Origin of the sequence: Pseudomonas muyukensis, from assembly GCF_019139535.1 — a bacterium.
Lineage (GTDB): Bacteria > Pseudomonadota > Gammaproteobacteria > Pseudomonadales > Pseudomonadaceae > Aquipseudomonas > Aquipseudomonas muyukensis.
In genome coordinates, this window is the sequence record NZ_CP077073.1 from 2,860,040 (window position 1) to 2,911,493 (window position 51,454).

At 63.4% G+C, this 51,454-nt stretch carries 72 protein-coding genes, 1 tRNA gene and 1 pseudogene (2 of these 74 cut by a window edge); 53 read left to right on the forward strand and 21 right to left on the reverse strand.

Annotated elements, in window-relative coordinates:
• Positions 1-62 carry the end of a hypothetical protein gene (locus KSS95_RS12860; RefSeq protein WP_217847484.1) on the forward strand. It extends 880 nt beyond the left edge of the window, so the window shows 62 of its 942 coding nt (coding positions 881-942); the start codon falls outside the window, past its left edge; its stop codon occupies positions 60-62.
• Here KSS95_RS12860 and KSS95_RS12865 read toward each other — a convergent pair whose 3' ends face one another.
• Together KSS95_RS12865 and KSS95_RS12870 are read right to left on the reverse strand one after the other, a co-directional pair.
• Positions 63-296, reverse strand: a complete 234-nt coding sequence (locus tag KSS95_RS12865; RefSeq protein WP_225935495.1) for a hypothetical protein — start codon at positions 294-296, stop codon at positions 63-65.
• Positions 297-652: 356 nt separating this feature from the next.
• Positions 653-1,381, reverse strand: coding sequence for an XRE family transcriptional regulator (locus KSS95_RS12870; protein WP_217847485.1), 729 nt, complete (start codon positions 1,379-1,381; stop codon positions 653-655).
• Positions 1,382-1,484: 103 nt separating this feature from the next.
• On the opposite strand from KSS95_RS12870, the gene KSS95_RS12875 reads away from it, so the two are divergent.
• From KSS95_RS12875 to KSS95_RS13070, 40 genes are all read left to right on the forward strand, one after another.
• The gene (locus KSS95_RS12875) at positions 1,485-1,763 is read left to right on the forward strand and encodes a helix-turn-helix transcriptional regulator (RefSeq protein ID WP_217847486.1); all 279 of its coding nucleotides are present in this window, start codon (positions 1,485-1,487) and stop codon (positions 1,761-1,763) included.
• Between the two features lie 147 nt (positions 1,764-1,910).
• The gene (locus KSS95_RS12880) at positions 1,911-2,654 is read left to right on the forward strand and encodes a DnaT-like ssDNA-binding domain-containing protein (protein WP_437179544.1); all 744 of its coding nucleotides are present in this window, start codon (positions 1,911-1,913) and stop codon (positions 2,652-2,654) included.
• Positions 2,651-3,334 (forward strand): replication protein P, encoded by a 684-nt coding sequence (locus tag KSS95_RS12885; protein ID WP_217847487.1) that lies wholly within the window; start codon positions 2,651-2,653, stop codon positions 3,332-3,334. The genes KSS95_RS12880 and KSS95_RS12885 overlap by 4 nt, the downstream gene beginning before the upstream one ends.
• On the forward strand, positions 3,331-3,543 hold the full coding sequence (locus KSS95_RS12890; protein ID WP_082337785.1) for a hypothetical protein: 213 nt from the start codon (positions 3,331-3,333) through the stop codon (positions 3,541-3,543). The genes KSS95_RS12885 and KSS95_RS12890 overlap by 4 nt, the downstream gene beginning before the upstream one ends.
• A complete protein-coding gene (locus KSS95_RS12895; RefSeq protein WP_217847488.1) occupies positions 3,525-3,821 on the forward strand; it encodes a DUF1364 domain-containing protein in 297 nt (98 codons plus the stop codon). The genes KSS95_RS12890 and KSS95_RS12895 overlap by 19 nt, the downstream gene beginning before the upstream one ends.
• Positions 3,818-5,116 carry a tyrosine-type recombinase/integrase gene (locus KSS95_RS12900; RefSeq protein ID WP_217847489.1) on the forward strand — a complete coding sequence of 433 codons (1,299 nt, stop codon included), beginning with the start codon at positions 3,818-3,820 and terminating at the stop codon, positions 5,114-5,116. Before KSS95_RS12895 ends, KSS95_RS12900 begins: the two co-directional genes overlap by 4 nt.
• The gene (locus tag KSS95_RS12905; RefSeq protein ID WP_217847490.1) at positions 5,113-5,382 is read left to right on the forward strand and encodes a hypothetical protein; all 270 of its coding nucleotides are present in this window, start codon (positions 5,113-5,115) and stop codon (positions 5,380-5,382) included. The genes KSS95_RS12900 and KSS95_RS12905 overlap by 4 nt, the downstream gene beginning before the upstream one ends.
• Positions 5,379-5,696, forward strand: a complete 318-nt coding sequence (locus KSS95_RS12910; RefSeq protein ID WP_217847491.1) for a hypothetical protein — start codon at positions 5,379-5,381, stop codon at positions 5,694-5,696. The genes KSS95_RS12905 and KSS95_RS12910 overlap by 4 nt, the downstream gene beginning before the upstream one ends.
• A gap of 10 nt (positions 5,697-5,706) precedes the next feature.
• Complete coding sequence (locus tag KSS95_RS12915; RefSeq protein WP_217847492.1) at positions 5,707-6,048, forward strand: antiterminator Q family protein; 342 nt, start codon at positions 5,707-5,709, stop codon at positions 6,046-6,048.
• 133 nt (positions 6,049-6,181) lie between these two features.
• Positions 6,182-6,433, forward strand: a complete 252-nt coding sequence (locus KSS95_RS12920; protein WP_217847493.1) for a hypothetical protein — start codon at positions 6,182-6,184, stop codon at positions 6,431-6,433.
• Positions 6,434-6,568: 135 nt separating this feature from the next.
• Positions 6,569-6,934 (forward strand): hypothetical protein, encoded by a 366-nt coding sequence (locus tag KSS95_RS12925; RefSeq protein WP_217847494.1) that lies wholly within the window; start codon positions 6,569-6,571, stop codon positions 6,932-6,934.
• A 135-nt stretch (positions 6,935-7,069) separates the two neighbouring features.
• The gene (locus KSS95_RS12930) at positions 7,070-7,393 is read left to right on the forward strand and encodes a phage holin, lambda family (protein ID WP_217847495.1); all 324 of its coding nucleotides are present in this window, start codon (positions 7,070-7,072) and stop codon (positions 7,391-7,393) included.
• 3 nt (positions 7,394-7,396) lie between these two features.
• Positions 7,397-7,777, forward strand: coding sequence for an HNH endonuclease (locus KSS95_RS12935; protein ID WP_217847496.1), 381 nt, complete (start codon positions 7,397-7,399; stop codon positions 7,775-7,777).
• Positions 7,677-8,066, forward strand: coding sequence for a hypothetical protein (locus KSS95_RS12940; RefSeq protein WP_217854082.1), 390 nt, complete (start codon positions 7,677-7,679; stop codon positions 8,064-8,066). The genes KSS95_RS12935 and KSS95_RS12940 overlap by 101 nt, the downstream gene beginning before the upstream one ends.
• A gap of 114 nt (positions 8,067-8,180) precedes the next feature.
• Positions 8,181-8,657, forward strand: a complete 477-nt coding sequence (locus KSS95_RS12945) for a phage terminase small subunit P27 family (RefSeq protein ID WP_217847497.1) — start codon at positions 8,181-8,183, stop codon at positions 8,655-8,657.
• A gap of 8 nt (positions 8,658-8,665) precedes the next feature.
• Positions 8,666-10,402: a terminase large subunit gene (locus tag KSS95_RS12950; protein WP_217847498.1), complete on the forward strand. Its 1,737-nt coding sequence runs from the start codon at positions 8,666-8,668 to the stop codon at positions 10,400-10,402.
• 9 nt (positions 10,403-10,411) lie between these two features.
• Positions 10,412-10,555, forward strand: a complete 144-nt coding sequence (locus KSS95_RS12955; protein ID WP_217847499.1) for a hypothetical protein — start codon at positions 10,412-10,414, stop codon at positions 10,553-10,555.
• Positions 10,552-11,778, forward strand: a complete 1,227-nt coding sequence (locus KSS95_RS12960) for a phage portal protein (protein ID WP_217847500.1) — start codon at positions 10,552-10,554, stop codon at positions 11,776-11,778. The genes KSS95_RS12955 and KSS95_RS12960 overlap by 4 nt, the downstream gene beginning before the upstream one ends.
• Positions 11,779-11,781: 3 nt before the next feature.
• Positions 11,782-12,399 (forward strand): HK97 family phage prohead protease, encoded by a 618-nt coding sequence (locus tag KSS95_RS12965; RefSeq protein WP_217847501.1) that lies wholly within the window; start codon positions 11,782-11,784, stop codon positions 12,397-12,399.
• A 15-nt stretch (positions 12,400-12,414) separates the two neighbouring features.
• Positions 12,415-13,641, forward strand: coding sequence for a phage major capsid protein (locus tag KSS95_RS12970; protein ID WP_217847502.1), 1,227 nt, complete (start codon positions 12,415-12,417; stop codon positions 13,639-13,641).
• A 14-nt stretch (positions 13,642-13,655) separates the two neighbouring features.
• On the forward strand, positions 13,656-14,039 hold the full coding sequence (locus tag KSS95_RS12975) for a head-tail connector protein (RefSeq protein ID WP_217847503.1): 384 nt from the start codon (positions 13,656-13,658) through the stop codon (positions 14,037-14,039).
• Entirely contained in the window at positions 14,036-14,410 is a 375-nt protein-coding gene (locus KSS95_RS12980) for a head-tail adaptor protein (protein WP_217847504.1), read from the forward strand. The genes KSS95_RS12975 and KSS95_RS12980 overlap by 4 nt, the downstream gene beginning before the upstream one ends.
• On the forward strand, positions 14,388-14,822 hold the full coding sequence (locus KSS95_RS12985) for a hypothetical protein (protein ID WP_217847505.1): 435 nt from the start codon (positions 14,388-14,390) through the stop codon (positions 14,820-14,822). Before KSS95_RS12980 ends, KSS95_RS12985 begins: the two co-directional genes overlap by 23 nt.
• Before the next feature lie 9 nt (positions 14,823-14,831).
• Entirely contained in the window at positions 14,832-15,431 is a 600-nt protein-coding gene (locus tag KSS95_RS12990; protein ID WP_225935497.1) for a phage tail terminator protein, read from the forward strand.
• A complete protein-coding gene (locus tag KSS95_RS12995) occupies positions 15,428-15,607 on the forward strand; it encodes a DUF2635 domain-containing protein (RefSeq protein ID WP_217847506.1) in 180 nt (59 codons plus the stop codon). Before KSS95_RS12990 ends, KSS95_RS12995 begins: the two co-directional genes overlap by 4 nt.
• Positions 15,604-17,100 carry a phage tail sheath subtilisin-like domain-containing protein gene (locus KSS95_RS13000; RefSeq protein ID WP_217847507.1) on the forward strand — a complete coding sequence of 499 codons (1,497 nt, stop codon included), beginning with the start codon at positions 15,604-15,606 and terminating at the stop codon, positions 17,098-17,100. The genes KSS95_RS12995 and KSS95_RS13000 overlap by 4 nt, the downstream gene beginning before the upstream one ends.
• A 57-nt stretch (positions 17,101-17,157) precedes the next feature.
• Complete coding sequence (locus KSS95_RS13005; protein ID WP_217847508.1) at positions 17,158-17,505, forward strand: phage tail tube protein; 348 nt, start codon at positions 17,158-17,160, stop codon at positions 17,503-17,505.
• Positions 17,505-17,804, forward strand: a complete 300-nt coding sequence (locus KSS95_RS13010; protein WP_217847509.1) for a phage tail assembly protein — start codon at positions 17,505-17,507, stop codon at positions 17,802-17,804. Before KSS95_RS13005 ends, KSS95_RS13010 begins: the two co-directional genes overlap by 1 nt.
• Positions 17,805-17,933: 129 nt before the next feature.
• Positions 17,934-20,075: a phage tail tape measure protein gene (locus KSS95_RS13015; protein ID WP_217847510.1), complete on the forward strand. Its 2,142-nt coding sequence runs from the start codon at positions 17,934-17,936 to the stop codon at positions 20,073-20,075.
• A complete protein-coding gene (locus tag KSS95_RS13020) occupies positions 20,072-21,421 on the forward strand; it encodes a DNA circularization protein (protein WP_217847511.1) in 1,350 nt (449 codons plus the stop codon). The genes KSS95_RS13015 and KSS95_RS13020 overlap by 4 nt, the downstream gene beginning before the upstream one ends.
• 4 nt (positions 21,422-21,425) lie before the next feature.
• Entirely contained in the window at positions 21,426-22,538 is a 1,113-nt protein-coding gene (locus KSS95_RS13025) for a phage baseplate assembly protein (RefSeq protein ID WP_217847512.1), read from the forward strand.
• Complete coding sequence (locus KSS95_RS13030) at positions 22,535-23,044, forward strand: phage baseplate assembly protein V (RefSeq protein ID WP_217847513.1); 510 nt, start codon at positions 22,535-22,537, stop codon at positions 23,042-23,044. The genes KSS95_RS13025 and KSS95_RS13030 overlap by 4 nt, the downstream gene beginning before the upstream one ends.
• A complete protein-coding gene (locus KSS95_RS13035) occupies positions 23,041-23,439 on the forward strand; it encodes a phage GP46 family protein (protein ID WP_217847514.1) in 399 nt (132 codons plus the stop codon). Before KSS95_RS13030 ends, KSS95_RS13035 begins: the two co-directional genes overlap by 4 nt.
• A complete protein-coding gene (locus KSS95_RS13040) occupies positions 23,429-24,469 on the forward strand; it encodes a baseplate J/gp47 family protein (RefSeq protein WP_217847515.1) in 1,041 nt (346 codons plus the stop codon). The genes KSS95_RS13035 and KSS95_RS13040 overlap by 11 nt, the downstream gene beginning before the upstream one ends.
• Complete coding sequence (locus KSS95_RS13045; RefSeq protein ID WP_225935498.1) at positions 24,460-25,056, forward strand: YmfQ family protein; 597 nt, start codon at positions 24,460-24,462, stop codon at positions 25,054-25,056. Before KSS95_RS13040 ends, KSS95_RS13045 begins: the two co-directional genes overlap by 10 nt.
• 5 nt (positions 25,057-25,061) lie before the next feature.
• Entirely contained in the window at positions 25,062-26,522 is a 1,461-nt protein-coding gene (locus tag KSS95_RS13050) for a gp53-like domain-containing protein (RefSeq protein WP_217847516.1), read from the forward strand.
• Between the two features lie 9 nt (positions 26,523-26,531).
• Positions 26,532-26,963 (forward strand): phage tail assembly chaperone, encoded by a 432-nt coding sequence (locus KSS95_RS13055; RefSeq protein ID WP_217847517.1) that lies wholly within the window; start codon positions 26,532-26,534, stop codon positions 26,961-26,963.
• 41 nt (positions 26,964-27,004) lie between these two features.
• On the forward strand, positions 27,005-27,427 hold the full coding sequence (locus tag KSS95_RS13060; protein WP_217847518.1) for a structural protein: 423 nt from the start codon (positions 27,005-27,007) through the stop codon (positions 27,425-27,427).
• Between the two features lie 258 nt (positions 27,428-27,685).
• Positions 27,686-27,877 (forward strand): hypothetical protein, encoded by a 192-nt coding sequence (locus tag KSS95_RS24980; protein ID WP_496198560.1) that lies wholly within the window; start codon positions 27,686-27,688, stop codon positions 27,875-27,877.
• Between the two features lie 332 nt (positions 27,878-28,209).
• Positions 28,210-28,398, forward strand: coding sequence for a hypothetical protein (locus KSS95_RS13070; protein WP_437179612.1), 189 nt, complete (start codon positions 28,210-28,212; stop codon positions 28,396-28,398).
• On the opposite strand, the gene KSS95_RS13075 is transcribed toward KSS95_RS13070, so the two are convergent.
• Complete coding sequence (locus KSS95_RS13075; protein WP_217847520.1) at positions 28,392-29,057, reverse strand: SOS response-associated peptidase; 666 nt, start codon at positions 29,055-29,057, stop codon at positions 28,392-28,394. The two genes, KSS95_RS13070 and KSS95_RS13075, sit on opposite strands and share 7 nt — an antisense overlap.
• Positions 29,058-29,163: 106 nt before the next feature.
• On the opposite strand from KSS95_RS13075, the gene KSS95_RS13080 reads away from it, so the two are divergent.
• Together KSS95_RS13080 and KSS95_RS13085 are read left to right on the forward strand one after the other, a co-directional pair.
• A complete protein-coding gene (locus KSS95_RS13080; protein WP_217847521.1) occupies positions 29,164-29,457 on the forward strand; it encodes a hypothetical protein in 294 nt (97 codons plus the stop codon).
• Position 29,458: 1 nt separating this feature from the next.
• Positions 29,459-29,770, forward strand: a pseudogene (locus KSS95_RS13085) (hypothetical protein).
• Between the two features lie 616 nt (positions 29,771-30,386).
• Here KSS95_RS13085 and KSS95_RS13090 read toward each other — a convergent pair.
• Positions 30,387-30,572: a hypothetical protein gene (locus tag KSS95_RS13090; RefSeq protein ID WP_217847522.1), complete on the reverse strand. Its 186-nt coding sequence runs from the start codon at positions 30,570-30,572 to the stop codon at positions 30,387-30,389.
• 318 nt (positions 30,573-30,890) lie between these two features.
• Complete coding sequence (locus tag KSS95_RS13095) at positions 30,891-31,820, reverse strand: LysR substrate-binding domain-containing protein (RefSeq protein WP_217847523.1); 930 nt, start codon at positions 31,818-31,820, stop codon at positions 30,891-30,893.
• A gap of 79 nt (positions 31,821-31,899) precedes the next feature.
• On the opposite strand from KSS95_RS13095, the gene KSS95_RS13100 reads away from it, so the two are divergent.
• Both KSS95_RS13100 and KSS95_RS13105 read left to right on the forward strand, forming a co-directional pair.
• The gene (locus tag KSS95_RS13100; protein ID WP_217847524.1) at positions 31,900-32,604 is read left to right on the forward strand and encodes an SDR family oxidoreductase; all 705 of its coding nucleotides are present in this window, start codon (positions 31,900-31,902) and stop codon (positions 32,602-32,604) included.
• 159 nt (positions 32,605-32,763) lie between these two features.
• Positions 32,764-33,255 (forward strand): GNAT family N-acetyltransferase, encoded by a 492-nt coding sequence (locus KSS95_RS13105; protein ID WP_217847525.1) that lies wholly within the window; start codon positions 32,764-32,766, stop codon positions 33,253-33,255.
• Here the strand turns inward: KSS95_RS13105 and KSS95_RS13110 are convergent.
• On the reverse strand, positions 33,252-33,833 hold the full coding sequence (locus KSS95_RS13110) for a cysteine hydrolase family protein (protein WP_217847526.1): 582 nt from the start codon (positions 33,831-33,833) through the stop codon (positions 33,252-33,254). The genes KSS95_RS13105 and KSS95_RS13110 overlap by 4 nt on opposite strands.
• A gap of 272 nt (positions 33,834-34,105) precedes the next feature.
• Here KSS95_RS13110 and KSS95_RS13115 point away from each other — a divergent pair, with 272 nt between their 5' ends.
• From KSS95_RS13115 to KSS95_RS13125, 3 genes are all read left to right on the forward strand, one after another.
• On the forward strand, positions 34,106-34,531 hold the full coding sequence (locus tag KSS95_RS13115) for a DUF6306 domain-containing protein (protein WP_217847527.1): 426 nt from the start codon (positions 34,106-34,108) through the stop codon (positions 34,529-34,531).
• Between the two features lie 33 nt (positions 34,532-34,564).
• Positions 34,565-35,719, forward strand: a complete 1,155-nt coding sequence (cfa, locus tag KSS95_RS13120; RefSeq protein WP_217847528.1) for a cyclopropane fatty acyl phospholipid synthase — start codon at positions 34,565-34,567, stop codon at positions 35,717-35,719.
• Between the two features lie 511 nt (positions 35,720-36,230).
• Positions 36,231-36,422 (forward strand): hypothetical protein, encoded by a 192-nt coding sequence (locus KSS95_RS13125; protein ID WP_217847529.1) that lies wholly within the window; start codon positions 36,231-36,233, stop codon positions 36,420-36,422.
• Positions 36,423-36,551: 129 nt separating this feature from the next.
• On the opposite strand, the gene KSS95_RS13130 is transcribed toward KSS95_RS13125, so the two are convergent.
• A complete protein-coding gene (locus KSS95_RS13130) occupies positions 36,552-37,460 on the reverse strand; it encodes a LysR family transcriptional regulator (RefSeq protein ID WP_217847530.1) in 909 nt (302 codons plus the stop codon).
• Positions 37,461-37,562: 102 nt separating this feature from the next.
• Here KSS95_RS13130 and KSS95_RS13135 point away from each other — a divergent pair, with 102 nt between their 5' ends.
• Positions 37,563-38,324, forward strand: a complete 762-nt coding sequence (locus KSS95_RS13135) for a sulfite exporter TauE/SafE family protein (protein WP_217847531.1) — start codon at positions 37,563-37,565, stop codon at positions 38,322-38,324.
• Between the two features lies 1 nt (position 38,325).
• Here the strand turns inward: KSS95_RS13135 and KSS95_RS13140 are convergent, their stop codons facing one another.
• From KSS95_RS13140 to KSS95_RS13155, 4 genes are all read right to left on the reverse strand, one after another.
• Positions 38,326-39,756 carry a GGDEF domain-containing protein gene (locus tag KSS95_RS13140; protein ID WP_217847532.1) on the reverse strand — a complete coding sequence of 477 codons (1,431 nt, stop codon included), beginning with the start codon at positions 39,754-39,756 and terminating at the stop codon, positions 38,326-38,328.
• A gap of 114 nt (positions 39,757-39,870) precedes the next feature.
• Positions 39,871-41,700 carry an SLC13 family permease gene (locus tag KSS95_RS13145; RefSeq protein ID WP_217847533.1) on the reverse strand — a complete coding sequence of 610 codons (1,830 nt, stop codon included), beginning with the start codon at positions 41,698-41,700 and terminating at the stop codon, positions 39,871-39,873.
• Positions 41,701-41,881: 181 nt separating this feature from the next.
• Positions 41,882-42,265, reverse strand: a complete 384-nt coding sequence (locus tag KSS95_RS13150; protein WP_217847534.1) for a glycine zipper domain-containing protein — start codon at positions 42,263-42,265, stop codon at positions 41,882-41,884.
• 73 nt (positions 42,266-42,338) lie between these two features.
• Entirely contained in the window at positions 42,339-42,524 is a 186-nt protein-coding gene (locus KSS95_RS13155) for a hypothetical protein (RefSeq protein ID WP_217847535.1), read from the reverse strand.
• A 182-nt stretch (positions 42,525-42,706) separates the two neighbouring features.
• On the opposite strand from KSS95_RS13155, the gene KSS95_RS13160 reads away from it, so the two are divergent.
• Entirely contained in the window at positions 42,707-43,057 is a 351-nt protein-coding gene (locus tag KSS95_RS13160; protein WP_217847536.1) for a hypothetical protein, read from the forward strand.
• An 83-nt stretch (positions 43,058-43,140) separates the two neighbouring features.
• Positions 43,141-43,962 carry a class I SAM-dependent methyltransferase gene (locus tag KSS95_RS13165; RefSeq protein WP_217847537.1) on the forward strand — a complete coding sequence of 274 codons (822 nt, stop codon included), beginning with the start codon at positions 43,141-43,143 and terminating at the stop codon, positions 43,960-43,962.
• A gap of 50 nt (positions 43,963-44,012) precedes the next feature.
• On the opposite strand, the gene KSS95_RS13170 is transcribed toward KSS95_RS13165, so the two are convergent.
• The 4 genes from KSS95_RS13170 to KSS95_RS13185 all read right to left on the reverse strand — a co-directional run bounded on the left by KSS95_RS13170 (position 44,013) and on the right by KSS95_RS13185 (position 47,165).
• Positions 44,013-44,780 (reverse strand): SDR family oxidoreductase, encoded by a 768-nt coding sequence (locus tag KSS95_RS13170; protein ID WP_134692813.1) that lies wholly within the window; start codon positions 44,778-44,780, stop codon positions 44,013-44,015.
• A gap of 33 nt (positions 44,781-44,813) precedes the next feature.
• Positions 44,814-45,881: a phosphotransferase family protein gene (locus KSS95_RS13175; protein ID WP_217847538.1), complete on the reverse strand. Its 1,068-nt coding sequence runs from the start codon at positions 45,879-45,881 to the stop codon at positions 44,814-44,816.
• Positions 45,882-46,079: 198 nt separating this feature from the next.
• Complete coding sequence (locus KSS95_RS13180; protein ID WP_125464629.1) at positions 46,080-46,397, reverse strand: SCP2 sterol-binding domain-containing protein; 318 nt, start codon at positions 46,395-46,397, stop codon at positions 46,080-46,082.
• Between the two features lie 54 nt (positions 46,398-46,451).
• Positions 46,452-47,165 (reverse strand): histidine phosphatase family protein, encoded by a 714-nt coding sequence (locus KSS95_RS13185; RefSeq protein ID WP_217847539.1) that lies wholly within the window; start codon positions 47,163-47,165, stop codon positions 46,452-46,454.
• 199 nt (positions 47,166-47,364) lie between these two features.
• Here KSS95_RS13185 and sohB point away from each other — a divergent pair, with 199 nt between their 5' ends.
• Both sohB and KSS95_RS13195 read left to right on the forward strand, forming a co-directional pair.
• A complete protein-coding gene (gene sohB / locus KSS95_RS13190) occupies positions 47,365-48,381 on the forward strand; it encodes a protease SohB (RefSeq protein ID WP_217847540.1) in 1,017 nt (338 codons plus the stop codon).
• A 144-nt stretch (positions 48,382-48,525) separates the two neighbouring features.
• Positions 48,526-48,599 (forward strand) — tRNA-Cys (locus tag KSS95_RS13195).
• 101 nt (positions 48,600-48,700) lie between these two features.
• Here KSS95_RS13195 and KSS95_RS13200 read toward each other — a convergent pair.
• The 6 genes from KSS95_RS13200 to KSS95_RS24585 all read right to left on the reverse strand — a co-directional run.
• Complete coding sequence (locus KSS95_RS13200; protein ID WP_217847541.1) at positions 48,701-49,765, reverse strand: site-specific integrase; 1,065 nt, start codon at positions 49,763-49,765, stop codon at positions 48,701-48,703.
• Positions 49,766-49,768: 3 nt separating this feature from the next.
• Positions 49,769-50,005 (reverse strand): DUF4224 domain-containing protein, encoded by a 237-nt coding sequence (locus tag KSS95_RS13205; RefSeq protein WP_217847542.1) that lies wholly within the window; start codon positions 50,003-50,005, stop codon positions 49,769-49,771.
• A gap of 37 nt (positions 50,006-50,042) precedes the next feature.
• Positions 50,043-50,270 carry a hypothetical protein gene (locus tag KSS95_RS13210; RefSeq protein ID WP_217847543.1) on the reverse strand — a complete coding sequence of 76 codons (228 nt, stop codon included), beginning with the start codon at positions 50,268-50,270 and terminating at the stop codon, positions 50,043-50,045.
• 257 nt (positions 50,271-50,527) lie between these two features.
• On the reverse strand, positions 50,528-50,989 hold the full coding sequence (locus KSS95_RS13215) for a hypothetical protein (RefSeq protein ID WP_217847544.1): 462 nt from the start codon (positions 50,987-50,989) through the stop codon (positions 50,528-50,530).
• Between the two features lie 138 nt (positions 50,990-51,127).
• Complete coding sequence (locus KSS95_RS13220) at positions 51,128-51,370, reverse strand: hypothetical protein (protein WP_217847545.1); 243 nt, start codon at positions 51,368-51,370, stop codon at positions 51,128-51,130.
• Positions 51,367-51,454 carry the 3' end of a hypothetical protein gene (locus KSS95_RS24585; RefSeq protein WP_225935499.1) on the reverse strand. The gene runs 164 nt beyond the window's last position, so only the last 88 of its 252 coding nucleotides appear in the window; its start codon lies beyond the right edge, outside the window; the stop codon is at positions 51,367-51,369. The genes KSS95_RS13220 and KSS95_RS24585 overlap by 4 nt, the downstream gene beginning before the upstream one ends.

The window sequence follows — 51,454 nt, forward strand, 5'->3', positions numbered from 1 at the left end:
ACTCTCGATCAACCTTGCGGTATGCGCTTGAAGCTGTGAAGAAGGCAATAAAGAGCAGCTGATCAATTCGGCATTTCTTTTTGCTCAGGCTCGTACATGCACAGATTTCCGCCGCCTGGCCGCTCGATAGTTTTAAGCATCTCTCTCTGTAACTCCCCGATTGCCCAGGCTGCTGCTAATACAACGAGCTCTCTGCACGAGGCATCATTCGCCTCGAACCCTTGAATCAAAATCCGTCCCTTCTCAACGATCACCGCTCCTACTCTGGTAATGCATATTTTATTTTCGCTAACCATGTGTGCCTCTATGCGTCTCACGATTTTCCGTTTGGCCCTGCGGTGAAGGCCAATCAGTAAAATCCCCGGCTTCTTCGCAAGCGAGAGGCCGGAGCATTTTGGTTGTTGTTCCTCCAGCCGCGGCGCTCACCCGCTGGAAAACTGCATTGGCGCTTTACGCTGCACGCCCAGGGCAGTTGCCACCCCTCTGAACAGTTGAGGCCTGTCCATCGCTGCCTTCGTTGCTGGCCGGTGTCGATCCGGCGAAGGCAAATATCACGTATTGTGTTATTTGATGTCAACACGAAACGTGATTATTTTTCAGGTGAGCAACAAAAAACCCGGCATTTAGCCGGGCTTGGTTGGCGAAAGGAGTGCTACCAGAGGACCGAGGACCAGAAGACTTTCCCTAGTATGACGATCTCTTTAGCGACCATCTCTTCTGCGCTGTATTCCTCGTCAGGATGCTCATCACGGTTGAAGCTGCGCATCCTGATTCCACCACCAGGCAAGCGGTATAGGGTTTTCACCCGCAGCTGCCCGCCATGGTTGATTGCGTACATCTTGCCATCGATTACGGTAGTGGCGCCCTGATCAACGCCGACTGTACTTCCATCGGGTAGCACGGGCTCCATGCTATTGCCGCCAACGGTCACACAAACTGCTTCGCTTGGTTGCACGTTCTGTCGGCGAAGGGTGATTTTGCCGAACCGCAATTTGCGCGTATGTGATTGCTCAACAACCGTGCGGCCTCGGCCTGCTGAAAGCTCGACCTCTTTCAGGTAGGGCACGTACACCTCATCTCCATCCAATGGCGTTTCGTCATCCCACACATCAAATGGGCCAATCATCGTCGCGTTTGATTCGACCGCCTCAGCGCCCGCTTCCGGGGCGCTCGGTTTGTAATCCAAGATGATTTCCGACTCATCCACACCAATCGCATGTGCAATTAGGCGCAGATCCGCGAGAGATGGCTCCCGCGTATCAGTTTCGTAGTTGCCCACCCGTGATTGGGATTTCCAGCCGCAGGCAGTCGCCAGCGCGGCCTGGGAGAGCCCGGCGGCCTTGCGGTGGCGTTTGATGCGTTGTCCGAGGGTCTCTTTCATAGCCGTGATTGTAATCACGTTACGAAATACCTCGCTTTCACTCTTCGTGATTGAAAATAACACGTTACGTGTTTATCCTGGGGTCCAGTCAAGAGGAACCCCTATGAACCACGTTCGACAGATCCGAAAGGGGGCGGGAATCAGTCAGGCCAGTCTCCGGCGAAAGCTCGATTGGAACCAATCACGGCTCGCCAATTATGAGGCGGGGCGGAGGGCCCCAGGGCTGGAAGAGGCAAGACAGATCGTCTCGGCCCTAAATCAACTTGGAGCGAGTTGCGCCCTGGATGATGTTTTCCCTGTTTCAGCCGGAGGTCTGACGCCAAGTGGTGCAGATTCTGATCTAGCCAGCCTTGTGCGAGTAGATGGCCAAAACACCTGCTAATTCATCCAGTACCCAAATCGCGGGCATAAAAAAACCGGGTGGCAGCCCGGCTTTCTCAACTTCTGAATCGGGATCAATTATGCATTTCTCCAATGATGCGCGCAATGCTGCGCCTGTCGCTCTATGCCTATCGCAATGGTGGCAAGCGTGAGCGTACAAGCCATGACCTGGGCACTCGCCATTCCCAAAGCTGCACTTGAGAATCCTGCAGCCCGTCATGTCCTGCTCTGCTTGGCCAACTACGCAGGCAGCGATGGAAGAGGGGCATTCCCTTCTGCCGGGACTCTCTCTGACGACACCGGCCTTTCTGAGCGAACAGTACGGCTGAAGCTAGATGAGCTCGCCCAGGCTGGTTGGATCGCTGAGGGTAACCAGGCAATTGCTGCTGCCCATATCGATCGCCGCGACCGTCGCCCCGTCGTTTACGACCTACTAATTAAGCGGGGTGCAACTGCTGCACCTCGTCCTGAACGGGGTGCAGGAAACAGCACGGGGTGCAGCTCACAGCAGAACGGGGTGCAGCAAAACGCAGAACGGGGTGCAGCAGCTGCACCCAATCCGTCATTGAACCAATCTACTCTCTCTCTGCGCGAGCCGTTCCCAATGTCCCTCGAATGGGAACCGAATCCGGAACTGCTGAAAGCCTACGCCCGTCGGGCGGGTCTGACCCTGGATCAGTTCAACGCGGTTGCCATATCCGGCTTTGTGCTCCACCACGATGCCAAGGGCGTGGCCCAAACCGAAAAGCAGTGGCTGGCCGCCCTGGTCAGTTGGGTGAAGTCCGATCTCGCCCGTGCTGCACGCTCGCCCGTTGCTCGCACCGGCGGATCGCAGCGCACCAGCTTCGATGACGATGACACGTCGTGGATCGGAGAAGAGGGCGACCAATGAATCAGGTTGCAACCGTGGCCCATGGCTTGTGGGCAAAGGTCCAGGCTGGCCAATACGTCGCCTCGGATTACTCGCTGCCTGCCGACGTGAAGGCCGAGCTCAATCGCAAAACTGCTGGGGTGATCAACGACCTGTTCCGCGATCTGCGCACGATCTGCAGCGCCTGGAAGCAGGCATGGCCGGATGAAGCGACGTACAAGGCGGCCAAGCAGCAGTGGCTAACCGCGTTTCTTGAGGCTGGCATCAACACGCCGGAGCAACTGCAGTTCGGTTTGATGCGCTGCCGGCAATCCGGCCGTGAGTTCATCCCGGCGCCCGGGAAGTTTATCGAGTGGTGCCAGCCTTCACCGGAAATGCTGGGCCTTCCCCCGCTGGCTGCTGCCTTCCGTGAGGCTTGCCGTAATGCGCATCCCGCCATGGCAGGGAAGGGCAAGTGGACCCATGACGCGGTCTGGCACGCGGCCAAGGAAAGTGGTTTCGAGAACTTGAGCAAGCTGGCTACTGACGTGAGCGCCAAGCTGTTCGAGCGCAACTACACGATTGCCGTTCGGCGCCTGGTCGCAGGTGAGCCGTTGCAGAGGATGCCGCTGGCTCTCCCTGCGGAGGTGCCAGGCCAGCGCACGCCAAAAGTGGGGAATGAAGCCCTGGCGGCGATCCGATCCAGGATGCTCGGCCGATGATCGAGCTTCCCGCACCTGACCTCACCGAATACCGATACGCGCTGTACTGCCGCTCCGATCTGTTCGGGCTCTCCAGTACCTCGCATCCACCCATTGCGCTCTATCGCGACGAAGCTTCGGCCGTCGCGCATGGACAACTCATGTGGCCGAGCGCTTACACCGTCATTGACCTTCATGGAGAAGACAGCCCATGCGGCAATCGAAGCTGACCAAGGCCGCACGCGGCCGGGAGTGCCAAGTGCGCATTCCCGGGGTGTGCAACGGCAATCCAGAAACTACCGTGCTTGCGCATTACCGTATGGCGGGCACCTGCGGTGTGGGTTTGAAACCACACGACATGCAGGGCGCTTGGGCCTGCAGCGCCTGCCATGACGCCTGTGATGGCCGTAGTCGCGATGTCGACCGCGACACAGCGCGGCAGTACCACGCCGAGGGCGTGATGCGTACCCAGGCCTCTTTGATCAATGAGGGGGTGTTGATCGCATGAGTGCGACCCGGGAAGTGAAGTTCAGCGAGGCCGAAGTTCGCCGGCAGGCTGCCGACAAGGCCGTACGCGACCTGCGCGACCCTCGTCACCCTGGCCTGTACCTGCGGTTCTGGATCACCCGCGAGCGCGGCACGTGGCACCTGGTGCGCGGCAGGAAGTGGGTGCCGGTCGCACGTTGGCCCGACTTGGGCGTTGCAGCGGTGATTGCCGAACTGCCCGCGCTGCGTCGGCGTCTGTTGCGAGATCCGGCCACCGCGCCCGTGGCGTCCGGCATAGGTACCGTGGGCCAGCTGCTGGACTGGTACGGCGACCGGATGGCCCGTGATCGCTCATTGTCGGCGAAGCGCAAAGCAGGCGCACGGTCTGCCATCGCTCAGCACTTGAAGCCGCGACTGGCGGATCTGGCCGTGACGGACGTGAGTGCCGACTCTCTCGACAAGCAACTGATGTGGCCGGCTCAGGCCGATGTGTCGCTCTCCTATCTGCGACAGATGTTCGCCCTGTTGCTGACCGCCTTCCGCCAGGCCTTGAAGCTGGGCCTGATCGACGGGAACCCCATGGCCGGGATGCGCTTCAACGACTTTACCAAGGCCAAGATCCTGCCGAAGGCGGCGCGCCTGCGTGACGTGCAACTGCCCGAGCTGATGCAGCAACTGGCTCACGCCTTCGACGCGACCCCCAGTGACGCGATGCTGGCCCTGATGATGCTGGCCCACGGCACCCGAATTGGCGAGACCCGTATGGCGCGATGGGCTGATGTCTCGTTGGCGGCGGCCGAGTGGTTCATCCCAGCGGCGAACACCAAGACTCGCACCGAGCACCGCTTGCCTCTGACCGCCCAGCTGCAAGCAATGCTGACCCGGTACCGGGCGATTCAGCAGGCTCAGGGTTACCAGGGCGCCTACCTGTTCCCGAGTCGACGCGGGCTGCCGCTCAGCGAGACGCAGGCCAGTGCCGTCTTCACCCGGTTGGGGCAGGGCGCCTGGACCAGTCACGACCTACGCAAGGTGTCCCGCAGCACCTGGACCGACCTCGGCATCGACGGCCACATCGGCGAGATGCTGCTGAATCACTCGCTGGGCAAGATCGCCAGCACCTACATCCACACCCAGGCCATGCAGCAGCGCCGGGCAGCCCTGGAGAAGTGGCACACCTGGTTAGACGGCATTGGTTTCGGTGCCATTCACGGCCTTACAGAGGCCTTATCCGAGATTTTTCATAACGGCGCGCAGCCCGCTAATGGCGGGGCTTCGAGCGACCTTACCGAATTTGTTACTAGCGAGGATTCGAAATGAGCAGCGGCAACAAGATGCGCTCCGACCTTCCTTCGGTGCTCAAGCAGTCGATCACCGACCATCCTGGCTATCCGGGCTTCGTTGCCTGGTGCGAGAGCCAGCTAATTCACCCTTACCCGATCTATTTCCTGATCTGGCAGGCCTCTCGCGAATCGCTGCGCATCAGGAACCCTTTCGAATTGATCATGGGTGACCCTGATGGGCAGTGGGCGCACGACGTGGTTGAAAAGTCGCTACGCGCCCAAGGGCTGAAGGTGGTCGATTGATGAAGAAGCGTGGCCCGGACTTCAAGAAGGCCGTGATCGAGCTGGACAAGTGCCCTTTGTGCCGCGGGAGAGCGGTCATTCAGGGCGTGTTTCACGAACTGCCATGCGACCACTGCAACGCCTCTGGCTGGGTAGCGGCTGCAACTGGCGAGGTCCTGGCCCTGGATGAACTGGTGACCCAGCTCAGCATGAGGCTGCAGGCCGCGACACGGCAGATCGAGCAATTGAGGAAGGTGGGGGCCACAGGCCCGGCAGCGGCATATCTGGATGGAAACCGGCTTGGCGCCGGCGGCACGAACTACACCGGGGATTGAGGGGAAGAACATGAGCCATTTGGAAAGAAGTGCCGAGGAGCTGCTGGAGCATTGGGGGCGGTGGGTTGTGCTGGGGTCGGGCGTGTCGTGCTGTGCATCGCGGGAGAACACGATCCTGGATCCAATTATCACCGACGACGAAGCTCTCTTCGTTGACCGCCTGGTCGGTCGGTTGTTGCAGCGCTATGCCGAGTGCGGCGCCGTGATCATGAAGTACTACACCTCGCGGGATACTTCGTTGCGTGATGTGGGCAAGAAACTTGGGTTTGGCGAGGAGAAGACCCGCCAGCTGTGGAAGGCAGGTGTGGCATGGGTTGATGGTGCTTTGGATGTTCGGCGTGAGGCCGCTTGACATCCCCGGGGTCTATCTGTAGCTTTTACGTTACTTTGCGGTTTTTCCGCGTGCAAAGCCCGTTATGAGAGCGGGCTTTTTGCTTTCTGCTGGTTGTGAAATCATTGCTCTCTTTCAGAGAGGAGAGCCAGTGATGGACAGGGACACGCAGCGGGAAATCAGCAATATTGTTGAGTACGTTCACGACGAGGCGACCAAGGAGTTTGCTAATGTCAGGTCTCCAGAGCCGTACGAAACTCATGTGTCCAGCGGGGATAGTCATCCGGACCGAGTTCGCCTAATTGGTGAAGGGATCCGTGTTGGTCTGCGCGATTACTACCGTCCTGAACGTATCACTGTGACGGTCGCTGAAAGTGGTTATTTCATCCGGATTCAGCGGGCCTAACCCGCAACATTCTTAAATATTCACTGCTTACGAAGCCCTGGCAATTGCCGGGGCTTTTTCGTGATGGCTATTGGCTTGCATGGCATGAGCTGACTGAATAGAGTGGCGACCTATTTTACGTTTGAGAGGGATCTTATGCGGTCGCTGTTTGAAAAGACGTTCGGCGGATTAACCCGTAGCTGCTACATCCGCCATGCTTTCTTTGGTGCCCTTGTTGCCATATTCCTTGCGGTACTGGTAGCTAACACTCCACACGGAATTTTGGGTAAGCCAGGCTTCATCCCGTTTGTTGTCATCAATACATTGCTGTACCCCTACGCAAGATTTGTTTACGAAGGCGTGATCGACTACATAGTTGGCCGTAACGTCTTCGCTGGACCCGCATTGCCGATGATGGCGGTAAAGTGCTTTACAATCGCGATGTGCTGGACATTCTCTCTATTCATCGCACCCATCGGTCTGGCCTATCTGTACTGGTATCACAGCCGTGCGGCTCGCTGATAACTAGCAAAACTGGGGCATCAAAAGATTCGCGCCCCATGCAATAGGGATACCTGAACTAGTCCCTACCTACCCCAAAGGCTCGCCAAATAGGCGGGCCTTTTTCATTTGCACTCCCAGTCGGGAGGAATCGAGATGGCCCATATGCCTGAGAAAGACCCTGGCCTCTGGGCCGCGGTACTCGCTTGGTTGGCAGCACACCAGCCACAACTCTCCACGGGTGGCATAGCCGCTGCCGTGGCGATGTTTCGAGTCATTTATGGAGGCGGCCGAGGTCGCAAGGTCCTACTTGAAGGCGCGATCTGCGGCTTGATCGCTGTGAGTCTACTGCCAGTGCTGGAGTACTTCGCCCTACCTGCGAACCTTTCGGTCTTCGCAGGCTGCATGGTTGGCTTCATGGGAGTGGACAAGCTTCGTGAGTATTCCGACCGTTTCATGGGAAAGAAGGTGGAGGGCTGATCTATGCCGCCCAAGGCTAAGCGCCCTTGTCGAATACCTATGTGTCCCGGCAAGACAAGTGACAGCCATGGTTACTGCAGCGCGCATGCCTCGCTCGCAATTGGTTGGAACAACCCGTGCCGCGGCACTGCTGAGCAGCGCGGGTACGACTGGGCGTGGCGCAAGCTAGCCAAGGCGGTGCTCAAACGTGACCGCTATCTGTGCCAGTGTCCAGACTGCAATGGTCGGCGCCTACCAGCTACAGAGGTTGATCACCGTGTACCGAAGTTTGAAGGGGGAACGAATGACCCAACCAACCTGTTTGCCATCAATGAAAACTGCCACAAGTTCAAAACGGCGGCAGAGTCGGCACGGGCGCGGTCAGGCTGTCCGCCTGGCGCGTGAGGCAATGCGTTTGCGCAAAAAACCGATCAGGCGCAATCGAAGTGCCGAGCTGATTCGCCATGGTGACTGGCATCTGGATCGAGCGCTGTACTGCTGGAAAAACATTCATAAGCTCGGAATTTCAGAGCTGATTTCGCGTGTTCTGCATGAGTTGGTGGCAGCAATTGACGCATACATGCATGCCGCTGACGGAGTGCCAGAGCGTCCGTTTACACATCTGGCTGCCCTAATCGATGGCGAGAGTCTGCGGGCAAAATTAGCGAAAAGTGGTCAAAAATCGTCCAAGTGAGGGGCGAGGCAAAATCTCTACAGCTTTTGTCTCTCTCCACCGATCGCCCAACCGGTCTTACACACCCGCGAAATTAAAAAAAATCGCATTTCAGAAAATCGGGAGGCCTGAACGATGGGGCGACCCGCGAAACCTACCGCCCTCAAGCTGCTGCAGGGCAATCCTGGCAAGCGAAAACTCAAGAAGGACGGCCCCGCGCCGGCGCCGCTGGCGGAAACACCAGACGCCCCGGAGTGGCTTGGGGAATGGGCCGTGGAAATGTGGTGCGCCATTGCGCCCTGGTTGACCCAGACCGGGATCATGACCCGCACCGACACGCACAACCTGGCGGTTTTCTGCGCCGCCTATGAGCGGTGGCGGCTGGCTGAGGCAGAAGTGGCCAGCAAGGGCATCACCGTCGTGGACGCCAAGGGCGTGCTCAAGAAAAACCCCGCCTGCACCGTGATCAACGAGGCGCTGCGTCAGCTGGCCAGCTTCGGGGCAGCCCTCGGGCTGGACCCGGCCAGCCGTGCGCGCCTGATGGGCAGTGGCGGGCCGGAGAAACCAGAAAACCCGTTCATCGTGCTCAAAGGAGGGCGGGCCTCGAAGTGAGTTAGGACATGGCCAGCTACCCGAACGTAAACGCGGCGAACAAGTACGCCCGCGACGTGGTGGCCGGCAAGATCGCTGCATGTAAGTACGTGCGCCGGGCCTGCCAGCTCCACCTGGATGACCTGGTCAAGTCGAAGAAGCGTAATTTCCGCTGGACCTTCGACCGCGACACGGCCGAGCAGGTGGCGGTGTTCATCCAGCTGCTGCCGCACGCCAAGGGCAAATGGGCGGCGCTGCGTGAGCTGATCAAGCTTGAGCCGTGGCAGCTGTTCATCTTCTGCAGCATCTTCGGTTGGGTCGACAAGAAAACCCGCCGCCGGCGGTACCGCGAGGTGTACATCGAGGTGCCGCGCAAGAACGGCAAGAGCGTGCTGGCCGCCGGCGTCGGCCTATACATGCTGGTCATGGATGGTGAATTCGGCGCCGAGGTATATTGCGGGGCGACCACCGAGCGGCAGGCCTGGGAGGTGTTCAAGCCGGCGCGGCAGATGGTGCGGCGCACGCCCGAGCTGGTCGAGGCCTTTGGCATCCAGGTCGCGGCCAAAAATCTGTCGGTGATCGGCGACGAAAGCAAATTCGAGCCGCTGATCGGCGACCCCGGCGACGGCCAGTCGCCGAGCTGCGCCATCGTGGACGAGTTCCACGAACACACCTCGGCCGCGCTCTACGAAACCATGCTGACCGGCATGGGCGCCCGCGATCAGCCGATGATGTTCGCCATCACCACGGCGGGCTACAACATCGCCGGGCCGTGCTACCTGCAGCGCGCCCAGGTGATCGACAAGCTGGAAGGGACGGTGCCGAACGACGAGTTGTTCGGGATCATCTACACGATTGACGAGGACGACGACTGGAAAGACCCGGCGGTCCTGCGCAAGGCCAACCCCAACTATGGCGTATCGGTCGGGGCTGAGTACCTGCTGAAACGCCAGGCCGATGCAACGCGTTACCCGTCACGGCAAAACGCGTTCAAGACCAAGCACCTCAACATCTGGGTCAGCGCCAAGGAAGCCTGGCTGAACATGGCCGACTGGGAGGCGTGCGGCGACCCCACGCTGACCCTGGACCAGTTCCTGGGCCAGCGCTGCTGGATCGGCATTGACCTGGCCAGTAAATCGGATATTTGCGCGGTGTCGCTGGTGTTCCTCGACAAGGTGGAGCTGGTCCCCGGCAGCGGCAAGTGGGTCAACCGCTGGACCATCTTCTGCAAGTCGTTCTTACCCGAAGGCGCGATAGAGCGGGGTGGGCCGAACAAGGCTGCTTACGAGGCCTGGGCCAACGCCGGGCTGCTGGAAGTCTGCGACGGCGAAGAAATGGACTTCGACCTGGTGCGTGACATGGTGGGCGAATTCGCCGGGATGTTCGACGTGCAGGAAGTGGCCTACGACAAATGGCGCGCCACCCAGCTGGCCCACCAGCTGCAGAAGGACGGCGCCGAGGTAGTCGAAATGGGCGGTGGGGTAGCCAGCATGAACCTGCCCATGCGCGAGCTGGAAGCGGCGCTGCTGTCTGGCCGTGTGCGCCACTGCAGCGACCCGGTACTGGCCTGGCAGGCCGGTAACGTCGTGGTGCGTCCGTTCAAGGGCTGCATCACGCCGATGAAGGCCGACGAAGGCAAGACCGACATGCGCAAAATCGACGGCATTGTCGCCGCGCTGATGGCGATGAACCGCGCCATGGTCAGCGAATTTGAGCCGGAAGGGCTGTTGGCCAGCCTGACCGAAGATGACCTATTAGCTATGTGAGCCCCTACGATGAAATGGCTTCCTGAATCTATCGGGACGGCAGGCTTTTGCCTGTTCGTCGCGGGCCTCTACGTCCAGTTCGGGGCGGGGGTGGCCCTGATGGCCGGCGGCGGCCTGATGGTGGCCGCCGCCGCCAAGGCGGTGTGGCGATGATCCTGGGCGCGATGTTCGAGCAGCGCAGCAGCCTGGAAGTGCCCAGCACGCCGATGAACAGCAAGGAACTGACCGAATACCTGTTCGAAAGCCAGGGCATCAGCGTCAGCCCGGCTTCGGCTATGCGCCTGACGGCGGTGTATGCCTGCATCTACGTGCTGTCCAGCTCCATGGCCCAGCTGCCGCTGAGCGTGTTGCGCAAGGTCAACGGGCGGATCGAGGTGGCCACCGACCACCCGGCCCATTACCTGCTGCACGACGAGCCGAACACCTGGCAGACCTCCTACCGTTGGCGGGAAACCAAGCAGGCCCATGTGCTCGGCTGGGGCAACGGCTACACCCGAGCGGTGCGCAGTCGCCGCGGTGAATTGCTGTCGCTGGAAATGCACGAGCCGCAACACACCGAGCTGGTGAAGAACGGCAATCGCTGGGTGTATTCGACCCAAGACGAAGACGGCGCACCGCTGGCTGTGTCGCCCGAGGACATGATTCACCTGCGCGCCATCGGCTCGCACCGGCGCATGGGCACCAGTCCCATCCGGCAGAACGCCGACACCATCGGCCTGGGCATGGCCACGGTGCGCTACGGCAAGGAGTTTTTCGAAGGTGGCGGCCGGCCGACAGGCCTGGTCACCGTCAAGGAAGGAAAGCTTGACGACAAAAGTTGGGAGCGCCTGAAAACGGTGTGGCGTTCCGCCGTGGAACGGCTCAAACGTTCTGACAACAAGACGCTGCTGTTGCCGGCTGACCTCGATTACAGGGCGCTGACCATTGCCCCCGAGGATGCGCAGTTTCTCGAGACTCGCAAGCTGACCCGCAGCGAGATTGCCAGCATCTTCAACGTGCCGGCGCACATGATCAACGACCTGGAAAAGGCCACGTTTTCCAACATCAGCGAGCAGGCTATCCAGTTCGTGCGCCACACGGTCATGCCGTGGGTGAAAAACTGGGAGGAAGAAGTCAACCGCCGCGTCTTCACCCGCGCCGAGCGCATGGCCGGCTACTACGTCAAGTTCAACCTGGCCGGCCTGTTGCGCGGCACCCCAAAAGAGCGCGCCGAGTTCTACCGCATCGCCATTCAAGACGGTTGGATGAGCCGCAACGAAGTGCGCGTGCTGGAAGACCTCAACCAGCTGGAAGGCCTCGACTCGATGTTGCTCAACGTCAACACGCAGCTGCTCGGCGCCGATGGCAAGCCGTTACCCGTAACGACGCAGGAATAACCCATGAGTGAATTCGAACAACGCATGCTGCAGGCGCAGCATTGCGAGCTTCGTGCTGTCCAGCCGGATGACCAGGGCAGCGCACCGAAGATTGCCGGCTATGCCGCTGTCTTCAACCAGCGTAGCGACCTGCTGGGCGGCACCTTCGTGGAAATCATCGCCCCGGGCGCGTTCGACGACGTGCTCAATCAGGACACCCGGGCGCTGTTCAACCATGACCCGACCTACCTGCTGGGCCGCACGGCCAGCGGCACGTTGCGCCTGACCGTGGATGAACGCGGCCTGGCCTATGAAATCGACACGCCCAACACCCAGACCATCCGCGACCTGGTGGTCGAGCCGCTGCGCCGTGGCGACATGAGCGGCAGCAGCTTTGCCATGCGCGTGGCCAAGGGTGGCGACACCTGGCACGAAGAGAAAGACGGCCTGATCGTCCGCACCATTTTCAAGATCGCCGAGCTTCGCGACGTAGGGCCGGTGGCATTCCCGGCTTACCCCGACTCCAGCGCTGCCCAGCGCTCCCTGACTGCCTGGAAGCAGGCGCAAACCGAAGGCGACGAAGCCCGCGCACGTTTCGAGCGCGAGGCCCGCGAGCGCCTGCTTGACCTAACTGAACTGTGATCCCAAGGGGGAGCTATGACCCTGCAACAAATGAAAGAAGCCTATAACAAGCTGTCGGCCGAAATGCGCTCGCTGCACGACACTACCCCAGACGACGGCTGGACCGGTGAAGTGCGCGCCAAGTGGGAGGGCATGAAAACCGACCTCAAGGCGCTCAAGGACAAGATCGAGCGCGAAGAAGAACTGCGCGCCCAGGATCAAAGCTTCGTCGAAAACCTCGACCGCGACCGCCCGAACAACGCGCCGCAGAACGAAGCCGAAAACGAGCAGCGCAGCGCCTGGGATAACTGGGTACGTGGTGGCATGGAGGGCTTGAGCGCTGAACAGCGTTCCATGGTCCTGCAGATGCGCGCCCAGGGCACCAACCCGAGCGAGGCGGGCGGCTTCACCGTGCCGACCACCCTGCAGGCACGTGTGATTGAATCGCTGGTGACCTACGGCGGTATTGCTTCGGTGTGCCAGCTGCTGCAGACCGACAACGGCGCGCCTATCGCCTGGGCCACCAGCAACGGCGGCGAGGAAGAAGGCGAGCTGATCGGCGAGAACAAGGCCGCCGGTGAGAAAGATGTCGAGTTCGGCATTGGCACCCTCGGGTCGCACACCATCAGTTCGAAAATCATCCGCGTCTCTGAACAGTTGCTGCAGGACTCGGGCATCGACATGGAAGCCTTTCTGGCCGGTCGCATCGGTAAGCGTGTGTCACGTACCCGCAACCGCCTGATCGTCCAAGGTACCGGCGCCGGTGAAACCGCCGATGCGCCGGCGCAGCCGAAGGGCCTTGAATACTCGACCCCTCAAGGCGCCATGACGGCCAAGGCGACCAGCTTCACCTGGCAGGAGGTCAACAGCCTGATCCACTCCATTGACCCGGCGTATCGTGCGGCCGCCAAGTTCCGCTTGGCGTTCAACGACAAGACGCTGCAGGCGATGGAAGAGATGGTGGACGCCAACAATCGCCCGCTGTGGCTGCCCGGCATCGACAGCGACCGTCCGGCCACCATCCTCAAGCATCAGTACGTGATCGATCAGGCCATCGCCGATATCGGCGCCGGCAAGAAATTCATGTATGCCGGCGACTTCAACGAACTGGTGCTGCGTGCGGTGCGTAGCCTGACCCTCAAGCGCCTGGTGGAGCGTTACGCTGAGTACGGCCAGGTCGGCTTCCTGGCGTTCGTGCGCTTCGGCCTGGTGCTGCAGGACACGGCCGCCATCAAGCACCTGGTGGGCAAGACCGCTGCCTAACGGGAGGGCTGCCCATGCTGACGCTTGAACAGATCAAGAGCCATTGCAAGCTGGAGCTGGACGAAACCGAGGAAGACACGCTGCTGCAGGCCTACGCCCGCGCGGCGCGTCGCCAGGTGGAGAAGGAAAGCGGCCGGCGGCTGTACTGGGTCACGCTGCCGGCCGACGCGCCGGCAGACGCGACCGGCGATGAAGCCTACCTGCGTGGGCTGCTGCCGCTCGATGCGCCGGAGAACGCGTTACCCGTAACGGATGATGTGGAGCTGGCCATGCTGCTGTTGGTTGCTCACTGGCACCGCAACCGCGAGCCAGTCACCGAGTCGACCAGCAACGGCGTTAAGGCGATGCCGCTGGCCTATGACGCTCTGATGCAGCCTTACCGCTGGTTCACGCTGTGAGGGAGCCGGAAGCGGGCGAACTGCGCACCCGGGCGGTTGTGCGCATCCGCAGTGACACGCCAAAAGGCGCTGCAGGGCTCGAGTCGATTTTTGAGCCGGTGGCCAGGCGCTGGTGCAAGATCGAGCCGTTAGGCACGGCCACCTACACCGGTTCGGTGCAGACCGGTACGACCATCACGCATCGCATCTATTGCCGGTTTGTGCGTGACCTGGATACGCGGCATGAACTGGTCGCCGGCGGTCGGGTGTTCCGCGTCAAGCGGGCCACCGGCATGCGCGGGCGGCAGGTGTGGTCGGTGATCGAGGTCGAGGAACTGCAGGCGGCGAATGCGCCGGTGGGAGGTGGCCGTGGCCAACTCCGTTTCAATTGACGGCTACCTGCATGTCGAGGGCTTCGACAAGTTCGACCAAGAGGCCTTCAACAAGCGGAAGATCCGCGCCGGCATGCGCAAGGTCGGCCAGCTGATCACAGGTCGGGCGCAGATGAATCTGGCGCTTGGCGGTGGCCAGGAAGGCTACCCCGTCAACCGGACCGGGGCCACCACCGATTCGATCAACTTCAAGCTGTCCAGGTCGGGCTTCTTGGTGCGTGTTGCGCCTAACAAGACTGCGAGCATGAGGGAGTATTACCCGGCTTACCTGCACTACGGCGTGCGCCGCAAGTCGGGTGGAGGGTGGCGGATCAGGCCCCGCGACAACTACATGACCGACGCCCTGGTCGACAGCCGCGACGAGGTGCGGCGCATCCTGCAGAAGGCCTTTGCCGCCGCGCTGCTCAACTGAGTACCTGACATGAAAATCACGCCTGTGATCGAGCAGCTGCGCGCCTATGCGTCTGGCTTCGAAGGGCGCGTGGCCGGCGGCCTGGATTGGGATCCGACCGCCGACAGCGCCAAGATGGAGCCGCCGGCGGCCTATGTGATCGCTGTTGGCGACTCGGCCGACGAGCCGCAAGCGCAGAACGTTTACACCCAGACCGTGCGCGACGTCATCGACGTGTGTGTCGTGCTGCCGACCGACGATGAGCGCGGGCAGTCTGTAGCCGACGTGCTGCACGACGTGCGCGCCCAGCTGTGGCGCGCCCTGGTGGGATTCGAGCCGGACGACGAATCGGGGCCGCTGCTATACGACGGTGGTCAGCTGCTGCTGCTCGACCGCGACCGCATGGTCTACCGCTATCGCTTCTATGCCGACTTCCAGCTCGGCCGCTGGGAGCAGACCGGCGAAGGCAAGCCGCAGACCTGGCAGGAATGGCAACTGGCCGGCCTGCCGGCCCTGGAAGGCATCGACACCCGTTTTGACTTCCTCAACCCCCTGAAAGACCCCAACGTCACGGCCTCGGGGCCAGACGGGCGGGTCGAGTTCACTACCCGCGAGGACTTGAACCCATGACCACCATTCACCTCAAGCCGGCACCGGGGCGCGATTGCCCGCTGCCAGACCGGCCGGGCCAGTACCTGCCCGCCGAGGGCGCCGCGGTGCCCCGTGACGCCTACTGGGAACGCCGCATCATCGACGGCGACGCCCTGGAGCAGAAAACCACAACCCGGGGGAGCAAAGCGCGATGAGCGTCAGTTTCAGCAACATCCCCAGCGACATTCGTGTGCCGCTGTTCTATGCCGAAGTCGACAACTCCATGGCCAACAGCGGTGGTTCCAGCCTGCGCCGGCTGATTGTCGGCCAGGTCAACGACGACGCTGACAGCGACGAAATCGGCCGCTTGGTGCTGGTGTCGAAGACCAGTGACGCCAAGGACATTGGCGGCACCGGCTCGATGCTGGCCGCCATGCATGCGCGCTGGCGGGCCATCGACGTGGCCGGCGAGGTCTGGTGCCTGCCGCTCAAGGTGGCCACCGGCGCGGCCGCGACCGCCACCGTTACCGTAACGGGCAGCGTGGCCACCGCCGGCCTGGTCAATCTGTACGTGGCTGGCCAGCGCGTGCGTGCCGATGCCGTGGTCGGCGCCTCGGCCGAGGCTGTGGCGGCCAGCTTGGCGGCGGCCATCAATGCCGCCATTGACCTGCCGGTGACGGCCACGGCCGCCGCCGGCGTGGTCACCCTGCAGGCCAAGTTCAAGGGTGAGCTGGGCAACGATATCCAAGTCCAGCTGAACCGCCTGGGGCGCGCCAATGGCGAAACCACGCCGGCCGGCCTGACGGTGGTGGCCACTGCCATGACCAACGGCGCCGGCACCCCGGCCGTGTCGGCGGCCTTGGCCGCCCTGGGCGACGAAGAATTCGAGTTCATCGCCCAGCCCTGGAGCGATACCGACACGCTGGGCGCCTGGAAAACCGCCATGGACGACAGCGCCGGCCGCTGGTCCTGGGCGAAGCAGCTCTACGGCCATGTGTACAGCGCGCAGCGCGGCACGCTGGGCCAGCTGGTCGCCGCTGGGCGCCTGCGCAACGACCCGCACGTCTCCGTGCATGGCTTCGAGCGCGGTGTGCCGCAGCCCGTGTGGGAAGTGGCGGCGGCCTGGGCGGCGCGCACTGCTGTGTTCATCAGTGCCGACCCGGCGCGACCGACGCAGACCGGCGCGCTGACGGGCATTGACCCGGCGCAGGCCAGTGACCGTTTCACTCTGACCGAGCGGCAATCGCTGCTGACCAGCGGGGTGGCCACCGCCGTCTACAACGGCGGCAGCTACCGCATTGAGCGGGCCGTTACGACCTACCAGCGTAACGCCTATGGCCAGCCGGATGACTCCTACCTGGACAGCGAGACGCTGCACCAGTCGGCCTACGTGATCCGCTATCTGCGCAGCATCATCACCAGCAAGTACGGCCGCCATAAGCTGGCCAACGACGGCACGCGCTTTGGCCCCGGCCAGGCTATCGTCACGCCGAAGGTGATTCGTGGCGAGCTGATCGCGGCCTATGGCGCGCTTGAGCGTGAGGGCATTGTCGAGAACGCCGAGGCGTTCAATCAGTACCTGATCGTGGAGCGCGATCCGAAGAACCCGAACCGTCTGAGTGTGCTGTTCCCGCCGGACCTGGTGAATCAGCTGCGTGTGTTCGCGCTGCTGTACCAGTTCCGCCTGCAGTACCCGGACGCGGCGTAACCCTCATCGTTCAACCCCAGCCCGCCCCGTGCGGGCTTTTTTATGGGAGTGCCCTTTATGGGTCAGAAAGTCGCGGGCACCTGTTTTTTCAAGGTCGACGGCGATCAGCTGGTGATCACCGGTGGCGTGGAATGCCCGCTGTCGGACACAAAGCGCGAAACCATCACGCGGGGCTACTTCAAGGAAGAAGACCTGATCCCCTATGTGGTGGTCGACGCGGTGAAAACCCCCAACTTCCCCCGGGCCAAGCTGGCCAACGGGATCAGCATGACCATCACCGCCGAGCTGGCCGACGGCTCGGTGTACGTGCTGAGCGGCGCGTACCTGGTGGACGAAACCAAAGTGACCGGCGATGACGCCAAGGTCTCGCTCAAATTCGAAGGCATCCAAGGAGACTGGCAGTAATGACTACCGCAACCCACGAACTCGCAACCCCGATCCAGGCCCACGGAGAGGAAGTCCAAGAACTGAACCTGCGCCGTCCGACCGTGCAGGAGTGTCGGGCCATCAAGGTGCTGCCGTACAACCTCGGCGGCGACGGTTACCCAGTGGTCGACCTCGAGGCGGCGGCAAAATACATCGCCGTGTGCGCCGCGATCCCGGCCAGCTCGGTCAACCAGCTGGAACTGTCGGACCTGAACACCCTGGCCTGGATCATCGTCGGTTTTTTCATGCCCCAAGATTCGAAGCAGTCGGCGGACTGACCGAGCTGGCCTATGAACTTGCCTGGTGGTGGAAAGCCACCCCGGGCGAGGTGCTGGGCTGGACCCTCGACACGCTGTTCGAGAGCGAGGAAAACGCGTGGCGCATCAACGCGCTGAATGGGGGAGGCGGTGGCGGATAAATTCCAACTCAAGGCGCTGATCACCGGCGTCGACAAGCTGTCCCCGGTGCTGAGCGGGGTACGCAAGAACGCCGCGGTGCTGCGCAAGCAGCTGAACAGCTCGGGCCTGGGCAAGATCACCTTCGGTGAGGCCCTGCAGGGCGGGGCGATAGCCGCCCCGTTCGTCATGGGCGTGAAGGCGGCCATGGGCTTTGAAAGCGCCATGGCCGACGTCAAGAAAGTGGTTAACTTCGAGTCGCCGGCGCAGTTCAAGGCGATGAGTGATGACGTGTTGGGCTTGTCCGAGCGCCTACCCATGGCAGCCGAGGGCATCGCGCAGATTGTCGCAGCCGGCGGCCAGTCCGGCATTACCCGGGAAGAGCTGAACCGCTTCGCGGAAGACGCGGTGAAAATGGGTGTCGCGTTCGACCAGACGGCCGAAGAATCGGGCTCGATGATGGCCAAGTGGCGCACGGCCTTCAAGATGAACCAAGATCAGGTGGTCACGCTCGCTGACAAGATCAACTACCTGGGCAACACCGGCGCGGCCAGCACTGGGCAAATCTCCAGCATCCTGACCGCCATTGGCCCCCTGGGCGAGGTCGCGGGCGTCAGCGCGGCGCAGCTGGCGGCCATGGGCTCGACCCTGGCCGGCGTGGGCATTGCCCAGGACGTGGCCGCCACGGGCATCAAAAACTTCATGCTGACCCTGACCGCCGGCACGGCGGCCACCAAGTCGCAGAAGGAGGCTTACAAGGCCTTGCGCCTGGATGCCAACGAACTGGCAAAGGGCATGCAGACGGACAGCGAAGGGACGATTAACCGCGTCCTGCAGACGCTGGCCAAAGTCGAGAAAAGCAAGCAAGCGGCGGTGCTGACCAATCTGTTTGGCAAGGAATCGGTAGGGGCCATCGCGCCACTGCTGACCAGCCTGAGCACGCTGCAGCGCAACTTCAAATCGGTGGGTGACGAGAGTCAGTATGCCGGTTCGATGAACAGTGAGTATGCGGCGCGGGCCGCGACCACACAGAACGCAATGCAACTGCTGCAGAACCGGGTCACGCGCCTAGGGATCACGGTCGGCAGCATGCTGTTGCCGCCGTTCAATGATTTCATGGCGACGGTGGGTCCGGTGATCAGCAGCGTGGCCACGCTAGCCGGTGAGCACCCTTGGCTGATCAAGGGACTGTTGGGCGCGGCCGTGGGCTTTACCGTGTTGCGCTTGGCCACCGCGAGCGCCACGGCAGCCTTGGCGCTGATGAACGGCGTAGCGAGCATGAGTCCTATCGGCATCGTGGTGCGTGGCATCGCCATCGCCGCTGGTGTGCTGATTGCCAACTGGTCGACCGTGGCGCCGTACTTCCAGATGGTATGGGACAAGATCAAGGCCCCGGCCATGGCCGTATGGGGCTGGATGAAAACCGCTTTCGCCTGGACCCCGCTTGGCATGATCGTGGCGAACTGGGCGCCGCTGACGCAGTTCTTCGGCGCGCTGTGGGAGCTGGTCAAAGCCCTGTCGGTGCCGTTCTTCGACTTCATGAAAGGGGTCTTCGACTGGTCACCGCTGGGCCTGATCGTCAAGCACTGGGAGCCTATCACCGGCTATTTCAAAGGGCTGTGGGAGAAGCTTCGGCCTATCGTTGAACCGATGATGAAATTCCTGGGCTTCGACAGCGAGTCGAGCGGCGACGGCGTGCTCAGCGCGGCCACGGCCAAGGTCAACAACTGGGCCGAGCAGCAGAAGGCGCGCAACGCCGCCGGCGAGCCGATACCGGGCGCCCTGGTCAAGCCGATGGCGCAGCCGGTGCAGCTGATGCCGGAGGCCACCAGCGTGGCCAGCCTTATGCGGGCGCCTGGACAGGCAATGGCTGGGGTGGCTATGCCCTTGTCGGCTTCGCAGGTTGCCCAGCACGCCCAGCCGGGGGCGGGTGAAAGACTGACGCAAGGTGTGGCGTCTCGTTCGTTGGCCGCTTCGCGCGGCTCCCTGGTGCAGCAGGCCGCCCAGGCCAGCAAGGCCCAGTTGGAGGGGCAAATGGTGGTGCGCTTCGACAACGCACCGCCGGGCATGCGGGTCGAGCAGGCCGACACCAATCAACCCGGGCTGCAGGTCAGCCCACAAGTGGGTTACCGATCCTTGGGGAGGGCGTCATGAGTACGTGGCGGGATCAGCTGCACCGGGCCTCATTCCGGGGCGTGCCGTTCCACGTCGACAGCGACAGCATGCCGGCGGGACGGCGCACACAGACGCATGAGTATCCGCAGCGGGACAAGCCGCTGGTGGAAGACCTGGGCCGCGTCACGCGGGAAATCAAGCTGGCCGCCTTCGTGATCGGGGAGGACTGCTATTTCCAGCGTGACAACCTGCTCAACGCCCTGGACAAGCCGGGGGCGGGCGAGCTGGTCCATCCCTGGTATGGCCGCCTGACGGTCACGGCCACTGACTGCAGCGTCAGTCATGAGCGCCGCGAGGGCGGCATGGTCCGCTTTGACCTGGTGTTCGTGGAGGACGGCGAGAAGGGCTTTCCTGCCGGCGTGCCGAACACGGCGCGGCAGCTGGAGGATTCATCGGAAAGCCTGCTTGAATCGGCGATTGCCCGGTACAAGGCCGCCATGGCGGTTGTCAACCGGGCGCGCCTGGCCGTGGTCGCGCTGCAGAACGGTGTGGCCGGCGTGCAGATGGCCATTGCCTCAGAGCTTCGCCAGCTGACCGGCCTGGTCAGTTCGGTCGAGGCGCTGGCCGACATGCTGATCAACGCCCCGGGCAACTTCGCAGCGATGATCCGAGGGCAGTTCGCCAGTGTCGGCGGCAGTTCGCGGTCGTCGGGCTATCGCTGGGGGCCGTCGAGCGGCGGCGAGTCGGTCAGTCTGGAGGCCGACCCGGAGTTTGCCCGAACCGTCGCAGCGTTGCCCGAGGCGGCGCCGGAGTTTGCCAGTTTCGCCGAGTCCGGCCGGGCCATCACCGGCCAGGTGGAGCAGGCCCGCCAGTTGGCCAACGCGCCGACACCGGCCGGAGGAGCCGACACCGCCGCCGTGGTCACCGCTGCCCGCGAGCTGGTGCGCGACGCGCTGATCGTGTTGGCCGTGCGCGAGGCGGTGGCCATGCCGGTGGTGCAGGCGCCCGAACCGTTGACCGGATTCGCCACCCTGGAACAACAAGTGGTCGCCCCAATCCAGCGCCCCGAGGTGCCGGTCACTGCCGACGTGGTCGCGCTGCGTGACACCCTCAGCGACGCCCTGTGGCTGGCCGCCCTGGCGTCGCCGGTCGAGCACGTCGAGCGGCTGGAGGTGGTGCGCAACCAGGTGCGGGCGCACCTGACCGAAGTGGCCCGCGCCGGCGTGCGGCTGGCCGAGGTCACTACGCGGGAAAGCCTGCCGGCGGTGGTGCTGGCGTATCAGCGCTACGGCGATGCCACCCGCGCCGAGGAAATCGTTATGCGTAACAAGGTGCAGCACCCGGGCTTTTTGCCTGTAGGCGCGCTGACCATCGCCCGAGAGTGAACCCATGGACAACCAAAATGCTGTCACGCTGAGCGTGAACGGCCTGGACTATCGCGGCTGGAAGAAAGTCAGCATCAGTGCCGGCATCGAACGCCAGGCCCGGGATTTCCGCCTGGGCGTGACCTGGAGTTGGCCGGGCCAGGTGCAGGAAATCCCAGTGCGCCAGGGCGACCGCTGCGAAGTTCGCATCGGCGCCGACCTGGTGCTGACGGGCTGGGTGTTCGGTACGCCGATCAGCTACGACGCTCGCAGCGTCGAACGGTCGGTCGCCGGCCGCTCGCTGACTGCCGACCTGGTGGACTGCTCGGCGGTGAACAAGCCCGGCCAGTGGCGCGGGCAGAGCGTGCAGAAAATCGTGCAGGCCCTGGTCGAGCCCTACGGTGTGCGGGTGCTGAGCGAGGTGGCGGAAACCACCAAGCTGGCCGACCACCAGATAGAACCGGGCGAAACTGCCTTCGAGTCCATCGACCGCCTGCTGACGCTATCGCGGCTGCTGTCGACCGATGACGCCCGGGGGCGGGTTGTGATCATCAAACCGGGCAGCGCCGGCCGCGCCGTCGACCGCCTGGAACTGGGGCAGAACCTGCTGACCGGTAGCGCCGAGCTGGATTTCTCGGGGGTGTTTTCCGAGTACCGCGTCACCGGCCAGCGTTCGGGCACCGACACCGACTACGGCGAGAAGGCCAGCGAGGTGAAGGCCGGTGTCACCGATCCGCGGGTCGCCCGGCGCCGGGTGCTGCTGATCCACGAAAGTGGCCAGATGACCCCGGAGCTGGCCCAGGCGCGGGCCAACTGGGAGCGCGGTAGCCGCATGGGCAAGGCGCTGACCCTGCGTTACAAAATTCAAGGGTGGCGGCAGTCCACCGGCGCCCTGTGGGTGCCGAACATGATCGTGCGCGTGGTCGACCCGCTGATCGGCATCGACCGCGACATGCTCATCAGCGAAATCGAGTACGTGCTCGATGACGCCGGCACCGTGGCCAACATTGTGGTAGGGCCGCCGGATGGCTTCGACCCCGAGCCGAAAGACCCGCACAAGTCGCGCAAGCTCAAGAAGGGCGGCAAGGCCGACAACTTCGAATACCTGATCCCCGCCGACTGGAAGCCTGGCCAATGAAACCCACGAGAAATTTTCTCGCCCGGGGCGTCGTCGCCCTGGTCGATGCTGGCCGCAAGCTGCAGGGCCTGCAGATGCGCCTGACCGCCGACGAAGTGAAAGACGGCATGGAGCACTTCGAGCCCTACGGCTTTACGTCCAACCCGTTGCCCGGCGCCGAGGCCCTGGCCGCGTTCCTGGGCGGCGACCGCTCCCATGGGGTGGTCGTCTGTGTCGCCGACCGGCGCTTTCGCCTGCAGGCGCTCAAGAGCGGGGAGGTGGCCTTGTACACCGATGAGGGCGACTGCCTGCACTTCAAGCGCGACCGCGTAATCGAGATCCAGACGCTGACGCTCAAGGTCAAGGCCGAGACGGCCGTGGAGTTCGATACACCGGTGATCCGCACCACGGGCCAGATCGTGTCGCAGGGTGACCAGATCGCCGCCGGCGTCAGCCAGGTCAACCACCCGCATGAGGGAGTGGCGAAGGGTAACCAGCAGAGCGGTAGGCCGGTGGTGACGGCATGACGCTGCTCGATGCCGAATCCGAACGCGCCTGGCAGCGCGCCGTGGTGATCAGCCTGTTGACCTGGCGCCGCGCCGAGGCCGGCGACCTGCTGGACGATGGCCAGCGTTACGGCTGGTGGGGCGACACGTTTCCGACCCTGGCCAATGACCGCATCGGGTCACGCCTGTGGCAGCTACGCCGGCGCACGCTGACCGACGACACGGTGCGCACGGCCGAGGCGTTCGCCCGCGAGGCGCTGCAGTGGGCAGTGGATGACGACCGGGTGAGCGCCGTTACGGTAACGGCGTCGCGCAAGGTCGACCGTCTCGACATGCAGGTGCGGGTCGGTCTGCGCGATGGCCCGGTGATCGATGTTCAACTAGACAACCTGTGGCAGGTGATCAATGCCGTTTGAAATCCCAACACTGCCCGCCCTGGTGGCCAGGGCACAGGCTGATCTGGCCGGCGGTAGCGCCCTGGTCCGCTCCGACGCCGAGGTGCTGGCCCGCGTGCTGGGCGCGGCGTCGTCCGGCCGCTACGGCCATCAGCGCTACATTGCTGACCAGATCCTGCCCGACACGGCCGACGACGAAACCCTGCTGCGCATGGCCCAGGCGCGACTTAAGCGGGGGCGCCTGGAGGCCGTGAAGGCGAGCGGGGCGGCCACCTTCACCGGCGCCGCCTCGGCGCTGCTCGATGCCGGCACGCTGCTGCAGCGCGATGACCAGGTGCTGTTCAGGGTGCGGGCTTCGGTCAAGCTGACCAGCACCGAAGGCGTCGCCCAGGTTGAAGCCCTGGAGCCAGGCGAGCTGGGCAATACACCTGCCGGCACGCAGCTGCGCCTGGTGTCGCCGGTGCTGGGCGTCAATGACACGTTCACCGTGGCAGCGCCGGGCCTGACCGGCGGCACCGAGCAGGAGAGTATCGATGCGCTGCGCGCTCGGGTGATCCGCTCGTACCGCGTTGTTGCCCATGGCGGCAGCAAGGGCGATTACGAGACCTGGGCGTTGGAGGTCGCCGGAGTGACCCGGGCCTGGGTTGTGCGGCGCTGGGTCGGGCCGGGCACGGTGGGGGTGTTCTTCGTTCGCGATGGCGATATCGACATCATTCCCAGCGCCGAGGCCCTGGCGGCCGTGGCGGCGTACATCAAGCAGGAGCGGCCGGTCACGGCCGAGGTGTACGTGCTGCCTCCGGCAGAAAAGCCGGTGCAGTACCAGCTATCGGTCACCCCCGACAGCAGCGCAGTCCGCCGCGCCGTGGAAGCCGCCCTGGTAGACCTGCACAACCGTGAATCGGAGCTGGGCGCCACGCTGCTGGCCACCCACATTGCCGAGGCTATCAGCGGCGCTACGGGCGAGCGCGACCACAAGGTCATCAGTCCCGCCGGCAACGTGCAGGCGGCCCCTAATGAGCTGCTGACCTATGGGGGTGTGCTGTGGTCGTGAGGACGGAGCAGGACTACTACGCCCACTTGTGCGCGCTGCTGCCGCCGGGGCCGGCCTGGGATCGCGAGTTCAATCCAGGTGTTGACCTGGTGCTGCAGGCGGCGGCCCAGGAGCTGGCCACCGAGGATCGCCGCGCCGCCGACCTGCTGGCCGAGAGCGAGCCGGCCACCGTGCGCGAGCTGGTCCCCGACTGGGAGCGAGTCATGCAGCTACCCGACCCCTGCATGGGCGAGTCGCCGGCATTTGCCGACCGGCAATTGGCCGTGCGCCGCCGGCTGCTGGAGGTGGGCGGGCAGACGCCGGCCTACTTCGTGGAGCTGGCTTTCTCGCTGGGCTACCGCAATGCCCGCGTGATCGAGCACAGGGCGCCGCGCTTCGGCCGGTCACGCTTCGGCTCGGCTCGCTTCGGCACCTGGTCCGCGCAATTCATGTGGACCCTGGAGACGGGGCCGCGCATGGCCCAGGGCAGCCGCTTCGGATTCAGCCATTGGGGCCAGACTTTCGGCGGCGCCGCCAATGGCGCCTTGGAGTGCCTGGTTAGCCGCGCCGCCCCGGCGCACACCCTTGAAACCATTACCTACGGATAACGCATATGGACTACCCGAAACGCATTCCCAATGTCGGCCTGGTCGACGGAAAATTCGTGGATGAGAACGCCAGTACTGGCCAACCGGGATCGCTGATCCCGGCAACCTGGGGCAATGCTGTTACTGATGAGCTGCTGGCTGTGATCAAGGCGGCCGGCATCGTGCCCACCGAAGACGACAACGCGCAGGTGCTGAAAGCGATTCAAGGCATCGCGGCCAGCGATATCAAGCGCGCAGTGCGGGTGACCACAACCGGCCCGATTGCTTTGTCGGGCTTGCAGACCATCGACGGCGTTATGCTGCAGGCCGGTGACCGGGTACTTGTAAAAGACCAAGCCAACGCTGCGCAGAACTGGATCTACACGGCGAGCGGTGGAGCCTGGGCGCGTGCCCTGGATGCCAGCGCCGACGCGCAATGCACGCCTGGGCACGTGATCATCGTGCAAGCCGGTGCAAATCTCGGCGGTTCGCTGTGGCAGCTGACGAACAGCTCCCCGCCCCAGGTGGGCACTACATCGCTTAACTTCGGCCTTGTGTTCGGCCGTACCGGTATTGCCATCGGCAGCTACCGGCAGGTGTCGGTGGACGTGATGGGACGTGTGACGGCGGGTAGCAACCCGACCACGCTTGCCGGGCACGGCATCACTGACGCCTACACGAAAGACGAGGTCGGGCAAGCATTCGCTAGAAAGGCAGACACTCTCGGGGGCTATGGCATTGCTGATGCCTATACCAAAACCCAGACCGACAGCCTTCTGGCCGGCAAAGCCAGCAAAGCGACAACGCTGGCCGGGTACGGCATCACAGACGCACTCAAGCGTGGAGATTCCGGCCTCGGCGTGCCGATCTTGCCGGCGGCGAGTGATATCGACTGGATCTACCTGAACAGCGGATTTCACGTCATGGGGGCCGGCGCGAACGGCCTGGCAAACTACTGCTCAGTGCTGCACATGCCCTATGTCAGCGAAGGCTACGCCGCCCAACTTGCAGTCCTGCAGGGGCAGGCCGACGTAGAAGTGCGCGTGAGGGCATGCAAGGCGCCCGGCGTGTGGGGGCCGACACGACGTGTTCTGACCGACGCTGATCAAGCGACTGTGCCGATGGCACTGGCCGGTACTGACGACCGCACTTGGCTGAGCCCCGCGAAACTCTGGAGCGTGCTCAACGCCAAGCTCTTCGGCGGCTTTTCCCTGAGTCTCGGCGTCAATGGTTATCTGGTCTTTCCGAGCTGGTTATCGGGACTCATCTTTCAGTGGGGGCGGGTCGCAAACGCTGCACCAAGTGGTACGGGGGTGAGTCTGGCCCTCGCATTTCCGAACGCCTGTATTTCTGCGAACTGCTCTGCAATCGGGAACTTGGCTACCCAGGTGCATGAAGTCGCCGAGATTTTCTCAATCACCCAGACGGCCGCGGTTGTTTCCAACAGCGGTGGCGGTTCGGTTTCGTGGTTTGCCATCGGATATTAAGGAGACGGTATGAAGCGTTTTTATAGCCAGGCAACAGGCTGTTGTTATCTGGATGGTGTTCATAAGGGTATGCCGGCTGACGCTGTTGAAATCAGCGATGAGCGATTCGACGAAGTGATCGCAAACCCGGCCCCGGGAAAGGTCCGCAGTCATGACAAAAAGGGGCTGCCGATCCTCATCGACCCGCCGCCACCGACCAGCGCCGAGCGGGCAGCAAAAGAGCGTCTGTGGCGCGACGCGGAAATGGCACGCCAGCAGTGGCTGCGTGATCGTCACCGGGATGAGCAGGATATTGGCCGCCGTCCGACGCTCACGGCTGAACAGTTCGCGGAGTTGCTGGGCTATCTGCAGGCGCTGCGCGACTGGCCGCAGTCTGAGCAGTTCCCCGAGATCGAGCACCGGCCCGTCGCGCCGCCCTGGATCGCCGAACAAACTCAATGAAGCCCCGCACAGTCGGGGCTTTTTCTTGTCTGGAGAACACCATGACTCAATTGCTTCCCCGTGGCGTGCGCAATCGCAACCCGGGAAACATCGATTTCAATCCCGCCAACAACTGGATTGGCCAGATCGGTAAGGAGCCCGGCGGCCGATTCTGCATCTTCGACACGCCGGAGAATGGCATTCGTGCACTCGGCAAACTGTTGCAGACCTACTACAACAAGCACGGCCTACGCACTGTGGCGGCGATCATCAAACGCTGGGCACCGGAGGTAGAGAACGACACCGATGTCTACATCAGCACCGTAGCGCGGCGTTGTGGTCTTGCCTCGAGCGAGCCGATCAAGGACATCAAGAACCAGCAGGTCCTAGGCGGCTTGGTGCTCGCGATCATCAAGCACGAGAACGCGAACTACGAGTACCCAGTGGCCGTATTCGCGGAAGGCCTTCGGAGGGCGTTAGCGTGAAGAGCTGGGGCGTGCGGGTGGCCGTACTACTAGCAGTGGTCGGGTCGTATTGGCTCGTCTACCAGCACGGTCGATCTGTGGAGCGGGCCGAGGCCACCGCAGTCTCAGCGCAGCGGGACAGCGGCGATCGCCTAGCCGAGATGCTGGGCGAGCGCAGTGCACGCCAGGAAGAACAACGCCGCACAGCGGCCCATGAGGAGGTGAGGGCAAATGCTCAGGTACAAAGAACCATCGCTAAAGGCGCTGCTGCTGGGGCTGATGCTGTTGGCCAGCGGCTGCGCGACGAAGCCGACAAGTTCGCTGCCACCGTCGGTTGCCCCAGCGCGGATACCGGCGCTGCCGCTCGAGGCGAGGCAGCCCGCCGCGCCGCGATGGTGCTCTCCGACCTGCTCGCACGGGCTGATGCTCGAGCGGGAGAGCTGGCGGCAGCGTATGACCGCGCCCGAGTAGCGGGCCAGGCGTGCGAATCGTCTTACGACCGCTTGGTGGAATAGGGTGGCAGGAGCGCAAATACAATGAACCCCGCTTTTTGGCGTCGGGTCAGAACAAGATCGTGATGTCTCCGGCGATATGCCGATAAGGGAGAGGTTATGCGAAGGAATGAGCTGAAGAGGGAGGCCCAGGCGTGGGCTATGGTTGCGCTCTGGGTCTGCGGTATTGCGCTAGCCACTTTGGCATGGCATCGCATGCTGACCTAAAGCGGTGCTCGGTGCGACGCTCTTGAGTCTATACTGCTCTGGTCAAGCAACCAGGGCGGTATCGTGAAGAAAACAATCGAAGGAATGATTAGTGCGGGAGAACCGCTGATTCGCGAGGCTATCGCGGCTTTGCGCACCTACCGCAACGCCGAAGCTGACGGTGCTCCGGCTGAAGAGGTCGCCCGCCTCCGGCTCATCGCTGAATCAGCGTTCCAGGCTGTTACCGACTACGAGCTTTACTCGATTGGGCATCAGCCTCTGGTCCGTCACTGAGCGGGCTCGATCAATGTTGGCCCCTGGTTCCGCACGTTGCCCACGGCGACACCCACGCGATACCACTCGAAAGCCTCCGCCGACTCCCCCTGGTTCAGCACAATCTGTTCGGCATGCTCGCTGGGCATGCCGGCCCCGATCCACTCGACTGCTAGATCAGGCGGCAGCACTACTGGCCGGCGGTCGTGCACGTCGACCAGACCGCCCTGAGCGTCGGCGGTGATGATCACGAACCCGTCGTGCTCAGTGCCGGCAAACTGGCCGATCGAGGCGCAGAATGCAGGCCGCCCATCTCGCCGGCGGATGTAGTAGGGCTGCTTCTTCGGGCCGCCTTCATCCACCCATTCATACCAGCCATCCACTGGTGTGATTGCCCGATGCGGCCAGATCGCCCGGAAGAAGGGGCCGTGGGCCACCTTCTCGACGCGAGCGTTGATCGGCGCTGCACGGTCTTGCGCCCAGTGCGGTCGCCACCCCCATTTCACCAGGTCCGCGCGCGGGCCTGCGTCATCTACCCGAAGCACGGCGACCTGCGTGGTCGGCGCGACGTTGTACCGCCCCAGGTCCTGGTCACCGACGTTGTTCCGCCAGGCTTCTGGCATGCTCAGCGTCTCAACGAAGTCATGGATCCCGCGGTACTGGCTCAACCTTCCGCACATGTCCCGCCCTCCTGCTTGAGCCAAAAGCATAGCCCGCCGGGCGGTACTGGCCTGGCAATCCGTTTGAATGGTCAAATACTGTATCGATATACAGTATTGGTGCCGTATGTACTTCCTCCTTGTTCGCCGCCGTGAGCGCGGCGTCGCCATTCCCAACGCCAAGCTCGCCAAGATCAAGCCGCTACGCGCAGATGTGCACATCGAGTACGTGCATAGCAAGGTGCTCGGCCGCCCGTGCATTGAGGCCTGGGTCTTCAATCCGACACCCAGCGGCGACATCATTCCGCGCTTGCAGGACGCCTGCGTCAACGGCATGGCCCAGCTGGGCATGAACATAACCGGCTTTGAAGAGATCGACGGCGTGCTGTACTCGCAGTCGTGGTGGTGCCGTGTTGAGTAGCCTGGCGGGCATCCCGCGCCCGTGGCTCGACGAGCTGTACGACGGCCCTGCCCTGGTCACCGACCCGGACGGGCGCGCCGCAGTGCTGGCCGAAATGGCCTATGCAGCCAGCCGGCGCTACGAGATCGACTCCGGTGTACTTTCTGACATGCTTGAGCTAGCCGAAGCGGCCAGGGTGTGGGCGTTACTTGAGTGGGAATAGGCCTTTCACATTGGTTGGACAAGGTGGCGGTGGAAGGTGAACGAGCCAGAACGGATCGTGGTCAGCAGAGCGCTGTGGAGGGGAAAATCGATTCCAAAATCGAAAGTGTGACCCTTATGCTATGCGGCTTGTAGCCGAGTCATCTTGTGTTCGTTTTGGAATCGATTTTTACGTTGACGCCTTGAAAAATGGGCGCTTATGGTACGGTCTTGAAAACCGTCGATGGGCAACTATCCTAGAGTTCGAATCTCTACGCTTCCGCCATATCCAAACCCCTGATCATTCAGGGGTTTTTGCGTTTTGGGGATGGGGAAATGGCCCGCGGGGTCTGCTCGGCGGTCGCGGGATGTCGACGGTGGAGCAGCAAGGCGTTGGGCGATAGGTTTGCAGCGTCTATCAGATCGAGCGCCGCCTGCGCGGCGCATCGCGGATGAGTCCGCTCCCACATTTGTTGCAACGTACCGAACCTGTCAGGCCACAGTTGTCCGCCTCGGCGCAGGGTTTGAGACAAGTGGGGCGGCGGTAACGCCCACGCAAAAACCGCGTCGAGCACACAAGGCTAACAACCATGGCCTCTCAGGCATGGCCACGTTGCAACAAATGTAGGAGCGGATTCATCCGCGATGCGCCGCGCGGGCGGCGCTCGGTCTAATAGGCGCTGCAAGCCTGTCGGCAAGCGCCAGGTAGCCTAACCCTGACCCTACCCACCGCCGAACCTCGCGCCACCTCACTGCAAGGTCTGTGGCTTGACCACCTTCGAGATCTCTTTCAAGCCCTGTTCCATCAGCTGGATCGCATCTGCCAGTTTCGCCGCCTCTTCCGTCTCCCCGGCAGCGGTCATCTGCGCGTGGCTACGTCGCAGGTTCAGCAGGCACTTTTGCAAGCCCAGCGCAGCGCTATCATAGTTTTCCATGTCGTTCTCGCCTCTATTGGCGTCCGTGCCGTGGTAGGAATGACGCGACGGTATCAGGTCAATCCGCTGCCAAATACTGATTATTCATACATCTATCCCCAAAGTGCGGTAAGCGACCCACAGCAATATCGGACGGTTCCTACAAAGATCCCGGCTTGAATGTTACGACCTGCTTCGACCCAGCCAGCGCAAGGCCTTGAGGGTCAAGGCCTGGAGCACCAATGAGTGACTCAGGCCCACCCGTGCATCTACGCTCAACCTGGGGCAGTGCTTGAAACGTTAAGTAGCAAATGACTTGCAGCGCCTGTTCTGCGCGCCTCACCCCATCGCCTGTTGCCGCAACCAAAGCACCACCTGTTCGACAGGCGACCCTGGTGCAGGTGCGCGTTCTGCCAGCAGATGAAAGCTCGCCTTGCCGGGCAATTCATGGCCATCGAGTGCCAACACCAGGGTGCCGGCCTGCAGCGCATGTTCCACCAACGGGCGGGGTACCAGGGCGATGCCCATGCCGCGCTCGGCGGCTTCGATGGCCAGGATGGTCTGGCTGAACACCGGGCCGCTGACACGGGTGCCGGGCAGGCCGTGGTGGTCGAACCAGCGCTGCCAGTTGTTATGGCTGTCGGAAATCAACGGCTGGCCGGCCAGTTGCGCCGGCTGTCGCCAAGGCTGCCCGGCGCGCAGGGCAGCCGTGCATACCGGCACCACCATGCCCGGCAGCAGGGGCAGGGCGTAGCCTGCCTCGAACGGCGCGCTGCCCCAGCGCACGGCAAGGTCGACGGCGTGCTTGCCGCTCAGCGGGCGGGTGCTGTCAGAGGCATCGATCATCAGGGCGATCTGTGGATGGGCCTGGGCCAATTGTTCGAGGCGGGGAATCAACCAACGGCTGGCGAAGGCCGGTGTGGTGCTGAGCAGAATCTGCTGCGGGTCGTGCGCAGTGTCGCGCTCCAGCAGTTCGCGGGTCGCATCCTCGATGATATCCAGTGCCAGGCGCACGCGCGCGAGGTAGTCGGCGCCGTCAGGGTTGGGCCGCAGGCCCCGTGGCAGGCGCTCGAAAAGGGGGCGCCCAAGCTTGTCTTCGAGGGTGCGGACCTGCTGGGCCACGGCGCCGGGGGTGACATGCAGTTCCTCGGCGGCCGCGCGAAAGCTGCCCAGCCGGGCGGCGGCCTCGAAGGCCACCAGGTGGTTGACGATAGCGGGGGCGGTGCGTCGCTTGGGGGCGCTCATCCGGTAGTTTTCCTGCAGGCTCATGGCAGTATTTGTGATTGGTGCGGGGTGATGGATTCTGGCTTCATGGGGGCACTTGTTCAACGTTTGGAAGGAGCAGCGCATGACTTCGCAAAAAGTGGCAATCATCACCGCAGGTGGCAGTGGCATGGGCGCCGAAGCTGCCCGGCGGTTGGCGGCGGATGGCTTCAAGGTGGCGATTTTGTCGTCGTCGGGCAAGGGCGAGGCGCTGGCTGCCGAGCTGGGCGGGTTCGGTGTCACCGGCTCCAACCAGTCGGTAGAAGACTTGCAGCGTCTTGTGGACACCGTGATGCAGCGCTGGGGGCGGGTGGATGTGCTGGTCAATAGCGCAGGGCATGGCCCGCGCGCGCCGATCCTCGACCTCAGCGACGACGACTGGCATCGCGGCATGGAGGTTTACTTCCTCAATGTGGTGCGTCCAACGCGGCTGGTGACGCCGATCATGCAACAGCAGAAAAGCGGCGTGATCATCAATATATCGACCTTCGCCGCCTTCGAGCCGGATCCGGCCTTCCCGACCTCGGGGGTGTTCCGTGCCGGGTTGGCGGCGTTCACCAAGCTGTTCGCCGATCGCTACGCCGCCGAGAACATCCGTATGAACAACGTGCTGCCGGGCTTTATCGACAGCCTGCCGGAGAAAGACGAGTTGCGTAGCCGAATTCCCATGGAACGCTACGGCAAGGCCGCAGAAATCGCGGCCACGGTCAGCTTCCTGGCCTCCGAGGGCGCCGGCTACATCACCGGCCAGAACCTGCGGGTCGATGGCGGGATCACCCGCTCGGTCTGACTCGCCAGGGTATGCCCTGCCGCCTAGGCGCCGGCCAAGCCGCTGTTCGCCGGCAAGCCGGCTCCTACGACGCTTGCCTGAGTGGCTCGACACGCATACAGCGAGGGGCGACTTCCGTTAGCATGTCGCCCCTTGTTCACCTGATGCGGATGTACCCCCATGAGTTCCCTGATGTTCCGCCAGGCCACGCCTGACGACGTGGACCGTTGCTTTGCCATCGAAACCTGCGCCTACGAAGGTGACGAGGCCGCCACCCGGGAGAAGATCGCCACGCGTATCGGCCAATACCCGCAAGGCTTCCTGATCCTGCAGGCCGAGGGCCAGGTGATTGGCTTCATCAACAGTGGCTGTGCCCATGACGTGGTGATGTCGGACGAAGCCTTCAAGGAACTGGTCGGGCATGACCCGCTGGCGCCGAACGTGGTGATCATGTCGGTGGTGCTGGACCCGGCCTATCAGGGCCAGGGCCATGCCAGCCGGCTGATGGCGCGCTTCGTCGAACAGATGCGCGCGGCGGGCAAGGCGAGCATCCACCTGATGTGCAAGGACAGGCATGTCGGCTTGTACGAAAAGATGGGCTATGCCTATGTGCGCCCGTCGGCCTCCGAGCATGGCGGCATGGCCTGGCATGAGATGGTCATGACGCTTTAACCGCGCAGGTTGTTGGGGCCAAGCCCCGCCAGCACCTCGGCGCTATCGAGGATGCGCGCGTAGTCCATGGCCAGGTTGCTCAGGGCCAGCGCATGGACATCCTGCGCCGGCCATAAGCGCCCTTGCAGGTCGCGTTGGTCGAAGGTGTAGCAGGCGTCCGCCACCACCACCGTGTCGAACCCCAGGTTGCCCGCCGAGCGCGCGGTCGACTCCACCGAGTTGTTGGTGATCACCCCGACGATCACCAGTTGGCGGATCGCCCGCTGATGCAGCCAGTGCGCAAGGCCGCTGTCGCACAAGGCATCGGGCACATGCTTTTCGAACAGCGCTTCGCTGGCCAGCGGTGTGAAGGCGTGCTGGAACTGGCAACCGGATTGGCCGGGCCAGAACACCGACTGGGGGTCGCGGGACATGTGCCGCACATGGATCACCGGGCGCTCGCTGTGGCGCCAGGCCGCGAGCAATTCGCCCATGCGCAGTTCCGCCTCGGGGTTGTTGCGCGGCCCCAGGCGCGGGTGGTTGATGCCGTTTTGCATGTCGATGATCAGCAGGGCGGCGTTGCTGGCAAAAGCGGTCATGTCCGGCGGTTCTCCCAGGGGCTTGTACCGGACCCTAGCACAGTGCCGGATACTTCAAAAAAATTGCATTCAAAAAAGGTACGGCAGGCGTGGCTGTAGGGCCTGGTCACTGCGCCGTGCCAGGATGTGGGTGGGCAGTCGGGCTGCCATACACCGGGGTATCTATTCGTTTTGTTGCATTCAATGCCCATTTAATTTCAATTATTTTCATTGCGGCATCGCTCTAAGCTCCTGCTGTCGCCGCGCCGTAGAGCGGCTTCAGGAGCCTTTCGATGTTGCCTGATACGCCTGTCACCTCGTCCACCTTCATCCCTTCCCATGACCTGATCGACTGGTTGCGCATGCTACTGCGCGCCGAGCGCGCCGGTGCTCGGCTGATGCTCGACAGCGCCGGCCAGACCGACGACGCCGGGCTGCTTCGACGTTTGGCCCAGCTGCACCATGGCGAGGCGGAAAGTTGTCGGCGCCTGCGCCACTGTCTCGAGCGCCTTGGCGTCGAACCGGGGCAGGGCATGGGTGAATTCCATGCCAAGGCCATGGCCATCCCCGACCTGGAGGCACGCATGCAGTTCATCGCCCGCGGCCAGCGCTGGGTCGCCCGCCAGGTCCAGGAGCGTTTGCCCGCGCTGGAGCCTGCCTGGCTGCGCGATGAATTGACCGTGGTGCTGCAGCTGCACCAGGCCAGCCCTGACGCCTGACCCGCCCGACCCTATAAGAATCAAGGATCCCTCATGCCTTCCGAGCTTTCTTCCGAGCTGCCGCTGGCCGCGCCGGCTGATCGTAGTTCCCGTTTCGCCCATTCCCTGCTGGCCCAGGCCGGCCTGGATTTCAACGGCGAGCACCCCTGGGACATGCAACTGCACAGCGATGATGTACCCCGGCGCGCCTTGGCCCAGGGCAACCTGGGGTTGGGCGAGGCGTACATGGACGGTGACTGGGAGTGCGAGCAACTGGATGCGTTCTTCGCCCGCCTGCTGCGCGCTGGGGTGGCCGACCAGGTCAGCCCGCTGGCGCTGCTGCGCCATGCCCTGCAGGCGCGCCTGCTCAACCGCCAGACCGCCCGGCGCGCCTGGGCCGTGGGTGAGCAGCACTACGACCTGGGCAACGACTTCTACGCCGCCATGCTCGATCCGCGCCTGGCCTACACCTGTGGCTACTGGAAAGACGCCGACACCCTGGCCCAGGCCCAGGAGGACAAGCTCGACCTGATCTGCCGCAAGCTCGACCTGCGCCCCGGCATGCGCGTGCTCGACATCGGCTGTGGCTGGGGCAGCTTCATGGGCTTTGCCGCCGAGCGCTACGGCGTCGAATGCGTCGGCGTGACCATCTCCCGCGAGCAGTGCCAGTGGGCAGAGCAGCGCTACAAGGGCTTGCCGCTGACGTTTCGCCTGCAGGATTACCGCGAACTCGACGAACGCTTCGAGCGTATCGTCAGTGTCGGCATGTTCGAGCATGTCGGGCGCAAGAACCACCGCACCTTCATGGAGGTGGCGGCGCGCTGCCTGGACGATGAGGGGCTGATGCTGCTGCACACCATTGGCAAGAACCGTCGGCGCGACGTGCCTGATCGCTGGATCGACAAGTACATTTTTCCCAACGGTGACTTGCCTTCCATTGGCCAGATCGGCGATGCCGCCGATGGCCTGCTGGTGGTCGAGGACCTGCACAATTTCGGCGCCGACTATGACCGCACGCTGATGGCCTGGCATGACAACTTCGAGCGCCATTGGCAGTATTTCGCCGCCGAGTTGGGGGAGCGTTTTCGGCGCATGTGGCGTTATTACCTGTTGTCCTGCGCGGGGGCGTTTCGCGCCCGGGATATCCAGTTGTGGCAGTGGGTATTGTCGCGGCGCGGGGTGGTGGGCGGTTACCAGCGGGTGAGTTGAGCGGTGAGCGCCTTGCGGGGGTGGCAAACCTGCGCCCGCAGCGGGCCGTGAGACAGCGGTTGTCGCGCATCTGATACGCTTTTTTTATAGGAATCTGAATCTGTAACCGTATCAGCCAGGCGCAGACAATAGCGCCAGGCCCAGCCTTCCACACCGGTGTGCGCTGGGCCGGTTGCGCCGCCTATGCCCGCAGCCGTTCCGTCATCACACTGTAGAGGTTCCGATGGGCAAGCTCGCGCTGTTTCTGGGTGGTTTTCTGCTGCTGACAATCATGATCGGCCTGCTGGGGACCATTCCGCCAAGCTGAACCGCCTTTTTTCCTGCTTCAGCCCGTCTGGCCTCAAGGCGGGCTCGACCCTCTCCCTGCGCCCTCGGCGCGCCTCTGCCGCGCTCGTCTAGACAAGCGGTATCTGCAAGTCGTTCTCAAGTGCAAGGCGCTCGTGTAATCTGCCGCCCCCGTTTAGGGCCCGCAGACACGGGCCGATCACCTGCCTTGGAGTTGATACACACTATGGAATGCAAGAAAGGCACTGCAGCGATGCTGGAGTGGCGCGGTCGTTTTCTCGGCGAGGGTATTCTCCACGAAGAGGACTATGACCAGGCATTGCGCCGTGCCGAAGCGTTGGAGCGTTCCGGGGTGATCAGCGCAAGCGAATGGATCGAGCTGGTGAAGCTGGCCAATGCGGCGTTGCTGCGCTTGTAAAAAGTCCTGCAAGGCTTGCAGAAACTGTCCACAAAAAACGTGGGTAGGTCTGTGGATAAAGCGCTGGAGGCCATATTTATCAAGGCCTCTGTCAGATTGAGCAGAAAGTGAGCAGGCCTGTACCGGCCTTCAGCCCGACCGCGGACGGGCCTCGCGCAGGGCCAGCAGCAGCTCGCGCACCCGTGCCGGCACATCGCCTGCCGGGTACACGGCATGCATCTGCGGGTCCTGGCCGGTGCTTGAGGTCAGGTGGTAGTCGGGGCATACCCGCACCAGGCGTCCGGCGCTTACTTCGGGCTCCCCTAGCCAGTCCGCCAGGCGGGCGATGCCGGCGCCGGCCAGGGTGGCTTGCAGCACGGCCACGCCCGAGCCCAGGCGCAGGCGCGGTTGCGGACGCAGGCTGACGATGCGTTGCGCGCGGCAGAAATGCCAGGCCTTGAGGATGCGCGGGGCGGTGTGCAGGATCAGCGCATGCTGCTCCAGTTCGTCCAGGCCCTGGGGCGTGCCGGCGTGGTCGAGGTACTGCGGGCTGGCATACAAGTGCCGGCGATAGCGCCACAGCGGATAGCCAATCAGTTCGCTGGACTGCGGAAATGCCCCACGAATGACGAAGTCGAACTTGCCCTGCAAAGGGTCCAGGGTCTGGTCGCTGAACTGCGCGTCGAGGGTCACCTGCGGGTGGCGTCGGGAAAATTCCGCGAGCACCGCAGGCAGTACCTGCTGGGCCAGCACCTCGGGGGCCGCCAGGCGGATCCAGCCTTGCGCGCTGCCGGTCAGCGCGGCCAGCTCGTCGGCGGCGTCCCGTTGCACATCCAGCAAGCGCTCGGCATGGGGCAGCAGGCGCTCCCCGGCTTCGGTCAGGGTCACGGCGCTGGCATTGCGGTTGAACAGCTTGGCCCCGCTGTTATCCTCCAGGGCCTGCACCGCGCGCGTCACCGCGCTGGGCGAGCGGCCCAGGGCGCGGGCTGCGCTGACGAAGCTGCGCTTGTGCGCAACGCTGACGAAGGCTTGTATTTCACGCAGCATGTCCAGGGCCATGGTAGCCAATCCTTATTGCAGTTTTCGCAACATGGTATTTCAACACAAGCGCGCGGCTTTGATTAGTCTGGCGGCCTGTTTGCTGCCGCCTGGACGTTCGAGATGATGGATATCGCCCTGCTTTCGCTGTTCGCCTTCGCCGCTGGCCTGATCGACGCTGCCGTGGGTGGCGGCGGGCTGATCCAGATCCCGGCGTTGTTCAATGTGCTGCCCACGGCGCAGCCGGCCTCCCTGCTGGGCAGCAACAAGCTGGCCTCGGTATGCGGCACGGCATTCGCCGCGCGTTCGTTCATCCGCAAGGTCAAGCTGGACTGGGGGCTGATCGTGCCGGCGGCGCTCAGCGCCTTCGTCATGTCGTTCTTCGGCGCGGCCACGGTCTCGCTGGTGCCGGCCAGCGTGATGCGGCCGATGGTGCTGGTGCTGATCGTGCTGATGGCTATCTATACCTTCTGCAAGAAGGACTTCGGCACCTTGCACACGCCGACCGCGATCGGCCGCAAGGAGCAATGCCTGGCCGTGCTGATCGGTGGCGCCATCGGCTTCTACGACGGCTTGTTCGGGCCGGGCACCGGCAGCTTCCTGATCTTCCTGTTCATCCGCTTCTTCGCCCTGGACTTCCTGCACGCCTCGGCGTCGGCGAAGCTGGTCAACATTGCCACCAACCTGGCCGCCCTGGTGTTCTTCATTCCGACTGGCAACGTGCTCTGGGCCATTGCCCTGCCAATGGCGTTGTTCAATATCCTCGGCGCCTTGACCGGCACCTGGCTGGCGGTGCGCAAGGGCGCAGGGTTCGTGCGGGGGTTGTTCCTGATCCTGCTGTGCGTGCTGATCGCCAAGCTCAGCTGGGACTTGCTGGCCGGCTGAGTCAGATCACCTGGCGCTGCGCCTCGGCCTGCTCGATGCGGTTGCGGCCCTGGGCCTTGGCCCGGTACAGCGCCTGGTCGGCGCTGGCCAGCAGCAGGTCGAGGCTGGGCGCCGGGGCGTTGGCGGCGCAGCCGGCCAGGCCGATGCTGACGGTGATCGGCAGGTGCTGTTCGGCATGGGTCGCGTGCAAGTCCTGAATCGCCCGGCGCAGGCGCTCGGCGGTGAACTTGGCCTGCTCCGGCGCCAGGCCCGGGACGACGATGACGAACTCCTCGCCCCCCAGGCGGGCGAACAACTCGCCTTCATGCAGGTGGTCCTGCAAGGTGTTGGCGAACTGGCGCAGCACCTGGTCGCCCACGGCATGGCCATGGCGGTCGTTGATGGCCTTGAAGTGATCGATATCGAGCATCATCAGGGTCAACGGCAAGCCTGGGGTGTGCTGCTGGCGGTCGTCGAGCAGCGCATTGGCGCGGCGGGTGAAGGCACTGCGGCTGAGGGCGCCGGTCAGGTGGTCGATGGTCGCCTGGTGCGCCAGGCGCGCCATCAGGCTGCGGTTGGCGCTGCTCACGCAGGCCAGCACCAGCGGCCCGAGTACCAGCATGGCGATGCCCAGGCGCGCCGACATCAGCGTGGTAACCCCGGGCTCGCTCTGCGGTACGCTGAAATGCATGAGGTTCTGCGCCACGGCGACGATCAAGGTGCTGCCGGCGGTGAGTGTCAGCAGCGAGACCAGAAACGCCGAGTAGCTCAGCGCGCACCAGAGCAATGCGGCAATCGGGAAGGCGATGGCGCCGGGCCCACCAAAGACGATGCTCAGCGACAATGAACCGAGCAGCACCAGCAGCGGTGCCAGGCGAATCGGCTGGCTGTCGCTGCCGCTGCGGGTCAGGGCACGGGGCGAGGGCGCGGTGAGCAGCACCGGCAGCACCAGCACGCTGGTGGAGAATTGCTCGCTGAACCAGGCAAGCCAGGTGGCGCGCAAGGATTCTTCGAACCAGGGCGTGGCCATGACGCAGGCCAGGGTAGCGGCGACCATGGCGCCGGCGGCGCAGGCGCCGAACAGGCACAGGGTGCCGTGGGGCGTGCGCAGGCGGCGGTGCAGGCGTGGCAGGCGCGCCATCAGGTACCAGATGGTGGCAATGGCGCCGAGGTTGCACAGGTTGAACCACAAGGCTGGCTGCCAGGCGCTGCCACAGGCCAGGTCGGCCAGGACCATGGCCAGGTATACCAGGGCGAAACCGACGGGGCTGGCCTGGCGCGGGTTGCGCAGCAGCACGCCGGCCAGTACTGCGTTGACCGGCCAGAACAGCGAAAGCGATTCGATTGGCCGGGCGAGAATGCCGGCCAGGGTCAGGCCCAGGGTCAAGCCAAACAGAATCAGCGGAGGCAACAGGCGCGACGGGACTGGAGACACCATAGGCTCGACCGGCAAGCGAAGACAGAATCCAGGAATTCGTTTGTAGGCACCTGGGATATGTTGCGTCAGTGTGTTTCAAGTCGGCAATTGATGTCAATTCGCCGCGAACGGCGAAGATTTGGCGCCGGATTACAGCCCGAACACCCAGGGCACCATCAGCACCGTGACTACCATCACCAGCAGGGTGAAGGGCACGCCGATCTTGACGAAGTCGGCGAAGCGGTACTGCCCCGGGCCCAGCACCAGAGTGTTCACCGGCGAGGACACCGGCGTCATGAACGCCGCCGAAGCCGCCAGGGCCACGGTCATGGCAAACGGGTAGGGCGACATGCCCAACTGTTGCGCGGTGCTCACCGCCACCGGTGCCATCAGCACGGCGGTGGCGGTGTTGGAGATGAACAGGCCGATCACCGCAGTGACGGTAAACAGGCAGGCGAGGATCACCCCGGGGCCGGCGCCGCCGAGCAGGCCGACCAGCGCACCGACCGCCAGGTCGATGCCGCCGGTTTTTTGCAGGGCCAGGGCGAAGGGCAGCATGCCGACGATCAGCACCAGGCTTTGCCAGTGGATGGCGCGGTAGGCGCTGTTCATGTCGATGCAGCGCCCGGCGCCCATCAGCAGGCAACCGATCAGCGCGGCGATGACGTTGGGCACCAGGCCGCTGACCATCAAGCCGACCATCACCGCCAGGCTCAGCAGCGCGAACGGCGCGCGGCTGCGTGCCGGGGCCACCTGGTCGATCTCCGCCGGCAGGCTCAACACCAGGAAGTCGCGCGGCTTGCCTTGCAGTTGCCGCACCGCCTTCCACGGGCCGACCACCAGCAAGGTGTCGCCCAGGCGCAGTTTCTCTTCCACCAAGGGGCCTTCGATGGCCTCCTGGTCGCGGCGCAGGCCGACCACGTTGAGGTCGTAGCGGGTGCGGAAGGTCAGCTCCAGGATGCTTCTGCCGATCAACTGCGAGCCTGGCGGCAGGGAAATCTCGGCCATGCCCAGCTCCTGGGACTGGTCGATGAAATAAGCCGCCTTGAAGTGCAGGGGCTCGAGCAGCATGGCCTGGCACAGGCTGCGCAGGTCGTCGCGGTTGGCGAACAGGTCGAGCAACAGCACGTCACCTTGTTGCAGCAGGGTGCCGGAATCGGCGGCGATCACCCGGGTGGTGAACTTGTGCTGGCGCTCGATGCCGATCACGTTGGCGCCATGGCGGGTGCGCAGTTCCAGTTCGCCCAGGGTATGGCCGATCAAGGGTGAATGCGGGCGGATGCGCAGGCGCCGTTCGCGGCCATTGAGCTTGTAGTCCAGGACCAGGTCGAGCAGGGTGCGCCGGCTTTCCACCCGGCCGTCCTTGCGCACCTCGCCGTTGAGCCAGTGGCGGGTGAGCAGCATGTAGCCGATGCCAAGCACCAGCACCACCAGGCCGAAGGGAGTGAAGCTGAAGAAGCCGAAGCCGGCCTCGCCGTGGCGCACCAGTTCGCTGTGCACCACCACGTTCGGGGGCGTGGCCACCAGGCTGAGCATGCCGCTGATCAGACCGGCGAAGCTCAGCGGCATCATCAGCCGGCTGGGCGACAGTTGCAGGCGCGCGGCGATGCTCAGCACCACCGGGATGAAGATCGCCACTACGCCGGTGGAACTCATCACCGAACCAAGGCCGGCCACCGCGACCATCAGCAGCACCAGCAGGCGTGCCTCGCTGTTGCCGGCGCGCTCGCTCATCCACTCGCCGATGCGGTAGGCGATACCGGTGCGCACCAATCCTTCGCCGATCACGAACAGCGCGGCGATCAGCACCACGTTGGGGTCGCTGAAACCGGCCAGGGCCTGTTCCACGGTGAGGATGCCCGACAGCGGCAGGGCGAGGATCACCAGCAAGGCGACCACATCCATGCGCGGGCGGTTGATGATGAACAGGCAGACGACAACGGCCAGCAGGCCGAGGACCCAGAGCAGCTCATGGTTCATGGGGAGGGGATGTTCCTTCACACGGGGCACGTAAGGTTATGGCCCAAGTGTGGCAGCTTGACGCGAATGCGTCGTTGACGTGCTGCAGTGTTTTGTCCGCTGGTTGCAGGTGGGGGCTGGCGAAGCTGGCTGCGCGCTACGGCTGCGCCGGTGTTCGCCGGCACGGCCGTTACGCTGGGGGTCAGTGACGGTGACGCTTGTGCTTGCGGTTGTTGTCGCCCATGTGGTTGCCGATCGCGCCGCCGGCCGCGCCACCCAGGCCGGCACCGATGGTCGAGCCGTTGGTGCCGCCGAGCTTGCCGCCGATCAGCGAGCCGCCCGCAGAACCCAGGCCGCCACCAATGGCGGCCTCGGTACGATTGCCCTTGCGGGCGCCGACCGCGCTACCGGCCGCGCCACCCAGGCCGGCGCCGATGGCCGCGCCGGTGCTGCCGCCGATCTGTTTGCCGACGACGTTGCCCAGGGCGCCGCCCAGGCCGCCACCGATGGCAGCGGTGCCGTCACCGGCAAAGGCGCCCTGGCACAGCAGCAGGCCGAGGGCGAGGGAAGGCAGAGTCAGACGCATGTTCAGGAACCTCAGGGGAATCATCAGGGTAGGGTGGCGCAGGTAGGCGGCCAGTCAGGGGTGTAAAGACGCTTCAGCGCCAGTAGCGGTCACGGTATTGACGGTTGTCGTCATCGTCGCCGCGGTCGTGGCGATGGTGATGACGGTGGCCGCGATCACGGTCGCGCCAGCCATCGTCGTCATCGTGGTAGTGGTGGCTGTAGCAGCCGCCGAGCAGCAGCACGGCAGCGATCAGCGAAAGGCTTGCAAGGCGCTTCATCAGGTTATAGGTCCTTGACCCGCAAAGGTTTACGGGGTAACTGATAGGACCGGATTCGATCGATTTGGTTCTCTGGCACGGCAAAAATTGCCGCGCTGCTGATGAGTGGTCGCGGCTGCAAAATGCCGCGCGCAGCCTGGGCGGCAGTGCTAGAGTCGCTTTCTTTTTTCCGAGGATCGAACATGCGAGCGATTTTGCCGATGACTGCGGCGCTGTTGTTGCTGGGCTGTGCCTCGTCGACCATGGAAGCGGCGCGCAATGGGGCGCCAAGCGCACAGCTGGATTCGCACAAGACGCCGGATGTGGTCGCCCAGTGCATCCAGTTCAGCTGGCAGGAGGAGAAAACCTTTGGCGTGGACGCCAGCGGTTATCTGCAGGCGCGCAAGCAGGGCGGCTTCACCGTGTACACCCGGGAGGCGGAGTCGTTCGTCGATGTCTACGCCCAGGCGGGCGGCACGCGGGTGGACTACTACGCGCAGAAGAATGACGGCGTGGCGTTGCAGCGCCGGGCAGCGGCGGCTACCTGCCTGTAAGGGCCGGGGCACCGCGAGGTTGTGGTGTACGTCGAGGGCGCCTAACGTGGCGCCAGGCTCAACAAGGACGAGGAAGGCATCGCATGAGCCGATCACAGGCGCTCAATCGCGCCAGTTGGGATGAGCGCGCGCCGTTGCACGCGGCGTCGAAGGACTATGAAGTCGAACGTTTCGTGGCCGACCCCGGGCATCTTTCCGAGGTGGTGCGCTTCGACCTGCCGCGCCTGGGTGATATCCGCGGCCAGCGCGCGGTGCACCTGCAGTGCCATATCGGTACCGATACCCTGTCGCTGGCGCGCCTGGGCGCGAATGTCTGCGGCCTGGACTTCTCTTCGGCGTCGCTGGCCCAGGCACGGAGCCTTGCGCAGCGTTGCGCCACCGACATCACGTATGTCGAGTCGGATGTCTACCTGGCGGCGCAGGCACTGCCGGCGGGGGATTTCGACCTGGTCTACACCGGTATCGGCGCCCTGTGCTGGTTGCCTGCTATCGAGCGCTGGGCGGCGACCGTGGCGGCCTTGCTCAAGCCGGGTGGGCGCTTGTTCCTGCGTGATGGCCATCCGATGCTGATGGCGGTCAATGAGGACCACGAAGACCGTTTGCAGCTGGAATATCCGTACTTCGAACGCGAAGCGCCCACCGTGTGGGTCAGCGACCAGACCTATGTCGACACCGACCAGGCCCTGACCCATACCGAGACCCACGAGTGGAACCACGGCCTGGGCGAGGTGGTCACGGCGCTGCTCAAGCACGGTTTGCGGATCACGGGCCTGGAAGAACACCAGAGCATCCCGTGGCAGGCATTGCCAGGGCAGATGAAGCTGGGCGATGACGGCGAGTGGCGCCTGATCGAGGCGCCCTGGCGCTTGCCGCTGAGCTACACGCTGCAGGCGGTCAAGGCGTAGAGCGCGCTCCCCAAGGCGCACACTGTCCTGCAGGCGCCGGTTGGCTCACGTCAGGACAGGAAGCCACCGTCGACATTCAGCGCGGTCCCCGTGGTATAGCTGGACGCCGCGCTGGCCAGGTACAGCACCGCGCCGGCCATCTCGCTCGGGTCGGCGACGCGCTTGAGCGGAATCTGCTGCAGGGCGGCGTTGCGGATGCTGTCGTTCTTCACCAACGCCGAGGCGAACTTGGTGTCGGTCAGGCCCGGCAGCAGGGCGTTGCAGCGGATACCGAACTGCGCGCACTCCTTGGCGAAGACCTTGGTCATGTTGATCACCGCCGCCTTGGTCACCGAATAGATGCCCTGGAACAGCCCCGGCGACACGCCATTGATCGACGCCACGTTGATGATGCTGCCGCCCCCGTGCTCGCGCATCAGCTTGCCAGCTTCCACCGACATGAAGAAGTAGCCGCGGATGTTCACGTCCACGGTCTTCTGGAATGCGCCCAGGTCGGTGTCCAGCACGTTGCAGAACTGTGGGTTGGTGGCGGCGTTGTTGACCAGGATGTCCAGGCGCCCGAACTGCTCGCGGATGCCGGCGAAAACCTGCTGGATCTGCTCCATTTCGCCGATATGGCAAGCCACCGCAGTGGCCTTGCCGCCAGCGGCGATGATTGCCTCGGCGACCTGCTGGCAGCCGTCGAGCTTGCGGCTCGAGACGATCACATGGGCACCCTGCTGGGCCAGCAGGTGGGCAATGGCCTCGCCGATGCCGCGGCTGGCGCCGGAAACGAAGGCGATCTTGCCGTCAAGGTCGAACAGGTGGGTCTTGGACATGCTGGTTTTCCTTGTTGTCTGTCGCTGCCGGGGTTACAGGCTGGATTTGCCGATCAGTTGCAGGCTCATGTGCTCCAGCAGCTTGTTCATGTGGATGAACTGGGCGAAGCGCTTGTCCTGGGTCTGGCCGTGGAAGAAGCGGTAGTAGATCTGCTGGACGATGCCGGCCAGGCGGAACAGGCCGTAGCAGTAATAGAAGTCGAAGTTGTCGATGCCGATGCCCGCGCGCTCGGCGTAGTAGTCGACGAATTGCTGGCGGGTGAGCATGCCGGGGGCGTTGCTCGGCTGGCGGCGCATCAGTTGCACCGGCGCCGGGTCGCTGGCCTCGATCCAGTAGGCCAGGCTGTTGCCCAGGTCCATCAGCGGGTCGCCGATGGTGGCCATTTCCCAGTCCAGCACACCGATGATGCGCATCGGGTTGGCGCTGTCGAGGATGACATTGTCGAAACGGTAGTCGTTGTGAATGATGCCCGGGCGCGGGTGGTCGGCGGGCATCTTCTCGCGCAGCCAGGTGATCACCTGTTCCCAGCGGGGGGCGTCCGGGGTCAGGGCTTTTTCATAACGGCTGGCCCAGCCTTCGATCTGCCGCTGCACGTAACCTTCGGGTTTGCCCAGGTCTGCCAGGCCGCAGGCCTGGTAGTCCACCTGGTGCAGCTCGACCAGGCGCTCGATGAAGCTCTTGCACAGCGTTTCGCTGCGGCGGGCGTCGAGGTCGAGCTCGGCGGGGATGTCCGAGCGCAGGATGATGCCCTCGACCCGCTCCATCACATAGAACTCGCCACCGATCAGCGACTCGTCGGTGCAGTGCACGTAGGCTTTGGGGCAGTAGGGAAAACCACCGTTGAGCTGGTTGAGGATGCGAAATTCACGGCCCATGTCGTGGGCCGACTTGGCCTTGTGGCCGAACGGCGGGCGGCGCAGCACGAACGCTTGCTCAGGGTAGGCCACCAGGTAGGTCAGGTTGGAGGCGCCGCCGGGGAACTGGCTGACGCTCGGGGTGCCTTGCAGGCCGGGGATGTGCGCCTTCAGGTAAGGATCGATGACGGCGGCATCGAGTTCTTCGCCGGGGCGGACCTGGGTGGACTGGTCGGTGAGCGTCATGCGATTTCCTTATGATCGGTAGCAAGGACTATTGGTTAATCTAATTTCCTGTCGCGGCTGGTACAAGCGTGCCAGGTGCTTATTGGCCTGGGTGTTGCCGCCCGATCAATGGCCTTGATGGCCCGGGTGAAGGCGCGGCAAAAAAAAACCGAAGCGCTTCAGGCTTCGGTTTTTTGGGTTCAGCGATGCGTGCGCCGATCAGGCCGGGAACAGCTCGCTGAGCTTCATCGACAGCATCATGTCGCCTTCGACGCGCAGCTTGCCGCCCATGAAGGCCTGCATGCCGTCGGTATCACCGCTGACGATGCCCTTGAGGGTCTCGCTGTCCAGCACCAGGGTGCAGTTGGCGTCGGCGTTCTCGCCTTCCTGGATCTCGCAGGTGCCGTCCTTGACGAGCAGCGCGTAGTGCTTGTCTTCGTCGGTGATGTTGAAGCCGAACACCAGGTCCAGGCCGGCGGCGGCTGCCGGGTTGAATTTTGCCTTCATCGCCTCGACGGCTTTAGCTACATCGCTCATGGTGTATTCCTTGTTAAGTGATATTCGCGTCCGCAAGGACACAACAGACCGGGCTCATCGGTAGGTGATGAGCTCCGGCAACCGCAACAGCTGCACATGGGCTTGGCTGTTGAAGGAAGCCAATGTCACGGCGCTGCCACGGAACTTCAGGTGGCTGAGCGACGTGTTGATGATCTGCCAGTTCAGGGCGAAAGCCTGCGCCGGCGTGATTCCGGTAACCAGGTGGAGCAGGGCGGCGATGGTGCCGCCGGAGGTGAACAGGGCAATATTGGCACCGCTGGCGGCGCTGTCGAGCAGGCGTCGCAAGCCATCGCCGACGCGGCCAGTGAAGGCCTGCCAGGTTTCCAGGTGCTCGTCGTGGACGTGCTGGCCGTCGTGCCAACGCTGCACCATCAGCGCGAACAGGCGCTGGAACTCGCTGCGGTGCTGAGCGCCGTTGCGCAGCACGTGCAGGGCCTCGGGCTCCTCGGGCAGCAGGGCAGGGAGCAGGGCGCGGATCACGCCGTCGGCATCGAACTCGTTGAACGCCGCGTCGGTCTCTATGGCCGGGACGGCTTGTCCATGGGCCTGCAACGCATCCAGGGCCAGGCGGGCGGTGTCTTGCTGGCGGCGCAAGGTGCCGGCCACGCAGCGATCCAGGCGCAGCCCCAGCTGGGCCAGGTGCTCGCCCAGGGCCTGGCTCTGGCGCTCGCCCACGGCCGAGAGCACGTCGTAGTCGTCGGCACCGAAGGAGGCTTGGCCATGTCGGATCAGGTAGAGGTTGCCCACGTGGAAGTCCGGCCCGGTTGAAGGTTGCTGCGAGGTTAGGATGCCCGGGATAGGCTGTCAACGAAAAAACATACAAGCGTTTGAAAAGGTCGTTTGAACTGTGTTGCCAGCGTTGTCACCCGCTGGCAGAGGCCCTGGCGCACCGGTATGCTTGCAGGCATTTCGCGCCGTTCGGGCGCTGGTCTATCAAGGAGTCAATGTGGAGTTTCTTGCCGAATACGCAAGCTTTCTCGCCAAAACCGCCACGCTGGTGATCGCCCTCCTCATCGTGCTGTCGGCCATCGCCGGCCTGCGCGGCAAGGGGCGGCGCAAGCCGGGCGGGCAGTTGCAGGTCACCCGTCTGAACGACTTCTACAAGGCGCTGCGCGAGCGCCTCGAGTCGGGCCTGCTCGACAAGGCCCAGCTCAAGGCCTTGCGCAAGCAGCAGGCGAAGGCGGACAAGCAAGAGAAGAAAAAACCCGAGGACAAGCGCCGGGTATTCGTGCTGGATTTCGATGGCGACATCAAGGCCTCGGCCACCGAGAGCCTGCGCAACGAAATCACCGCGCTGCTGACCCTGGCCACCCCGCGCGACGAAGTGGTGCTGCGCCTGGAGAGCGGGGGTGGCCTGGTGCACAGCTATGGCCTGGCGGCCTCGCAATTGGCGCGCATCCGCGAAGCAGGCATCCCGCTGACCATCTGCATCGACAAGGTCGCCGCCAGTGGCGGCTACATGATGGCCTGCATCGGCGAGAAGATCGTCAGCGCGCCGTTCGCCGTGCTCGGTTCCATCGGCGTGGTGGCGCAGATGCCCAACGTCAACCGCCTGCTGAAAAAGCACGACATCGATTTCGAGGTGCTCACCGCCGGCGAGTACAAGCGCACCCTGACCGTGTTCGGCGAGAACACCGACAAGGGCCGGGAGAAGTTCCAGGAAGACCTCGACATCACCCACAAGCTGTTCAAGGACTTCGTCGCCCGCTACCGCCCGCAGTTGCACATCGACGAAGTGGCCACCGGTGAAGTGTGGCTGGGTATCGCCGCGCTCAACCGCCAGTTGGTGGACGAGCTGGGCACCAGCGACGAGTACCTGAGCCGCAGTGCCCGCGAGGCCAATGTGTTCCACCTGCGCTTTGCCGAACGCAAGAGCTTGCAGGAGCGCATCGGCATGGCGGCCAGCGGCGCGGTGGAGAATACCGTGGTGGGGTTGTGGAGCAAACTTGGCCGCTTGCGCTAACACCTTGAACCCCTTGAAGATTTTTTTCTTTAGGGGGGTTGCAAGGTGATTCGAATGCCGACATAATGGCCTCCATCGAAACGCAGCTGACTTGAAAAAGCCCAGCGGTTTCAAGGAGATAGCGAAAGCTGACTCCGACTTTGAGGCCGAGTAGCAAAGTGGTTATGCTCCGGATTGCAAATCCGTCTACGCCGGTTCGATTCCGACCTCGGCCTCCACCATTCGAAACCCCGCAGATCTAGGTCTGCGGGGTTTTTCTTTGTGCGCAGAAAACCCGGATCGTTTCCGCATCTTTAGGCATCGTTTCCGCATCAGCCCTTTACTTGGTCGGGCTGACCACCTCGCCGACGCGGCGGTAAACGCGCTTGGTGATTTCTTCCTTGGAGTGCCCAAGCAGCCGGCTGGCGTGGCTAATGTCCTCAATCTCCGACGCCGCCTTCGGTCGGATATCGCGAAACTGGAACTGTCGAACTTTGGTGGCCAAGTCCGCGTTGCCATCGGCAGTCAGCTTGCGCGCAGCCCTGTCTCTCGCTTCGCTGAAGCGGTTCCTTAACATTTCCCAACTCATGCGCAGGCCGGAGTCGTTGGTGATGAGGCGTGAGTTGCGCACACCCTGCAGCTTTCGCCGCTCCAGAAGCGCTTCGATGAATAGGCCCAGGCCAGTGAGCTCGCCGTTGACGTGCCGCCGGATGCGCAGTTTCTTGTCGGTCTTGTTCTGGTCAACCCACAGGTAGTCCTCGTCCAGGTCGACGGTGCTGAATTTCAGGGTATCCGCAGGGCGCTGGCCGGCCAGGTAGGCCAGGTCCATAGCATCCTTAAGGCCCTGATCACCTTCGGCATAAACCGCATCCCAGATTTCGTCGGCCGCGTAGAAGTCGCGTCCCTTCTCCTTGTTGCGGCGAACTGCCAGGCATGGGTTGCGCTCGGCGAATCCCCACTCCATGGCCATGGTGAAAACGTGCGAGAGCAGGGCGATCTCCCGGTTTGCCCGAGTTTTGGCGCTGCGGGCATCGCGGTACTGAGCAATGACCGGCGGGCTGATGGCCTCAATCGGCGCGTCAGCGAACGCCTTACGCAGGCGTTCAAGTTCGTACTTGTTGTCCTTTTGCGTGCGTGGCGACTTGCCCGGGATGATGTCCCGCTCGTACCGGTCAAACAGCTCGCACATCGTGGCCATCACTTTTGGCATCGCCTTGTGCTCCAGGCGCGCCCATTCCAGCTTGGCCTCAGCGAGGTCAGTCCCCAGCGGCACCTCCCGCCGTTTCCCGTCTGCATCCCTCCCGTCGTAGTAGTACCCAACCCACAATTTACCGCTCTTCATCTTTCGAACCCGCCGCAGCATCCTTGGCGGCAGGTCCTTGTTCGATGCCTTCCTGTTGCGCATCTGTTACCCCACACGCGATAGATCCAAAGTCCAGGTTTCCGCCGCGGCATTCGTTGCCGTTGGCTTAACTCCGGCCATTTTCAGGCGGGCATACACCCGCCCTACAACTGGACGCCTGGCGCCGGTGAGCGTGTACTGCCAGCCATTGTTGGCCAGCCAGGCGATCTGCTTGCTTGGTAGCTGGAAGCCGGTGACGCGCGCCACCTCTTCCTCGTCGAGGAACTCGCTTGCATGTTCCATGGATGGTCTCCACGCCGCCGGTGGCGGCAGGTAAATGTCAGTCAGCGCCTTCGGTGATCGAATGCTCGACGCTCATGGAGCGCGCATCGGCGGCCCCCATGAACACCATGTTCAAAGCGGTGCTTTGCAGGACGCCGACCGCGTCAGTGCCTTCGTCGTCTTCGCCAAGAACGGGTAGCGCCTGGTGGCGAATCAGGTCGATGGTTACGCCTTCGGGAACATCGAAGCGAGTGATGATCGTCGTGGTCACGGTGATGATTGGCATGGAGTCATCCTCGCCCGCGCATGTCGGCGGGCTCATGTGTTAAAAGGGTTGATCAAACAGGAGGATCGATATGGGCAAGACAGCCAAACCGTTCTACTTCGTTGCTGCGCCACTGATTGCGATCGGCGCTGCATTCGCCGCTATCGGTGCATCTGGGCAGGCTGCCTTCGGTTACACCGCGGTTGGCTTGTTGGTGCCAGGCCTTGTACTACTAGCTGCTGGATTTCGCCGGCGGGCTTGAGTAGTAGGGGGAGGGGTTATTTGTTCTTGAGGTCGGCTTTGCGTTTTCGCTCCGCCCGGACGAACTCTTTGGACGTGCTGGCAAGTCCGCCTACCACGTCCTCGGGCATGATGGCGTTGTTGCAGTGAGGGCATAGAGGAGCCATGGTCGTGCTGCGCCATGCGTCGTCCATCGCCTTTGCTGCGCGACTGCGGAGCTGGAACTTCTCAGCCTGGGCCAGTTCCTCGGCTCGACGGTTGAGCTTGCTTACCGCGGCTCCGTAGTGCTCGACCAGGTAGATGAACGCATCGAAGGCTTCTACCTCTGTCTCGCAATCGCTGCACCAGACGCGCCGCTCCTTCTCGTCGTAAACCATCTTCCGGTGCCGGCATGAGGTTCTAGGCCTTCGGGTAAGGCCGCGAGCAACCCGGATGTCTTCGATCTGCACGACCTTGACGCCGAACGACCATTCTTGCGGCTCGATTGGAGCATCGCTCATCGCGGCCCCCTGTAGATCAGGTAGGCCATGTAGGCGAGGGCGATCATTTGCGCTCCTCCACTGGCGGATGAACAGGGCACGGCCAGTTCAGTGAGCCGTCGCCGGATGGGCAGGTGCAGGTCTTTTCGATCAGGTCGGTCATGGCGCCACCTCGGGTCGCTCAGGGAACGAAGCTTCGGCTTCGGTGCGGAACTTAATGCCGGCCGAATCCCCGTGCCGACCTTCCGACCAGGTGATCCGCTTGCCGCAATAGCAGCCTGTCACTTGGGCGAGGTCGAAGTTCTGTCGGAACTCCATCGATATTCCTGTCATGCCGTGCTGGCGCGCCAGGGCGACTACAGCCTGTGCAAACTCGACATCATGATCAGTCACTGCGCTCACAGCTGATACCTCTCATCATTCCATGCCGCCGGCGCGGCAGCAGGTGTAGGTTCGGGTTGGGTTTCGTGCGGGGAGAGCTCGCGC

Coding starts and splice junctions, on each gene's coding strand:
- KSS95_RS12865 (WP_225935495.1), bottom strand. CDS start 296: ATGGTTAGCGAAAATAAAATATGCATTACCAGAGTAGGAGCGGTGATC.
- KSS95_RS12870 (WP_217847485.1), bottom strand. CDS start 1,381: ATGAAAGAGACCCTCGGACAACGCATCAAACGCCACCGCAAGGCCGCC.
- KSS95_RS12875 (WP_217847486.1), top strand. CDS start 1,485: ATGAACCACGTTCGACAGATCCGAAAGGGGGCGGGAATCAGTCAGGCC.
- KSS95_RS12885 (WP_217847487.1), top strand. CDS start 2,651: ATGAATCAGGTTGCAACCGTGGCCCATGGCTTGTGGGCAAAGGTCCAG.
- KSS95_RS12890 (WP_082337785.1), top strand. CDS start 3,331: ATGATCGAGCTTCCCGCACCTGACCTCACCGAATACCGATACGCGCTG.
- KSS95_RS12895 (WP_217847488.1), top strand. CDS start 3,525: ATGCGGCAATCGAAGCTGACCAAGGCCGCACGCGGCCGGGAGTGCCAA.
- KSS95_RS12900 (WP_217847489.1), top strand. CDS start 3,818: ATGAGTGCGACCCGGGAAGTGAAGTTCAGCGAGGCCGAAGTTCGCCGG.
- KSS95_RS12905 (WP_217847490.1), top strand. CDS start 5,113: ATGAGCAGCGGCAACAAGATGCGCTCCGACCTTCCTTCGGTGCTCAAG.
- KSS95_RS12915 (WP_217847492.1), top strand. CDS start 5,707: ATGAGCCATTTGGAAAGAAGTGCCGAGGAGCTGCTGGAGCATTGGGGG.
- KSS95_RS12920 (WP_217847493.1), top strand. CDS start 6,182: ATGGACAGGGACACGCAGCGGGAAATCAGCAATATTGTTGAGTACGTT.
- KSS95_RS12925 (WP_217847494.1), top strand. CDS start 6,569: ATGCGGTCGCTGTTTGAAAAGACGTTCGGCGGATTAACCCGTAGCTGC.
- KSS95_RS12930 (WP_217847495.1), top strand. CDS start 7,070: ATGGCCCATATGCCTGAGAAAGACCCTGGCCTCTGGGCCGCGGTACTC.
- KSS95_RS12935 (WP_217847496.1), top strand. CDS start 7,397: ATGCCGCCCAAGGCTAAGCGCCCTTGTCGAATACCTATGTGTCCCGGC.
- KSS95_RS12940 (WP_217854082.1), top strand. CDS start 7,677: ATGACCCAACCAACCTGTTTGCCATCAATGAAAACTGCCACAAGTTCA.
- KSS95_RS12945 (WP_217847497.1), top strand. CDS start 8,181: ATGGGGCGACCCGCGAAACCTACCGCCCTCAAGCTGCTGCAGGGCAAT.
- KSS95_RS12950 (WP_217847498.1), top strand. CDS start 8,666: ATGGCCAGCTACCCGAACGTAAACGCGGCGAACAAGTACGCCCGCGAC.
- KSS95_RS12955 (WP_217847499.1), top strand. CDS start 10,412: ATGAAATGGCTTCCTGAATCTATCGGGACGGCAGGCTTTTGCCTGTTC.
- KSS95_RS12960 (WP_217847500.1), top strand. CDS start 10,552: ATGATCCTGGGCGCGATGTTCGAGCAGCGCAGCAGCCTGGAAGTGCCC.
- KSS95_RS12965 (WP_217847501.1), top strand. CDS start 11,782: ATGAGTGAATTCGAACAACGCATGCTGCAGGCGCAGCATTGCGAGCTT.
- KSS95_RS12970 (WP_217847502.1), top strand. CDS start 12,415: ATGACCCTGCAACAAATGAAAGAAGCCTATAACAAGCTGTCGGCCGAA.
- KSS95_RS12975 (WP_217847503.1), top strand. CDS start 13,656: ATGCTGACGCTTGAACAGATCAAGAGCCATTGCAAGCTGGAGCTGGAC.
- KSS95_RS12990 (WP_225935497.1), top strand. CDS start 14,832: ATGAAAATCACGCCTGTGATCGAGCAGCTGCGCGCCTATGCGTCTGGC.
- KSS95_RS12995 (WP_217847506.1), top strand. CDS start 15,428: ATGACCACCATTCACCTCAAGCCGGCACCGGGGCGCGATTGCCCGCTG.
- KSS95_RS13000 (WP_217847507.1), top strand. CDS start 15,604: ATGAGCGTCAGTTTCAGCAACATCCCCAGCGACATTCGTGTGCCGCTG.
- KSS95_RS13005 (WP_217847508.1), top strand. CDS start 17,158: ATGGGTCAGAAAGTCGCGGGCACCTGTTTTTTCAAGGTCGACGGCGAT.
- KSS95_RS13010 (WP_217847509.1), top strand. CDS start 17,505: ATGACTACCGCAACCCACGAACTCGCAACCCCGATCCAGGCCCACGGA.
- KSS95_RS13020 (WP_217847511.1), top strand. CDS start 20,072: ATGAGTACGTGGCGGGATCAGCTGCACCGGGCCTCATTCCGGGGCGTG.
- KSS95_RS13025 (WP_217847512.1), top strand. CDS start 21,426: ATGGACAACCAAAATGCTGTCACGCTGAGCGTGAACGGCCTGGACTAT.
- KSS95_RS13030 (WP_217847513.1), top strand. CDS start 22,535: ATGAAACCCACGAGAAATTTTCTCGCCCGGGGCGTCGTCGCCCTGGTC.
- KSS95_RS13035 (WP_217847514.1), top strand. CDS start 23,041: ATGACGCTGCTCGATGCCGAATCCGAACGCGCCTGGCAGCGCGCCGTG.
- KSS95_RS13040 (WP_217847515.1), top strand. CDS start 23,429: ATGCCGTTTGAAATCCCAACACTGCCCGCCCTGGTGGCCAGGGCACAG.
- KSS95_RS13050 (WP_217847516.1), top strand. CDS start 25,062: ATGGACTACCCGAAACGCATTCCCAATGTCGGCCTGGTCGACGGAAAA.
- KSS95_RS13055 (WP_217847517.1), top strand. CDS start 26,532: ATGAAGCGTTTTTATAGCCAGGCAACAGGCTGTTGTTATCTGGATGGT.
- KSS95_RS13060 (WP_217847518.1), top strand. CDS start 27,005: ATGACTCAATTGCTTCCCCGTGGCGTGCGCAATCGCAACCCGGGAAAC.
- KSS95_RS24980 (WP_496198560.1), top strand. CDS start 27,686: ATGCTGTTGGCCAGCGGCTGCGCGACGAAGCCGACAAGTTCGCTGCCA.
- KSS95_RS13070 (WP_437179612.1), top strand. CDS start 28,210: ATGATTAGTGCGGGAGAACCGCTGATTCGCGAGGCTATCGCGGCTTTG.
- KSS95_RS13075 (WP_217847520.1), bottom strand. CDS start 29,057: ATGTGCGGAAGGTTGAGCCAGTACCGCGGGATCCATGACTTCGTTGAG.
- KSS95_RS13080 (WP_217847521.1), top strand. CDS start 29,164: ATGTACTTCCTCCTTGTTCGCCGCCGTGAGCGCGGCGTCGCCATTCCC.
- KSS95_RS13090 (WP_217847522.1), bottom strand. CDS start 30,572: ATGGAAAACTATGATAGCGCTGCGCTGGGCTTGCAAAAGTGCCTGCTG.
- KSS95_RS13095 (WP_217847523.1), bottom strand. CDS start 31,820: ATGAGCCTGCAGGAAAACTACCGGATGAGCGCCCCCAAGCGACGCACC.
- KSS95_RS13100 (WP_217847524.1), top strand. CDS start 31,900: ATGACTTCGCAAAAAGTGGCAATCATCACCGCAGGTGGCAGTGGCATG.
- KSS95_RS13105 (WP_217847525.1), top strand. CDS start 32,764: ATGAGTTCCCTGATGTTCCGCCAGGCCACGCCTGACGACGTGGACCGT.
- KSS95_RS13110 (WP_217847526.1), bottom strand. CDS start 33,833: ATGACCGCTTTTGCCAGCAACGCCGCCCTGCTGATCATCGACATGCAA.
- KSS95_RS13115 (WP_217847527.1), top strand. CDS start 34,106: ATGTTGCCTGATACGCCTGTCACCTCGTCCACCTTCATCCCTTCCCAT.
- cfa (WP_217847528.1), top strand. CDS start 34,565: ATGCCTTCCGAGCTTTCTTCCGAGCTGCCGCTGGCCGCGCCGGCTGAT.
- KSS95_RS13125 (WP_217847529.1), top strand. CDS start 36,231: ATGGAATGCAAGAAAGGCACTGCAGCGATGCTGGAGTGGCGCGGTCGT.
- KSS95_RS13130 (WP_217847530.1), bottom strand. CDS start 37,460: ATGGCCCTGGACATGCTGCGTGAAATACAAGCCTTCGTCAGCGTTGCG.
- KSS95_RS13135 (WP_217847531.1), top strand. CDS start 37,563: ATGATGGATATCGCCCTGCTTTCGCTGTTCGCCTTCGCCGCTGGCCTG.
- KSS95_RS13145 (WP_217847533.1), bottom strand. CDS start 41,700: ATGAACCATGAGCTGCTCTGGGTCCTCGGCCTGCTGGCCGTTGTCGTC.
- KSS95_RS13150 (WP_217847534.1), bottom strand. CDS start 42,265: ATGCGTCTGACTCTGCCTTCCCTCGCCCTCGGCCTGCTGCTGTGCCAG.
- KSS95_RS13155 (WP_217847535.1), bottom strand. CDS start 42,524: ATGAAGCGCCTTGCAAGCCTTTCGCTGATCGCTGCCGTGCTGCTGCTC.
- KSS95_RS13160 (WP_217847536.1), top strand. CDS start 42,707: ATGCGAGCGATTTTGCCGATGACTGCGGCGCTGTTGTTGCTGGGCTGT.
- KSS95_RS13165 (WP_217847537.1), top strand. CDS start 43,141: ATGAGCCGATCACAGGCGCTCAATCGCGCCAGTTGGGATGAGCGCGCG.
- KSS95_RS13170 (WP_134692813.1), bottom strand. CDS start 44,780: ATGTCCAAGACCCACCTGTTCGACCTTGACGGCAAGATCGCCTTCGTT.
- KSS95_RS13175 (WP_217847538.1), bottom strand. CDS start 45,881: ATGACGCTCACCGACCAGTCCACCCAGGTCCGCCCCGGCGAAGAACTC.
- KSS95_RS13180 (WP_125464629.1), bottom strand. CDS start 46,397: ATGAGCGATGTAGCTAAAGCCGTCGAGGCGATGAAGGCAAAATTCAAC.
- KSS95_RS13200 (WP_217847541.1), bottom strand. CDS start 49,765: ATGCGCAACAGGAAGGCATCGAACAAGGACCTGCCGCCAAGGATGCTG.
- KSS95_RS13205 (WP_217847542.1), bottom strand. CDS start 50,005: ATGGAACATGCAAGCGAGTTCCTCGACGAGGAAGAGGTGGCGCGCGTC.
- KSS95_RS13210 (WP_217847543.1), bottom strand. CDS start 50,270: ATGCCAATCATCACCGTGACCACGACGATCATCACTCGCTTCGATGTT.
- KSS95_RS13215 (WP_217847544.1), bottom strand. CDS start 50,989: ATGAGCGATGCTCCAATCGAGCCGCAAGAATGGTCGTTCGGCGTCAAG.